Consider the following 49,761-nt stretch of genomic DNA (forward strand, 5'->3'; position numbering starts at 1 on the left):
GGTGGGCAGGCGGTCGTTGTCCAGCAGCGAATCACCCTTGAGGGAGGCACCGAAGCTCATGAGAATCATGGGGATGGAGGCGCCACCCAGGATTTCCAACGGCGCCATGATGACGTCGGGCACGGTCCACCCGGCAGCAGAGACGATGAATCCCAAGACGGCAGCGATGACTACGGGTGCGGTAACACCTGACATCACCGAACTTATGACTGAGCGCAGATTCGTTCCTTGTGTATTGAGCCCAGCGATAATAAAAGGTGAGAGCACCGCCATCTGCAGCACCAGCGCAGGCACGACGAAAGTGGCATCACCGATGACGTAGGTGGCGATGGGCAGACCAATGTTGACGGAATTGTAGTAGCTCGAGGCCGCCGCACCCGCCATGGTTTCCGCGCCGCTGCGGCGGAAGAAGAACATACTCAGTAGTCCGTATACGCCCATTGTCGCCACCGATGCGACAGCGATAACTGCCACAACGGGGGAGGCAAATGCTGAGGTATCGGACTGCGCCACGCTGGAGAAAATCAATGCCGGCGTTGCTGCCCAGAAAGCGACACGGTTGAACTGTAAACGGGCTTCACCTTTGCCGATGACACCTTTGTGTGCCAGTACGAAGCCCACAGCGATAACCACGAAGATAATCGCAAAGCCCGTAAGGACATCCAGCACTAGTGATCAACCTTTCACACGCGTTCCGAGAAGCGCCGTAGAAAACAACGCCTTGGAGCATAACAATGCCATATCGAATTTCCTGTGAGTCTGCGAGGTTAGTTCACAGACGAAGCGATTGTATGGCACGGTAGAGGGCATGAATGCATTCCGTCGTGTTTCCCGCCTGTCCACCACCGCTGTACTGACCGCGGCGCTGGCTGTTTCCGGCGCATCCGCTGCGCAGGCGCAGGATATTAATCAGCTGTCCTCTCAGGCTACTGAGCAGATTAACTCCCTCCAGATCGAGCTGCCCACTCAGGCCTATGACTTGGCCGAGCAGTACAACGTGAAGCTGCCGCCGTTCGTGAAGACGCCTACCCCGTCCGTAGCGAACGAGCTCGTCGGCGCTACCCACTCCCACCTGCTGAAGCAGGGCCACCATGCCGATGACAACGCGAAGAAGATCGCCCAGGAATGGGCTGACCAAGCAGCTGCTGGCAAGGTCACCTTCCACGACAACGCTGGTGACGGCCTCACCCACCTGGAGGAGGGCAGCGGCAACATTTACAAGCTCACCGAGTCTGAGGCTAAGGACCGCGTGAAGTGGCTCAACCGCGATGTTCCGGTTACCAAGGCCGATGGCACCGGCTTCGGCGTTGCTCAGGCCTTTGACGGAAAGTACGTCTACGTGGCGGAGTACTTCTTTAACAAGTAATCCACCACCAGCCTCATTAACGGGCCCTGCTTCACTATGGCGTGAATGAACTGCCATAGGCAGGGCCTTCTGCACGTTTTCATGGAGACGGTTACAGTGGGGCCCATGATTTTGATCAACGTACAGTTCCACGTCAAGCCCGAGTACGCCGAGACCTTCCTCGACGAGATTGACTGGTACACCAAGGCCTGCCAGGCTGAGTCCGGCTGCATCGACTTCAAGTGGTTCCGTGATCCGGAAGACAAGCAGCGCTTCCTCCTGCTCGAGTCTTACAAGGACGGCACCGACGTCGACCACGTCAACACCGAGCACTTCAAGCGTTCCTGTGAGGAGCTCCCGAAGTACCTGGTGGAGACCCCGGACATCATCAATACCCACATCGATGGAAAGACCGAGTGGGACAAGATGGCTGAGTTCTCCGTCGACTAAGACGACGTCTCAGTCTCACTGAGGCCTAGCGCCGAAAAGCGCCGCTTTCGAGCGGCCCTTTTCGGCATTTTAAGGGGAGGAACAGGTAGGCAGGCTTAACTCCGTTGGGGTCGGATCAAGCTTCGCACGTTGTCGCGAGAGACTTGTCGCCATTGGCATACTGTTCAAGGGCCTGTTCAAAATCTTCGGCGTAAAGGTTCGCGCCTTCGGCCAACGGATGCACGCCGTCGTCGTACATCAGCGCGGGGTTCTCCTGGGCGGTGCCGCACCAATCCGCTAGGTAGACGTTCTCACGCTGCGATGCTGCCTGCACGATCTCTGCGCGTGCTTGGCCCATCCAATCACGTTCGCCATAGGGCACAGCGAAGACCACAGTGCGCTCGGGGCCCACAAGGTCGAGCAGCTCATCCAGGCGTCCAGCATCTGCAGAGCCATTGGTTCCCAGCCCCAAGAAGATCGTTGAGCGCAGTTGCCCAGAATCCTTCAGGGCACGCAGCGAATCAATGGCTTCAGAGTATTGGCGGGAGACCGCAGCATCAATAAGGATGCCTGGAAAACGCTCCGTGAGGGCATCGGAAGAAGCAAGCATGACGGAATCACCCAACGCAGTGATCTCCTTACCCGTGGGAACAGAACGCTTCTCCTTGGGCTTGTTAGTAGGCTGCGCTGGCGCTGACGCTGCCGCCTGCTCATTGGCCTGCGCCATGCGCTCAAGTTCGCGCTCGAGCTCCGTCTTATCCTCAGAAGTCGCCACACCATAGGCCACACCAATGGCAGAAAGCACGACGAGTGCTGGCACAACCGGCCACATGGCTTTGCCGAAGCCGACTTTCATCTCATGCAGGGAGGGACGGGAAGCCCAGTAATCGTGCCACGTCTTGATGTAGCCCCCGCGGCGGAAGGGGTTCTCCACAAACTGGTACGTCACCTCTGCTAGGACGAAGGACAGTGGCAGAGCAAGAATGCCCAGTGCCCATGCTGGAGCGTCGGACACGGCTATAAGGATCATGATGATGGGCCAGTGCCACAAGTACAGCGAGAAAGAACGCTGCCCCAGCCACCGCATGACGCGTGTACGGAACAGCCACGTCAAGGGACCGGTTTCGCACACAACGGACCAGATCATCGCTGCACCCAGCACGCTGGTGAGGACGAGGCCGCCGCGGTAGGTGAACTCACGGTCCGCGCCCATCCACACCAGCTGTGCTAGGTAGGCGAGCAAAGCAAGGACACCAACGGAACCGGCAAGGACGCCTTTGCTTGTCGACGCCCACGAGTCCGCCCCCGCCTCCTTCGACGTCGAGGTGAGCATGAAGGACAAGAGCGCGCCGATAAGTAGACCGAAAGCGTGGGTATCAGTCCCGTAATACACGCGGGTGGGATCCGCGCCCGGTGCGAAGAGAAAAGCCATGGCGAGGGCAGACGCCGTCGCAAGCACAAGTGCTACCGCGATAGGCAAACGCTTAGGCTTGCGGCGCGAAACAGCAAAGACGCCTGCCATGAGCAGCGGCCAGATGAGGTAGAACTGCTCCTCCACAGCGAGCGACCAATAGTGTGCAAAGACCTGCACTTCATTGGGCGCGAAGTAGGTTTGGCTGGTGGCGATCTGCGTCCAGTTATTGACAAAGAACAACGTGCCCAGGAATTGCTCGCGGATGCCAACAGCTAGGTCGCCCCCAATGGCCGCAACGATAGCGGTGCACAGACATAGCACCACGAGTGCGGCAGGAAGTATTCGCCGAAAGCGCCTTATCCAAAAATCTCTGAGGTTGATACGCCCAGTGACGTTGAACTCACGAATCAGCAGTGACGTGATGAGGAACCCAGAGAGGACGAAGAACATGTCCACACCCAGGTAACCGCCGGGCAGCAGATCACCGAAGAAGTGGTAGATCACTACGGCCATAACAGCGAGACCGCGCAGGCCATCAAGCCCCGGAACTTGGCGCAAGCGGGCGCGACGCTGCTGCTTGACGGTAGCGGATTCCTTTGGCACCGCCAGCACGTCATTGCTACCTTCGGCAGCATCCACACGGGCGGGAGCTCGGCGCTGCGCGCGGGTAGGTGTGGTGGGCTTGAGTTGCTGTTCGGTAGGCGTCCCGACGGGCTGAGAGCGTCGCGCTAAAGCACGTGAGATCTCAGCATCAGGAGTTACCTTGGCTGGTTGTGGCTCGGGGAGTTCTGTTGCTTCCTTCGCAGCTGATGCAGGCGTTACCGTGTCTTTGTCTTTCGCTGCAGCGGGCTGAGCTTGAGCAGTAGGCTCGGCTGTGGCTGAGCGCTGGGGAGTGACAGAACGCTGTGGTGTGACCGCCCGTGGGATGGGGCGGCGTCGGCGCGGTTTACTGTCCTCAGCCTCCTCGCGGGCCTTAGTGAGCTGTGCCTTTCGCACGGCGGAGGCTTTCGGGAGGGACGCTGCGTTCAGTTCGAGCGAGGAATTCTCGCCGCGCTGCGGGCGTCTGCGTTTCGGCGCCGGTGCAGGCTCTGACGTGCGCTTTGCCTTCGGCGCCGGCTTTGCCTTTGGCACAGACACTGGTGTCGGCGCAGCCGGCGCAGGGGAGGCAGATTTAGGCTGTGAGGGACTTGAGGAAGACTTCTCGTGCTTCGTCGAGCCTGACAAGATCGACCGCAGAAAACTCTTCACAACTACACTCCGCTTGTGGGGATCAGAGGGCTAGGGAACCCGAGTAATCCTACTCCGGGGGAATGCGTGAACCAGGCAGGTTTCCTGGGAGCGTGTTAGGAGCTCAGTAGCTGACGCAGCACCACGCTGACACCGTTGTCAGTGTTGGCGGGTGCGATGATGTCCGCGACCTCCTTGAGCTGTGGGTGAGCATTCTCCATGGCCACAGCTGTGCCCGCTGCCTGCAGCATCTCCAGGTCGTTGAGGTAATCACCGAAGGCCAAGGTGGCCGTAATGGGCACCTCTGATAACTCGGCGAGCTTGGTCAACGCGGCACCTTTATCCACCCCGCGAGCCATGACATCGAGCCATACCTTGCCGGAGACTGCGACGTTATCGTCAGGGACGGCCTGACGAATCGGCTCATAGACATGGGCTTCCGATCCTGACTCGCAAAAGATGGCGATTTTGATGATGTCGGAATCAGGGACGGAGGAAAGCTCCGGCACCCACGTGACAGCCTTGTAGTACTTAGTCAACTCAACTCGTGCTGCGTCAGATACATCTTCGGCCACAAAAGCAGTCTCTGGCGTGCATAGCACCGTGGTGTGCGGTTCGGTGATGGAATCAGCCGCAGTGCGGGCAGCGCGTACGGTTTCCTCCGCAATGGGGAAGGTGGCGATGATTTCACCGCCGCGCATAACTACCGAGCCATTTTCCGCGATGAAGGTGTCGATGTGAGGGAACATGTCCTTGAGCGTGGCCAGCTGACGGCCTGACGCCGGTACCAGCTCGCAGTGGCGCTCAGCCGCTAGTTTCTGGAGCTCCGGGAAATCAGCGGGAAGCTGGCCGTGGGCATCAAGGAGCGTGCCATCCATGTCGAGGGCAACAAGCTGTGGGAGCACGAAAAGTTACACCGTTTCTATGGTCTCGTCTGAGGTTTCGGCGGTCTTGAAAATTGGTGGCCGAAAAATCTGTGATATGGAACACTGGTGCGTATGACTACGACTGATCCAGTACTCGTTTCCGTCCGCAACCATACCGGAGTCCTCGAGCTCAATCGCCCTAAGGCACTGAACTCGCTGAATCCGGACATGATTGACATCATTCGCCGCTCCCTCGAGGAGTGGGCAGAGGACGACAACATCGAACAGGTTCTCATTCACTCTGCCAGTGAGAAAGCATTTTGTGCTGGCGGTGACGTCCGCCATGCTCGCGAAGGAATAGCGGAGGGCAAGCTCGAAGATGTCGATGCCTTCTTTGCCTCCGAGTACCTCACCAACGGTGATATCGCTGAGTTCCCGAAGCCCTATATTGCCGTGATTGATGGTGTCGTTATGGGCGGTGGCCTTGGTATTTCCCTCCACGGCTCGCACCGCGTGGTGACAGAACGTGCCTTTGCTTCGATGCCGGAGATGAACATCGGCTACGTCACGGATGTGGGAGTGGCCTACGCCGCACAGCGCATGGTCGGCACCCGTGGCGTAGCATCGCCTGGATTGGCTAAGTTCTGGGGCATTTCGGGCTACCGCATGTATGCCGCAGATATGCTGTGGACCGGCGTGGCGACCCACGTGGTCAAGGACGCCGCTGAGCTGATTGAGGCTGCCATCGATCGCGGTATTGACGCCGCCCTTGCAGATCTCGCCTTGCCTGCGCCGCAGGAGCCAGCGCCGCTGGAGCAGGTAGCCAAGGATTTGGAAGAGACCTTTGCACTCCCGACATGGGAAGAGATTTCCGCCGAGCTAGAGACGCGCCCGCAGATCGCTGGGGAAGTGAAGCGCCTCATGGCGGGTGCCTGCCCCGCAGCGATTATCGCGGCCAATGAGCTCTTTGAGGCTGAGGCCAAGGTTGATGATATTCGCGAGGCGCTCCTGCTGGAGCTCAAGCTCGGCATGTACATGTACCGTCGCCCGGATTTCTCCGAGGGTGTGCGCGCAGTCCTCGTTGATAAGACCCAGGACGCGAAGTTCGACCCCGCCACGACCCAGGAGGTCGATCCGGAGGAATTCCGCGCGATCCTCAACGCTTAAGGAAGAAAGCTAGAAACCGCGCTGGCGCTGGTACGCGGCGCGGGCGCGCTGCTCGTCCACGCCCGGGGGAACCGCCACGTTGAGAGTGGCCTGCGTGGCGGCTGGGGATGGCGCAGGAAGGCGGAAGGCGGGGGCGTCGGAAAGCGCGAGGCCCAGTCGGCCGTCCGGAAGGTGCACCGGCAACAGGGTCCACAGGCCCAGGATGGGCATAGCTAGTTGCGGCAAACGTGCCTGCCGGGCATCCGCAATAGGGACACGTGCGCGAAGGAGCTCCGGCACGGCGCGGTCATAAGCGAAGCGCCGCAGGTTGCCTGCCGCCTGCGCAGACATCGTGGAGGCGAACTCGTCCGCCCATGCCCAGGTAAATGTACCGGCAGCTTCATCCAGGGTGGCAATCAGGTGTGCTGGAACAGCCAACGAACCGTGCGCTGTGCTCACCACCGTGCGGGAGGTCCCGGGATCGAGCTCGGCCCTCAGGTTGGGGAAGCGGGCATCGAGGAAAAAGTTGTGCTCGGTGGCAAGGAAGTGAGCATCCGCAAGAATATCCCGTGCCCGAAGCCCCACCTGGCCATTGAGCTGGCGAAGGGCAACGATGCGGGAGCCCTCAAACTGGGCAAGTGCTTCCGGGTTATTGCCGGGCACATTCATATAGGAAGCGAGCTCAGTGGTGGCGATACGCTCGTCCACGCCGCCTTCGATATCCCCGCTCTTTTCCAGACCAGCGAACACGGCGCTGATGGGGTTCGGGTCAATCTCCGTAAAGTCCACCGCTACGAGTGCCTCAGCATCGCCCTGTGGAACGCGGACGACGGGGCGATCACCAACAAGACGGCGCGCCAGGCCCTTGAGCAGAGCCGTATCCGGCTGGGGGCCGTGGAACTCAGGCAGATCTGCCTGCTGCGCCAAACCTGTGGTCCAGTGGAACTGGCCATCCTGGATGGACGCCAAGCGCAGACCGTCAAAGTCATGAACGCCGCTGCTGGTGGTGAAACGCACCGTAGCGCGCTGGTCATGCTCAGGCTGGTCGGACTCGACGGGGACGAAGTTGACCTCCACGTCCGTGATGGGGCCGAGGCGACGGGCAAAGGCGGCGTCGATGCCGGCCTGAATAAACGCGCCGGCGGAGTACAGGTTTCTCACTGAATCCATGCGTGCTCCTTGACTAGTTCGGTTTAGTCCCTGCGGTAGGGGTGTTCAATGGCTTCCTCATAGGCCGTAAGAAGGGCTTGGGTGGATTCTACCCAGGAATATTTCTCCGCTTCGCGTCGGGCGGCTATGCCCATCTCGGATCGCCGGGAAGGATCACGGAGTAGATTCACTGCGGCGTCGGCCCACGCAGCGTCGTCGGCATCAGGGGCAATGAGATGACCTGTGACTCCTTCTTCAATGACGAAGGGGATTCCGCCGGCGCGGGTTCCGATGACAGGAACCCCCGAAGCGAAAGACTCCAGCGCCACAAGTCCCAGGGTTTCCGTGGCAGAAGGGAACAGGAAGACATCACCGACGGCAAAGGCGGCGGCAAGCTCGTCACCAGAGAGATAACCGGGAAAGACGGTGTAGGAGGGATCGAAGCCTTCCTTGAGCTCGTCCAGGAAGGGGCCGTCACCGACAATGGCGAGGCGGGCGGCGCCAAGCTCAGCGCGTACCAATTGCATGACGTGGTCGAGGCGCTCCAAGTCCTTTTCTTTGGAGACTCGGCCGATGTAGGTAAGCAGTGGCGCATCGGGGTTGCCTCCGGTGAGGCGCTCGCGCATCGACTCGGTGGCGCGGGAGGGCTGATAGGTGTCCGTGTCCACGGCCTTGGGCCACAGCTTGACGTTGCGAATGCCCATCTCACCAGCCTTGTCCACCATGGGACCGGACGTGCACAGGTTGACTGCTGCCTGGTTGTGTAGGTACTTCAGCGCGGCCTCTGTCAGCGGGCGAGTCCAGCCAATGCCCAAAGCATCGACGTACTCGGGCACATTGGTGTGGAAGCTGGCCACAAGCGGAACAGCGTCACGCTGCGCGGCAAAGACGCCGAGTGCTGCGGTCCAAATCGGGTTGACCGCATGGATGACATCGGGGTCAAAATCCCGAATCTCTTTAAAGAACTTCCACGAGGGCAAGCCGAATTTGATTTCCGGGTAGACCCAGAGCGAAAGGCTTGGAATGCGGGTGACCTCGAAACCTGCATACGTGGCTGGCGCCTTGCCCGTGGCGAAGATGCGGACCTCGTGGCCCATCGCCGCTAGCTGATCTAGCGTGCGGGTAATGCGGGTGACCACGCCGTCGATTTTGGGCAGGAAAACCTCAGTAACAATCGCGATGCGCATGGAAGAGACGCTTATGCCTGTGCGGTGTCGGCAGCGTTGTTCGCCACGGAGTCGGGAACACCCGCGTGCTGCTGCTTAGTCCACAGGGATTGCGCTGGAATTTTGTCGCGGTCCACGCGCTCGGCGTACTTGCGGGCCACCTCTTCAACCTCATGGAGCAGGCCTTCTGACAAGGTGGTCGGTTCCAGGCCGAGCTCGAGGAAGGTGTCATTGGTGACGTGAAGTTCATTTTCCGCGGATTCCTTGCGCGGGTTCGGCACGTAGGCCACCTCGGCACCGGAGATCTTCGCCAGCAGTTCGGCCAAGTCGCGCACGCGGTGCGTTTCGGTCATCTGGTTGATGATCTTGACGCGCTCGCCACGAGCGGGCGGATTATTCAGTGCCAGATCAATACAGCGCACCATGTCGCGGATATGGATAAAGGCGCGGGTCTGGCCACCAGTTCCGTGCACGGTCAGCGGGTAACCAATTCCTGCCTGGATGAGGAAGCGGTTAAGAACTGTGCCGTAGTCACCGTCGTAGTCAAAGCGGTTGATGAGGCGCTCATCCTTCTGGGTCTGCTCGGTGTGCGTGCCCCAGATGATGCCCTGGTGGAGGTCGGTAATACGCAGCTCATCATTCTTGGCATAGTAGGCAAAGAGGTGTTGGTCCAGTACCTTCGTCATGTGGTAGACCGAGCCGGGGTTGGAGGGGTAGAGGATTTGCTGCTTGACGACGCCCCCCTCGCCCGTATCCACCTGCACGTCCAGGTAGCCCTCTGGAATCTTCATGCCAGCGGTGCCGTAGCCGTATACGCCCATGGTGCCTAGGTGCGCGACGTGGATATCCTGTTCAGATTCCACGATGGCGGCGAGCAGGTTATGGGTAGCGTTGATGTTGTTATCCACCGTGTAGCGCTTGTTGCGCGAATTTTTCATGGAGTAAGGAGCAGCGCGCTGCTCGGCGAAGTGGACAACAGCATCTGGGCGCTCGGTCTGAAGAAACTCCAGCAGGCCGTCGTAGTCCTGAGCCACGTCGAGGTTGCGGAAGCCAATGGTCTTGCCAGAGACCTCAGTCCACGCAGCTAAGCGCTCTTCGATGGAGACGATAGGGGTGAGCGATTCTGCGCCGAGTTCCTTATCGATAGCGCGGCGAGAGAGGTTGTCCACGATGATGACCTCGTGGCCCTGGTCGGAGAGATAGAGAGAGGCTGGCCAGCCGCAGAAACCATCGCCGCCGAGAATCGCTACCTTCATGTTTTCTCTCCACATCATGATCGGGGGTATTACCTATGGTGCCGCCGTCGACGGAAAGTTCCGGCGCGGCGGCACACACTTTTATCTACCTTACCGTTGACAGTGCTTACACGAAGGGCGTGCTGGGTAAACAGTGAGTGAATGTTTCCTAAGGCTGCACGATGAAGTTGCATTGAGAAGACGCTAGTAAACTAGCCCGCATGCTTGAAGCCGTGCTCAATGCCTTCGCCGATTCCGTCAATGCTCTGCTCATCGGCATTCTCGTGGCCATTGGCATCATGCTTCCGCGTGGCAGCTACCGAAAGATTGCAGCACTAGTCATCGTGGGCGATTGGTGTGGCGTGCTCACCGCTGCCGCTGTGGTCATGTTTATTTTCGTGGGCATTCAGGACAAAGTGGCCGCCGCTTTGGAGTCACCGGCGATTGGCTGGGGCCTTATCGTCATTGGTGTGGGCCTCGGTGTCCTAGCGTGGCGCTCGAAAGGTGAGCCCAATGACATGGTGCACAAGCTTCTCGGTCCACTGCGCACGCCCTCGCCGAAGACCGTTGCGGTGGGCTACTTCATGGGGGTTATTCAGTCGCTGACCTCCGTGCCCTTCTTCTATGGTCTGATGCACCTGGCGGCTGGGGATTTCAGCAACACCGTCAAATACGGTGGGCTCTTTTTCTATGCCAGCTTCGCGCTTTCCCTGCCTACCGTGTGCGGGCTTTTCATTGCGCTCGTGCGTGCTAAACCTCATTCCTGGGCTGGCCGGGCATTCGCGTGGGCACGTCAGAACTCCGCCACCGTTGCGCTGTGGAGCGGCTATGGCGTGGCGGCCTTCCTCGTCATTATGGGTATCGTCGCGCTGCTCTAGCACTTTAGCCTTGAGAACGTTCGATTAGGGGTTAGCTCGCGGCCTTAGTTTGCGGAATGGAACTGCCCTAGTTGCCAAAGATCTGGTCAGATCCCCGCGGCAGGCTCAAGAGTTTTGGCAACAACGGCAGTTTGAAACAGTCTTGGCGCTAGTCGTAGAGGACTTCGTCGAGGGGGAGGGCTTCGCCAAGCAGCGCCTGATTCTTAGCAATGTCGACGTAGCGCCCGGCGTGCGGGATGAAGGCGTCGGATTCCTCCGAGCTCAACTCACGGCGCACCTTGGCGGGTACCCCAGCAGCTAGGGTGCCGGCGGGAATATTCTGGCCCTCCAGCACCACCGCGCCGGCGGCGATGAGAGAGCCTGGGCCCACGGTGGAACCGGACAATAGTGATGCCTTCATACCCACTAGCGTGCCGGCACCTACCTGCGTTCCGTGCAGCATAGCCATGTGTCCAACCGTGACGTCGTCGTTCAATATGCACGGGTTTGTTGACTCCACGTGGATAACGCAATTGTCCTGGATATTAACGCGCGCACCGAGGCGGATAGTGCCCACATCACCGCGAAGCACACAGCCATAGAACACGGAGGAATCCGGGCCGATGGTCACATCACCGATGATGGTGGCATTCGGCGCAATCCAGGCGCTGCGGTGAATACGCGGGGTCTTGCCTTGGAAGGGGAGGATAAGCATGGTTTTAGACTCCTTCAATCGCTATGGCCAGGGCCGTTGAGATTTCATAATCTCCAGGCTCCGGGCTGAGGTTCTTAAGAAGAGCGAGTTCTTCAGGCGAGAGCGGGATAACCCAGCCCTTCTTCGGATCGTGCACTGCGCGTTCCTGTGCAGTCGTGGGGGACAGGTACACCGTGGTGTGTGCGCCAGTCCGGAGGCCGCGTAGCTGTGCAGCTTCACCAGAACGGGCCACTTCCGCCAGAACCTTAGCGCCGGAAGGGGACGTCTCCACGATGATGAGTCCGTCTGCCGTGTGCACGGCAAGGCGATCCAGCTCGACCTCAACGGCATGCGGATCGGGGGAGGCTAAACGCGCGCCGGGGGAGCCGACAAGATTCTTCAGTGCAGAAAAGAGACCCATGGCGCGATCCTAGCCTGCGGGTACCATCGGGCACTGTGATTGACGCGAAAGATACAGCACTCGTCATTGAAGGCGGCGGCATGCGCAATTCCTATACCGCGGCATGCATCGTCAAACTACTTCAGGAGGAGGTGGAATTTGGCTGGGTCGGTGGTGTTTCCGCAGGCTCGTCACACACCGTTAATTTCCTCTCGCGCGACGTGATTCGCTCCGAAGAATCCTTCGTCGACTTTGCCAAGAACCCCAGCTTTGGTGGCTTGGGTTCTCTACTGCGCGGCAATGGCTATTTCAACGCTGAATACATCTATGAGAAATCAGCCGACAAAGATATGCCCTTCGATTGGGAAGCCTTTGAAGCTAATCCAGCACAGATGTGTATCTCGGCTGCCCGGGCCGACACAGGGGAAAGTGTCTACTGGGGGCGTGAGGATATTGCGAGCCTGGATGACCTCATGGTGCGCGTGCGTGCGTCCTCGACGCTGCCACTCATCATGCCCATGCGTGTCATCGACGGCGCACCTTATGTGGATGGAGCCATGGGGGAATCAGGCGGCATCCTCATTGAACAAGCAGAAAGAGCTGGGTTTGAGAAGTTCCTTTTTCTCGGCTCCAAGCCACGCGGCTATGTACGCCCCAAAGTCAGCCGCCCCGCGGCGCTGCGCCGCGTCTTCCGCAAGTACCCGGCCGTGGCTGAAGCCATGATTGCCCGCCCACCGAAATACAACCACTCCAAAGACCGTCTCCTTGAATTGGAAAAGGAGGGGCGCGCCCAGCTCTTCTTCCCCGAGGATATGCAGGTGACGTCTACTGAACACGACGTGGCCAAGCTGCGCGCCAATTTTGAGGCGGGCCGCGCACAGACCTACGCGGAGTGGCCGGCATGGAGGGAATTTCTTACCGCTTAGCCGACTGGTAGCACCTGCCGGCGTTGATCACTGGGAGCCCACGAGTGTGAGACGTGCCTCTGTTGTAGTCGTAGCAACATTATGGATAAGGCTGTGCGCTGCATGGATGCGGTTAAGGATGTCTGCGGAAAACGCCTTTCACATGGCGTTTTCTGTGCAGTTTCCTAGAATGACAGACCGTGTTGGCACTTTTTGATGGAAATATTTGGCTGAGCATTTTCTTTATTGCTTTGCTCGGCACACTGTTTGGCATGATTCCCTTCGGCCCGCTGCGCTTTGGCGCGGCGGGTACGTTGTTCGTTGGTTTGGCTTTCGGCGCCTTCATTGAGCTCGATGGCACAATCCTCAGCAGCTTGCAGGAGATGGGCCTTGGTCTCTTCATTTACATGCAGGGCTTGTCTGCCGGTGAGCGATTCTTCAAAGGGTTTTCTGAACAGCTCAAGCACATGATTACTGCGGCCATCGCGGTGATTGCGGCCGCTGCCGTGGCGCTGCTCGCAGGCGGTTGGCTTGGATTGTCACCCTTGGCTTCTGTTGGTGTGTTCTCGGGTGCGACGACCTCGACTGCGTCACTGGCCGTTGCCCAGCAGCAGACAGGTGAAGAGCTGCCGGCCGTGGGTTATTCCCTGGGATATCCGGTCGGCGTTGCCGTCGCCATTCTGCTTGTGGCGGTACTGCTGAAACAGTCTTGGCCTGGGTCAAAGGACAAGGACACTTCTGCCGAGGAAATCTTCCGTTCCCGCACTATTCGCGTGACGAAGGACATCACCTACGACGAGCTCCTCGAGCGCTTTGAGGACCATTTCGTCATCGCCACGATTCGCCGCGGCAATACGAGGACTGTGGCCGGTGACCATCCGGAAATCCGCAAGGGCGATATCCTTCGCGTTCTCGTGACGAAGGCGAAGAAACATGAGCTTACGGCCGCCCTGGGTAAGCGTCAGCCGCAGGTTCCCTTCATTGATAAGCGTCTTGTCATTGAGAACGTCGTGGTGTCGAACTCGGATATTGCCGGGCGCACCATCGAGGAACTTGACCTATTTAAGCGCTATGGTGGCCGCATTATCCGCATTCGCCGCGGTGATGAGGAGTTCCTCGCCAGCTTTGATACGCACCTCGATTCCGGCGACCGTGTCGACATCATTGTGGACCAGGACCATCTGGGCGATATCCGTAACTATTTTGGCAACTCGGTTCAGGGCTATTCGGAGCTGAACTGGATCGCCGTCGGCGGCGGCCTGTTCTTGGGTTATCTCTTGGCACTCGTCGTTGTCCCGATGCCGGGCGGCGCGTCCTTTGAATTGGGCTTCGCGCTCGGCCCACTCATTACCGGTCTCATTCTTGGTGCACTGCACCGCACCCGCCGCGTGCCGTGGAAGGTTCCGGCCTCCATCAACACTGCCTTCCAGCAGTGGGGACTCGTTATCTTCCTGGCCTCAGTGGGCCTTGCCTCCAGTGATGCTTTCCTCTCCACCGCATTCTCGTGGATGGGTGTGAAGTGCATGCTGCTGGCCGCCATCATCACTGTGGTTGCCATCGCGATTTTCGCCGTGGCGAACCGCTTCCTTGGCCAGTCGGAGACCCGCACCGCTGGTGGTATCTCGGGAATGTTCGGCCAGCCAGCCGTGGTCAACTACGCCACGGGGATGAGCTCTGACTCCCGCATCATGACCGGCTACGCAGCCACCATCGTGGTGGCGCAGATAGTCAAGATTGCGGTCATTCCCATCATGCTGACTATCTAGACAGCAAAGAACATCTAGTCCGCCACGAGCGTTTCGATGGTGAGCTCCGGGTGCTCCTTCTCAATGAAGGCCAGCTTCCACTTATCGCCAAAGAGGGCGATGAGCTCGCCGTCGGTGCGGGTGAAGATTTCTACGCCGCGCTGGCGGCCCAGCTCTGGTGCGGACTCAGCGTCGGTGCGGCGCGCCACGGAGTAGGGGATGGGCTCGGTGACGGTCTCCACGTTGTACTCGACCTCCATGCGGGCCTGCATGACTTCGAACTGCATGGGGCCCACGGCAGCCATGACGGGGGCGGCGTCACCACGGGTATCGTTGCGCAAGATTTGGACAACGCCCTCGGCCGCAAGCTGGTCCAGTCCCTTGCGGAAGGCTTTGTAATCACCCAAAGACTTTGCACGCAGAATCTGGAATGATTCAGGGGCGAACTGCGGCATGGGCTTGAATTGGACCTTCTTGCCCGTATAAATGGTGTCACCCGGTGCCAAGGAACCGGCGTTGACCAAGCCCACGATGTCACCCGGGAAGGCGGAGTCCACGGTATCGCGGGTACGGCCAAAGACCGTCAAGGCGTATTTCGTAGAGAAGCTGCGTCCAGACTGGGCGTGGTTGACCTGCATACCGCGTTCAAACTCACCGGAGACGACGCGCATGAAAGCCAGGTTATCGCGGTGCTTGCGGTCCATACCTGCCTGCACCTTGAAGATGACGCCGGAGAATTCATCAGTGACCTCACGGACCTCATCGATGGCAGCTGCACCACCGGAGCCGGCAGCTTCAATGGCCTGAGGATCTGACTCGCGCGAGCGCGGAGCCGGGGCAATGGCGCACAGCGTATCGAGGATTTGGTGCACGCCGAAGTTCAGCATGGCGGAGGCGAAAATGAGCGGGGAAGTCACGCACTGCTCAAAGAGCTCTTGGTCGTGCAGGGCGCCGTCGGCAGCCAGCAATTCGGCTTCCTCAACGGCCGTTTCCCAGGCGTCTTCTTCCTTCTCCGCGGCAGCGTCAGGAGCGTAATGTTCTTCCGGAGCAATGGTGGAGCCACCTGCGGTGCGCAGGAAGTGGATGTACTCGTCGGCCTCGCCATCATCATTAATGTGGGCTAGACCGCGGAAGTCACCGGCAATGCCGACCGGCCAGTACAGCGGGGTGGGCTGCAGCTGGATTTCGTTGACGATTTCGTCGACAAGCTCCAGCGGTTCGCGGCCGACGCGGTCCCACTTATTGATCACCGTGACAATCGGCAGGCCACGGGCCTTACACACGCGGAAAAGCTTGAGGGTCTGCGGCTCGAGGCCCTTGGCGGCGTCGATAAGCATCACAGCAGCATCCACTGCCGTGAGCACGCGGTACGTATCCTCTGAGAAGTCCGCGTGGCCCGGGGTATCGACGAGGTTGATCATGTAAGGCTCGCCCGCATGGCCCTCCGGGGCGTACTCAAACTGCAGGGCCGAGGACGCAACGGAAATACCGCGGTCCTTTTCCATCTCCATCCAGTCAGACACCGTGGACTTGCGGTTACCCTTGCCATGCACCGCGCCGGCCTCATTAATGACGTGGGCATGCAGCGCCAGCGCCTCCGTCAGCGTGGACTTACCAGCATCCGGGTGGGCGATGACGGCGAATGTGCGGCGGCGGGAAGCTTCGGAGGCAATACTCATGCCGGTTAGTTTAGCCGCTGGGTGCTACCACTCCACATCGAGCTGGCGGCCTAAATCATCAAAGATGCGCCGCGCCACCGAGAGCTTCTTTGCAATCGGGCGCCGCAGTCCTGGCTTGCGCTTGTTGTTGTAGTACTCACCGGACTCGAAATGGATGCCCGGGGTGCCGGTGAGGAAGAAAGCGAGGTTCTCGCCACCCTGATCCGCAGTGCCAAAGCGCTTGCCCAGGACGCTGGAATATAGCGCGTTTGTTGTGCTCGTCGAGGTCTTCGCAAAATTCGTCTTGAGCACGCCTGGGTGGAAAGCCACGGCGGTCAGACCATGGGAGTCGAAATAGCGGGTAAGCAAAATATCGCCAAGCTTGGCATTGCCATAGGCGCGCTCCGCGGTGAACTTCTCAAAAGTGTTCGGGTCACCAGGATCAAAGGAGGACATGAGCATGTTTGCTACAGAGGAAGTCTGCACCACCGTCGCATCGCTATCCCGCAAGATATCGCGCAACAAGGACGTAAGCAGGAATGGGGCCACCACGTTGACCTGCCAGGTGCGCTCAAAGCCATCGGCAGTGGCAAAGGGGCCATCAAAAATTCCGCCGGCGTTGTTGCCCAAGGCATGGATGTGTTCGTACTGGCGTAGTTCCTCCGCCAGGCGACGCACCTGACCCAAAGATTCGAAGTCCGCCACGTGGTAGTGCGCATCGATGTCTTCAGCCACGGCCTGTGTTTTCTGCGGGTTGCGCCCAACGAGTACGAGCGTGTCCTGTGGACGGCGCTTGTGCAGAATGCGGGCGGCGGAGGCCCCCACTCCGTCTGAGGCACCGGTAATGACGATGGTCCGTGGATCCTGGTTCGATGACAAGGCGTGGCTCATACTCCGCTAGTTTAGGGCGATCCACGCGGGCGCGCGGGTTTACTTCCCTCGCGAATGGATCTCGTTTTGTGCCTTGGGCATTCCTTCGGCCACGATGAGGCGCGCGGCTTCCGCAGCGGTGGCGATAGAGTTATCGAAGGCTGGGGAGGCGTCGACAGGCGCGAGTACCCAATCCGGAATCGAGCCACCTTTGGGCGGGCGGCCAATGCCTACGCGTACCCGCAGATAATCACGGGTTCCTAGGCGCTCAGTCAGCGACTTCAAACCGTTGTGTCCGTTCTCATTGCCGCCCTTCTTGATGCGCACGCTGCCGGCGGGCAAATCGAGCTCATCGTGGATGACAATAATACGTTCTGCCGGCACCTCGAGTTGTGCAGCCAGGGGCGCAATCGGGTCCCCAGAAAGATTCATGTAGGTGTGTGAGCGCACGGCTAAAACTTGTGTGCCGTTCACATCGACGGGCGCGGCGCTGAGCTTGTGTCCCGTCACCGGCTCAAGGACATCGCCTCCCTCAGCCAGGAGATCATCAACGGCCATGTAGCCCACATTGTGGCGCGTCGCCGCATACTTCGCGCCGGGATTGCCCAAGCCCACGATGAGCCATTCAGCGTTGAGCGCAGCGGGGTCCAGCCCAACAGCCGGTTGCGGTGACGGGGCATCGCTGCTGCCGAAAAGTCGGGCAAAGAAGTCACGGATGGAGGACACAACTACTCCCTTCTGGGAAGTTCTATATTCTGGGGCCATGAGTAAGCTTCTTGAGACTATCACTTGCCCGGTTCTACCTGCCCCGATGGCCGGTGGGCCCACCACACCGGCTCTGGTTCGCGCGGCCACAGCCGCCGGTTCTTTCAGCGCATTAGGGCTGGGCAGTGCGTCTGTTGAAGCGGCGCAGGAGGCTATTGATGCCTGCGCTGGCACGCGCTTTGGTGTCAACCTCTTTACCCCACAGCGTGAGCTCACCGCCACCGAACGGGCTGCGGCGGAATCTCTCGCGGCGGAAGAGGACGCTGTGCTTGACGACGTCCCCCTGACCTTCGGCTGGCACGAGAAACTCACCAATGCGCTGGACGGTGGGGCAGCGGTGCTGTGGTCCATGTTCGGTGTTTTTAGCGACGACGAAGTTCAGCGCATCCACGCAGTCGGCGCGGAAGCGTGGACCACGGTAACCACGCCGGAGGAAGCTCTCGTTGCCGCCAGCCGGGGCGTCGACGTGCTGTGCGTACAGGGCCCGGAAGCAGGTGGCCACCGCGGCGTGTGGGACCCGGCTGCTGAACCAGATCAGCGCCCGCTGGCGGAACTTGTCGGTGCCATCCACCACGTCACCGACCTTCCGCTTATTGCTGCCGGAGGAGTGCGCACCGCTGAGGATGTTGCTGAAGCTCTCTCCTGGCCTGGCGTGGTTGCGGTCAGCTGTGGCTCGGCTTTCTTGCTGAGCGAGGAAGCAGGTACGAGCGAGCACAACCGCGCATTGCTTCGGCGCGGTGGGTCTACCGTATCCACGAGAGCCTTCTCCGGGCGCTATGCCCGGGGACTCGAAACGGAGTACACCCGGACCCACCCCGACCTGCCCTTGGTGTATCCGTATCTCAACGAGCTGTTGAAACCGCGTCGCGCCCGCCATGACGCGGAGGTTGGGTACTGTCTCGTCGGCACCGACGTGGAGAAATTGAGCGGGGGTAGTGTGGCGCAGATCCTCACGCAACTATGCCCAAACGGACATCTTTAACAGTTAATATTTACGGTTGGACAGAGAAATACACCCCTCTTTGAGAAGTAAAGGATACATAGCACGTGACTGCAAACGCGCACATTGGGCACGAGGACTGGAACGAACGTCTGGAGCTGGCCCAGGAGATGATCCCGCTCATCCACCAGCTGCACCGCAACAACAACGTCGTGACCTCCATTTACGGCCGCATGCTTATCGGCATGACCGATATTGACATCATCAAGGCTCACCGTTACGCCCGCCGCATTGCTGAGCGTGAACTCTCCACCGCTGAGACTCTGCCCATCCTCAAGGAACTGTGCACGATGAACCTGGGCACCGCCTCCATTGACCTGGGCCGTCTGGTCATGGGCTTTGAGGAGTCTGGCTCCGATAATCTGCGTAACTACCTCGAGGAGACCCTGGTAGACCTCGTCGGTGCTGGTGTGGACAAGGAATCCACTGACGTTGTGCTCTACGGCTTTGGTCGCATTGGCCGCCTGCTGGCCCGCATCCTCATCGCTCGCGAAGCTGCCTACGGCGGCGTGCGCCTGCGTGCCATCGTGGTGCGCAAGAAGGGTGACATGGACATCTTCAAGCGCGCCTCTCTCTTGCGTCGCGATTCCGTCCACGGTGCCTTCAACGGCACTATCGCCGTGGATGAGGAGAATGAGGTCATCTGGGCCAACGGCACCAAGATTCAGATGATCTACGCCAACAACCCGGCAGAGATCGATTACACCCAGTACGGCATCGACAACGCTATCGTCGTCGACAACACCGGCGTCTGGCGCGACCGTGACGGTCTGTCCCAGCACCTGCAGTCCAAGGGTGTGGCCCGCGTGCTGCTGACTGCCCCGGGCAAGGGTGACCTCAAGAACATCGTGTACGGCATCAACCAGGGTGACATCGAGGAGTCTGACCAGATTCTCTCCGCCGCATCCTGCACCACCAACGGCATTACCCCGGTTCTCAAGGTCATCAACGACCGCTACGGTGTGGTTCACGGCCACGTGGAAACCGCGCACTCCTTTACCAATGACCAGAACCTCATCGACAACTTCCACAAGGGTGATCGCCGCGGCCGCGCAGCCGGCCTGAACATGGTCCTCACCGAAACCGGTGCGGCCAAGGCCGTGTCCAAGGCCCTGCCGGAGTTCGAGGGCAAGCTCACCGGCAACGCCATCCGCGTTCCTACCCCGGACGTGTCCATGGCTGTGCTCAACCTGGAGCTGGAGAAGGAAGTAGACCGCGACGAGGTCAACGACTTCCTGCGCAACGTTTCTCTGCACTCTGACTTGCGCCAGCAGATTTCCTACATTGCTTCCCCTGAGGTTGTGTCCTCCGACTTCGTCGGCTCTACCCACGCTGGTGTCGTGGATGGTCTGGCGACCATCGCCTCCGGCAAGCACCTCGTGCTCTACGTCTGGTACGACAACGAGTTCGGCTACTCCAACCAGGTCATCCGCATCGTAGAGGACATCGCCGGTGCTCGCCCGGTGGTGTACCCGAAGCGCGTTGACGTTTCTGAGCTCTAAACGCTAGAAATACGAACACCGCCCACGCCATGCAGCGCGGGCGGTGTTTCGCTGTTTTAGGGTCCTGCTCGGTCTGCGACCTAGCTTTGCCAGGATGCTTCAAACGCGCAACTGCCCGATCTGCCAAAAGTACGGGCCAAGATCGAAAAATCTAGACTGCTTTTGTCAGATTCGTCAGTTTTAGCGGGGAGACAGCGCACGTGTGTGGAGCAGACGCCGTGCGAGCAACGCGGCAACCACACAGAGCACCGCGGTCAGCGCCATGGCGATGGCGTAGCGCAGAGGCGAGTGCGCAACTAAGGGCCAAGCAGGGAAGGCAAGGAGCCAGAGGCTGGTTTCTGCCAAGATATCGCCGCCCAAGGTGACGGAGACGATCGTGCCTACGATGGTGAGGGCGATAGCGCTCACGGTGCCGAAGCGAATAACCAAAACGAGTGACACAGCCGCGATGACAAAGCCCACCCCAACTGCAAGGGGGAATGCCGAAAGCTGGGCAGCGACATTGCCACCTGCGAGCGCACTGGCCAGGTAAGCGGCAGCGCATACCGCCAGGATGACACACAGGAACCAGAGGAGAATCCCGGATGTGCCGAACCGTGTTTCCATATGGACCAACGGCCATGAATCAGCTACACGGGGCCAAACGAGGACCGGCAAGATACCTGCGCCGACCGGAAGCAGAAAGAAGTGAAAGAAACCTTCGACGTAGTTAGCGGGATGCAGAGCTACAAAACCGAGCGTGGAAACGCTGAGCAACAGGCAAGATAACACCGCTGGGCTAAAAGCCGCGTGGTGCAGCCCCAACAATGTGGACCACGGCGAGGACTGCGCTGCGGCACGGGAATGTTCCGTTGGTTTCCATGATTGGGCTTCTTCCACGGTGGCATTAGTCCGCGTCGCCGTAGACCGTGCGACGGTGAAACGCAGCGGGAACACTGGCCGGTATCGACGCGGCGTGAAGACCGCAGCTAATGACCCAAGCAGGGCAAGGATGACACACAAAACGAGAGCTGGAAACGGACTGCTGGTCAGTAGTGGGTCGTGTGGCTCAAGAGGCACCGAGTTCTGATGAATACGCAGTGCGGGCAAAAGAAGCCGTTGCGGCCATGCTGGTGGAAAGGCCCACCACCTGCTTGTTTCGACAGTGCTCGGAAGGACGCTGACTATTTGCCACAGGACCGCTGCCACGAGTGCTAATGCGAAGCCCAGTCGACGGGCACAGGCTGCGGAAAGCCCAGCAATGCCAAGCGCGCCAAGGAAGGAGTAGAGCCCAGCTACGAGGATAAGTTCATGATTCTCGCGCCCCTGGGCAGCGACAACGAACCAGGAAACACCAAAGTTCAGAATATGGAAGACCGCAAGGCTGACAATGACAACGATAAAGCGGGCAGCATTCTCGAGACGCGGGTTGAGGTTTCTCCATTGCGTTCCGCCGCTGCGAGTGATGGTCTCGCGGCGTTCTGGAATGGCAGCGAACAGCCCAGTAAGAGGGGCATACATGCCGGTAACAAACAAGGATTGCCAAGCCAAGACGCCCGTGGCATCAGTGCGTGCTGAGGCCATTAAGGAGAAAATGATTGTCATGATGACCAGCGGTAGCGCCAGCAAAGGCAACCACTGTAGGGCACTTCCGCGGCTGCGTAGTAGTTCTGCCGAAAGGTAACTCGGGCGAGGTGCTGTGGTGTGCTTAGGCACGTGATTCCCCTTCCCGAGAGGTAGGTGCTTGGGAGGCATGGCCCGGTGAGGTAAGCCGGAAGAATTCCTCTTCCAACTGGCCACGGGGTGCTAGCTCGTGCAGGGAACCGGAATATCGAATCCTGCCCTCGGCCAAGACCGTGATGTCATGTGCAAGATGCAAAACTTCACCAAGCTGGTGGGAGCTTACGATAACGGTGTGCCCAGCCGCGGCCAGTTGCTGTAGTAGCTCCCGCAACTCCATGATGCCTTGGGGATCGAGGCCATTCTGAGGCTCATCAAGGACAAGAATCTCTGGATCACCGAGGAGTGCTTGTGCCAAAGCCAAGCGGGCCTTCATACCGGTGGAAAAGGATTTCGCCTTCTTAGTGCCTACGCCGCTGAGCCCAGCGATGGAGAGAACCCGATCAATCTCGGAATCAGGAAGGCCCAGAAGTCGAGCGTGAACGCGAAGATTCGCCGTGACAGACAGATGACCATAAAAAGCTGGCCCGTTCACAGTGGCACCAATACGGCGAAGCACATTGCGGTTCCAAGGTTGGCCCGCCACGTTGATGGAGCCCGAGTCAGGCGGCAGGAGACCTAAGAGGATGGAAAAGAGCGTCGATTTTCCTGCCCCGTTGCGCCCGAGCAGTGCATGCACGCGGCCCGGAGAGATGCGGAAGGAAACATCATCGAGGACTCGTTGCCGACCAAAAGATTTCGAGATGTGCTCAAAAGAGATATCGCAATTCATAGAATGCAGTATCGCCGGGGCGCATCATAAAGTAATCCGCCTGCATGATGGTCTTCAGTGAGCAGACCTCCTACCGTGGTAGGAGCTTAGGCAACCCCAGCACGCTGCGCTAAGAGAACGAGGGCCACTCGGTCACGTGCGGCGAGTTTAGACATGAGCGCGGAGACGTGAGTTTTCACCGTGGTTTCTGCGATGACCATGTCGGCGGCTATCTCCGCATTTGTAGCACCACGCGCGATGAGCGAAAGCACTTCCATCTCGCGGCGCGTTACGAGGCTGAGTCCTTGGCGTTCCTGGGCGCTGAGGTTTTCGCGCGTCAGCGCCGAGCGATAAGCTTCCAGCACTGGGCCGGTTACCTCGGCGGCCAGCACCGATTCTCCTTGCGCCACGTTGCGAACGGCGATCACAAGAACCTCTGGGTCGGCATCCTTCAGCAGGAAACCGTGGGCGCCAGCGGAGATGGATCGCGCCACGAGCTCTTCATCATTGAATGTGGTGAGCATGATGATGCGGCACTCGGGCTTGCGTTCGAGTATGGCCTGAGCCGCTGCAATGCCGTCCATACCGGGCATGCGAATGTCGAGGATAGCCACATCAATGTGGTGGCTCAGCGCTGCTGTCACGGCGTCCGCCCCCGTGGCCGCGGTGGCCGCGACCTCGATGTCTTCTTGCGCAGTGAGGATGGTAGACAACGCTGAGAGCAGCATTGCTTGATCATCGGCCAATAAGACGCGGATTCTAGAGCTGCTGGGTTGCATCCTTGGTCTCCTTCATCGGTATCTGTGCATGCAAGGAAAAGGAATGAGCATCGCCGGAATAGTCGAGGCGACCGCCGAGCGAACGGGCTCGTTCCGCCACTCCGACTAAGCCCACGCCGCTTCCCGCGACGTTGCTTGGTGTGGGATGAGGATTGGTGGAGGTGAGGGTGAGCGTGGCGGCGTCATCAAGTACAAGCTCAACGAAGACGCGCGTGCCGACGCCCTGATGGCGCAGAGCATTCGTCAATCCTTCCGTGATAATGCGTACCAAAGCCATCTGCACCAACGATGGAACGGCGTATTCAGGCGGGAGGTTGGCGTCCACCTTTAGCCCTGCAGCACGGAAGCCTTCGAGGATCCCTTCGATGTGCTCAAGCTGTTGAGCAGGCTCAAGAGCCGTGGAACCGGGTGAGCGCAAGGCAGCGACGATTCCGCGAACCTCGCCCAGGGCGGTATCCGCATTATCGCGGATAGAAAGAAGTGCTTCTTCAGCCGCGCCGGAGTCCGCAGTCGCTGCAACGATGCCTGCATTAGCCTGAACCTTAATCAATGTGAGGGAATGGGCGAGGACATCGTGTAACTCCCGCGCAATGAGGAGGCGTTCTTCTTCTTGTGCCTGGTGGAAGCGCTCGCGGGCCAGTACTTCTCGTTGGCGATCACGGTCGAAATAGCGGGCAGCAATGAAATATGTGCTTCCTAGTACCGTCCAGTGAGCCACAACCATGGCAAGGAAGGGTGTGTCAACCTCATAGCGCAGAAGATAGGACTCAGCATCGATCCGCCACATGAAGGGGGAGATGAAGGTACCGAGCGCAGTGATGAGGAGGACCGCCCGAGGAAGTAGCCTGTGGTTTATGTACCGTGAGGTGGTATACACGGCCATCGGGGCGGTTAATGCCCAAGGCGTCAAGCCGCTATTAGTAGGAAGCTGGCTCATCCATATGACAGCCCAGGCCAGGAGAAGAACTAAGAAGCCTGTTGCGCTCACGATTGGCCTCGAGCGCCACACTAAGAAAAGCGGTATGAACAGCAGCGACAAGAGAGCCTGGAGAATTTCCACCGTTCCGGCAGAGGAAAACGCCAAGGCACAATAAAAGGCCGCTACGAGCCCCGCGACTCCTGCGAGCAGCGCGTCACCCAAACGCACCGAGGACAGGAAGGCGCGCGCGGTGCGGGAAAAGCTCATAGACGGCCATGGTAGTACATACAGAAAGTACTACTTCTTCTTTTTGTCCTTCTTGGACTTCTTTTTCTTGCCCTGCTTCTTGCCGTCGCCGTTGACCTTGGCACGCTCCAAGTCAGCCGCGACATCCGGAACGTAGGCAAAGTCGTTGCGCGGCGGACGGACGTATTCAGCCTCGAGCTCGGGGCGGTTCGGGATCTCAGGTACGTCCTGCTCCACGTGCTGGTAGGGAACCGTCTTGAGGATGTGGTTGATGACGTTGATACGTGAGCGCTTTTTGTCCTCAGACTCCACGGTGTACCACGGTGCGGATGGGGTATCCGTGTGGACGAACATCTCATCCTTGGCCCGGGAGTAGTCCTCCCACCGAGTGATGGACTGCAAGTCCATGGGGGAGAGCTTCCAGCGGCGCAGCGGGTCGTTACGGCGAGACTTGAAACGAGCGATCTGCTCTTCATCGGACACCGAGAACCAGTACTTCAGCAGGATGATGCCATCCTCGATGAGCATGTGCTCGAGCTGCGGTGCCTGGTGGAGGAAGCGGACGTACTCCTGCTGGGTGCAAAAACCCATGACGCGTTCCACACCGGCACGGTTGTACCAGGAACGGTCGAAGATGACGATCTCACCTGCGGTGGGAAGCTTTTCAATGTAGCGCTGGAAGTACCACTGCCCAGATTCACGGTCGGTGGGCTTGGGCAGTGCCTCAATACGGCAGGTACGCGGATTGAGGTACTGCGTAATACGCTTGATAGCGGAGCCCTTACCGGCGGCGTCGCGGCCTTCCATGATGATGACCACGCGGGCGCCGGTCTCAACCACCCATTGCTGCATTTCGACGAGCTCAGCCTGGAGGCGCTTGAGCTCGTCCTCATAAGCTTGCTTGTCGAGCTTCGGGGGTTTGGAGGGAGACTTCTTTGTTGAACTCATACCCTCAAATATACCCTTTAGCTGGGAAAATACCTAAACGCAGGGAGTCTAGTCGACCTCATGCTCGAGCACCGCGCCAGTGGCAGCGTCGACATCGTACTCATACTCCTGGCCGTTGGATGTGAACTCAATTTCCCAGTGCGGGCCCTTGCCATCGTCACCGTCATCGAGTTCAACTTCCTTGTCCGTGACGGTGCTGGCGTCCACACCGGCATGGGCATAAGCGGCGGCCAAGGCATCGTCACCAGTGAGTGAGTCGGCGGATTCTGCCTGCTGGTCGTCGTGGTCATCACGGTCATCGTCGTCCTGCTCGACCACCGTCGTTGCCGGCGTTTCAGTGACGGTCTCCATCGGGGGAGGAGTCGTTGCGGGAGCTGGGTCTGCCTCCTTGTCTGAAGAACAGGCGGCCAGTGCTGCAGACGCAGACACTGCAATGCTAGCGGCAATGACACGGGAGAGAAGAGTCATAAAAAGGCTTATCCTTAAAGGTTGGGGAAATGTGGTTCCCTACAGTAGCGATACGTCGAGTAGCTCGCAGAATAAATAAAAGGTCTAGCCCGAAGCGCAGGTGCATCCCTCACCGCAGCGGTTGGTGGGCGGTTCCCCAAAACGCGTGGTGTTCTCGATCGAGCCCAGACCGTCGATGCTAATGCGGGTCACGGAACCGTCGCCAAGCATCGCGTCCGCACCGCGTGCGAATCCCACGCCTTCCGGAGTGCCGGTGGCAATGACATCACCGGGGTTGAGTGGATACAAGGAAGAACAGAAGGCGATGAGCTCGGCCACGGAGAAGATGAGGTCATCGGTGTTGTCGTCTTGGCGTACCTCGCCGTCAACTGTCGTGATGAGCCGCGCGCCACGCCCCGGTGCCCAGTCATCGGCAGTGGTGAGCCACGGACCGAATCCGGCGGTGCGGTAGAAGGACTTGCCGGCGTGAAACTGCGAGGTAGCGCGCTGATAATCGCGCAGCGTGTAGTCGTTCATGATGGCATAGCCCGCCACGTGGTTCAGAGCCTCCGCCACCGACACGCGGTGTGCGCGGTGCCCAATGACGACGGCAAGCTCGCCTTCGTAATCCAGCTTCTTCGTGGCGAAGTTGGGCACGTACACGTCGTCGTAGGGGCCAGTGAGTGCCTCCGGAAACTTGATGAACAACGTGGGCTGTGTCGGAAGCTCGCGGCCCATTTCCCGCGCATGTTTGGCGTAATTCACGCCCACACAGATGATCTTTCCCGGGTTCGGAATGACGGGGGCAAGGTCGGCGGCGTCAAAAACGACGGGTTCTCCTGACAGCTGTGCCGCCTTGCGCCAGTCCGGGCTAGCGAGCAGCTTGCCGACGTCCTCGTAGTCCAACTCCGTGCCCACATTCGGGCCGTCGATGCGGATGGCACAGGTGCCAAAACTGGTGCGGAGAGTAGCGAGCTTCATAGCCGCTAGTCTAACGCGCGGAGAATCTCATCCACCGCGTCGGCGCACATGATGGGAACCTCCTGGGCCTCCTGCTTGCTCCACGGCTTGAGCACGAAGGCGGCAGGATCCATGCGTCCAGGCGGGCGCCCAATACCCACGGAGAGACGCTGGTAGTCCTTCGTGCCCAACGATTTCGTCGTCGAACGCAGACCATTGTGGCCGTGGTCCCCGCCGCCGAGGCGCAACGTGATCTGGCCAAAGTCCAGCTCAAGTTCATCGTGGACCACAATGATGTGTGCAGGGGAGACGTTGAAGTACTGCGCGAGGGCCTTGATGGGACCGCCGGAGAGATTCATGAAGCTGCGCGGCTTCGCGACGATTACTTTGGTGTCCCCACGCCGTGCTTCGGCGATATCCGTGTTCGTCTTCTTGTGAACGGAAAAAGAAGCGAAAAGCTCGTGGGCTAGTTCATCAGCCACGTCAAAGCCGATGTTGTGGCGGGTACCGGCGTATTTCGGGCCAGGGTTGCCTAGCCCCACGACGAGGAAAGAAGAATGAGTCACGCTGACCATTCTAAACAGCAGGTGGGAGAAAACGGCGAACCGCGCCTGCCACCCCATAAGCAGGGCAAGCAGGCGCGGTGCGTTAAGCGGAAGGAGGGAAGAGGATTTACTCCTCGTCGCCCTTCTCCGCGGAAGCCTCAGCGTCTTCTGCGGAGTCGGCGCCAGCCTCAGCGCCGCCGTCTTCAGCAGCCTCAGCGGCAGCCTCGAGGTCCTCATCAACCTCCGGCTCGGAGATGGAGACGATGACGGTGTCTTCCTCGGCCGCGAGGGTGGTGCCCTCCGGCAGGGTGATTTCGCCAGCGGTAACCACGGTGCCATCCTCGAGACCCTCGATGGACACGACGATCTCTTCCGGAATGTTGAGTACGTCGGACTCGACGAGGAGGACGTCTGCATCCTGGATGAACATGAGGCCCGGTGCCGGCTCGCCCTCGATGGTAAGCGGAACCTCAACCTCAACCTTCTCGCCACGCTTAATGGAGAGCAGGTCGATGTGGTCGATGTCGAAGGTCAGGACGTTCTGGTCGATGTGCTTGACCATGACCAGGTGCTGCTCGCCCTCGAGCTCCAGCTCGAACACGGCGTTGACGCCGTGGTTACGGACCAGTGCGGTCATTTCCAGGCGGTCAACGGCGAAGTGAAGAACGTCGACGGCGTGGCCGTAGACAACGCCTGGGATCTTGCCTGCAGCGCGCAGGCGGCGAGCAAAGCCCTTGCCAAACTCAGAGCGGACTTCACCTTTGAGTACGGGGCGCTCAGAAGCCATAAGTAAATCTCCTTAAAGTATCGTTGTGCGGCAAGGGCTGATGAAGGACCGTGTAGATACGACAAAAGCCTGCCGATGGACGTCTTGGACGAGTCATCGCAGGCTTAATTCTAGATTCACTGCTTAACTTGTGCTATCGCGTCGATAACGGATTTCTCCCTCGCCGAGACGCACAAGATTTTAACAGCAGCGCTGTCGCCAAACCAAATTTAGTGGGTTTCGAAGAGCGTGGTCACGGAACCGTTCTCGAAGATCTCGTGAATGGTGCGCGCCAGCAGTGGAGCGATGGACAGCACCGTGAGGTTGTCCCAGCCTTCGGTGGACTGCGGCAGGGTATCGGTGGTGATGACTTCCTCAGCGCCGCACTGCGAGAGGCGCTCGCGGGCCGGATCGGAGAAGACACCGTGGGTGCAGGCAATGATGACGGACTTAGCGCCAGCTTCCTTGAGGACGCGAACCGCGCCGGCGATGGTGCCGCCGGTGTCAATCATGTCGTCGAGAAGCACGCAGTCCTTGCCCTCCACGTCACCCACGACGCGGTTGGAGACTGTCTTGTTGGCCTCGGTGGTGGAACGGGTCTTGTGGACGAAGGACAGCGGAGCGTCACCCAGCTCGTGTGCCCACTTCTCTGCCACCTTGACGCGGCCGGCATCGGGGGAGACCACCGCGAGGTTATCCAGCGAGTAGTTCTTCTTGATGTGGTCAGTCAGGATCGGCATGGCGTGCATATGATCGACCGGGCCGTCGAAGAAGCCCTGAATCTGGTCAGTGTGCAGGTCCACGGACACAATGCGGTCAGCACCAGCAGCAGCGAGCAAGTCAGCAACGAGGCGTGCGGAAATGGGCTCGCGGCCAAGGTGCTTCTTGTCCTGGCGGGCATAAGGGTAGAACGGCAGGATAGCGGTGATGCGCTTGGCGGAACCGCGCTTGAGCGCATCAATCATGATGAGCTGCTCCACAAGCCACTTGTTGAGCGGCTGGGAGTGGGACTGCATCACGAAACAGTCGGCACCACGTACGGACTCCTCGAAGCGGATGAAGATTTCGCCGTTGGCGAAGTCGCGGGCGGTGGTCGGAACCAGTTCAGTCTTGAGCTCCTTGGCCACAGCTTCTGCCAACGCCGGGTGTGCACGCCCGGTGAAGAGCTTCATGTTCTTGCTGCTGCCGGTAACCTTGCCAGTCATCAGAAAATATCCCTTTACGTGTTGTTAGTTAGTGGTCTGGTCATCAGCCGGAGCGTCCTGAGCCTGTGCCGCGGCCTCAGCCGCTGGCGTGCCCGGGCGCTTCTTCTGAACCCAGCCCTCGATGTTGCGCTGCTTGCCGCCAGAGACGGCGAGTGCTCCTGGGGGAACGTCGTCCTTAATCACTGTACCCGCCCCAGAGTAGGCTCCGTCACCCACGGTGACAGGAGCGATAAACATGGTGTCGGAGCCCGTACGCACGTGGCTGCCAATGGTGGTGTGGTGCTTATTCACGCCGTCGTAGTTCACGAAGACAGAGGAAGCACCGATGTTGGAATAGTCACCGACGGTGGCATCACCGATGTAGGTCAGGTGCGGGACCTTCGTGCCACGACCGATCTGTGCCTTCTTGGCCTCGACGAAGCCGCCCAGCTTGCCCTCCTGGCCCACGATGACACCGGGGCGGATGTAGGTGAAGGGACCAACCGTGGCGTCCGTACCAATAACGGAGTCAAAGCCGTGCGTGCGCACGACACTTGCGCCGGCACCAACCTGCATGTTCGTCAGGGTGGTATCTGGGCCCACTTCGGCGCCATCGGCGATGGTGGTCGCGCCCCACAGCTGGGTGTTGGGGTGGATGGTGACATCCTGGCCAATGGTGACGTTTACCCCAATCCAGGTGGTTTCCGGGTCAACGATGGTGGCGCCGCCACGCATGGCCTTTTCCACCATGCGGCGGTTGAGCAAGCGGCCAGCTGCGGCCAGCTGCACGCGGTCGTTGACACCAGAAAGTTCATCGGGATCACTAGCCACGTGAGCACCAACGCGGTGGCCGGCCTCACGGGCAATCTCCAGCACGTCGGTGATGTAGAGCTCGCCCTGGGCGTTGTCGGAGTTGAGCTTCGTGAGGGCGTCGCGAAGCACGGCGCCATCAAACGCGAACACTCCAGAGTTCACCTCGCGCACCGCGCGCTGCTCCTCGGAGGCATCCTTCTGTTCCACGATGGCGGTCACGGAGTCATCCTCAGCGCGCAGGACACGACCGTAGCCGGTCGGATCCTCCAGAGTCATGGACAGGACAGTCACGGCATTGCCTTGGCTGGTGTGGCTCTCATGCAGCTCGCGGAGAGTTTCCGGGCGCAGGAGCGGAACGTCACCGTTGGTGACGATAACGGTGCCGGTGAAATCCGGCAGGGCGCTCAGGCCACACTGCACAGCATGGCCGGTACCATTCTGTTCTTCCTGGACGGCCTGGGATACCTCGCAGTCAAGCTCCTCCGCAATGGACTCGACGGCGGGGGAGACCTGGTCACGCTGGTGGCCTACGACGACCACGAGGTGCTCCGGGTGTACCCCGGCTGCAGCATGGAGTGCATGGCCGAGCAGTGACCGCCCGCCAATCTCATGCAAAGTCTTCTGGGTTGAGGATTTCATGCGGGTGCCCGCGCCAGCCGCTAGAACGATGGCGGCGCAGTCGGTTGTTTCAGCCACGAGTGTGTGCGTCTCCTGTGTTTGGGGTGTCAGGACTTACTGCGATTCATCATAACGCGCCCGCGCTACTTTCCGTGAGAAACCTCCGGTAGAGCGCGAGCTCGCCACGCACCGAGCAGACCAACGATAGCGAGGAAGAGGATAGCCGCGGACGGTCCCGCCAGCGCAATGACGGCTGAAATACCACCGACGATGAGGAGGATGACGCCCATCATCGTGTTCGCAGCACCGACGTAGCGGGTGCGCTTGTCCTCGCCAGCCATGTCCACGACATACGTCTTGCGGGCCACACGAATACCGGCGTGTGCCAGGTTCACCAGGAAGAACCCTATGGGCAGAGCCCAAGCGCTTATCGACGCCGGCGCCCACGCTGCGCAGGCCACAATCGCCAGCAAGATGACCGCAGCACATCCCGCGGCCCAGGACATGACCAGGCGGGAAGACTTATCTGAGAGGACACCCGATACGCGCCCACCCACCAGGCTGGCTAAACCGGAGGCGAGGACGAAGCCGCCGAGTCCGCTTAGCGCTTGGGAACCGATACTTTGGGAGAGCACAACAATAAAGGACGTCGATAGCGCTGAAACCAAGAGCAGCGCACGGACGTTGACGAAGCTGCGGAAGCGGGCGTCCTGGGTATAAAGCTGCCATGTGTCTTTCCACCAGCTGGTGTTCATGCCCTGCTGGCCGGTGTTGTCTGGCACGGGTTCATCAATGGTGCGAAACACCACTGCAGCGAGGAACCACGTGGCCGCACCGATAGCCAAGAGAACCGCAAGTCCCCAGCGAGGTAGCTCACCAAGGAAGGCCAGGATGCCACCTGTAACGAGCGTGACCGCACCACCTAACTGTGTTGCGCGGCCGGTGACCAGACCGCGGCTGCCCTTCGAAATGGTGCGGCCTTGCACGTCTTTGCCGGTGAGGGAACACAGTGCGCGCAGAAGCGCGAGCACAGCCAGGGCGAGGCAGACGACGAGGCCGAGGAGGGGGCCGTCGAGAAGCACCGCGGCCGCCGCAATGATCGCCGCACACCCGCCCTGACCCACAGAGCCCAGCAGCCACAGGCGCTTGCGCGCCGGATGCGAGGTGACCCACGGAGTAAGCGCTGCCTGCGGAAGCATCGAACCGGATTCCCGCAACGGCACGAGGAGGCCGGTGAAAAATCCCGGTACACCAGCAGCGCTAAAGAGCCAGGGCAGGACCGTCTTGCCAGACAGGAGCTGGTCGCCCACGCCCTGGAGGCCGTTAGACCACACAAACTTCCGGGCATTGGCGGATTCTTTCGCGGGGAGAGACATGACTGTGATCTTAAGCCCGGCTAGGCCAATGCAAGGGCTAAGGTGTGCCTGACCACCTATCCTGGGATGCATGTCTGTCACCGCGTCTCGCTCTGTGTCTCGCAGAGTTTTCGTTCAGGGCACCGTACTCACTGTTGCCGGGGCCTCCGTGGCTGGGCTCAGTGCCTGCTCGACATCCTCTGACCAGCCTGAGCCCCTCGGCTACGACGGTGAGCCCCGCGCCCTTCCCATCCCACCGGTGGAAGAGGGCACGATGGACGGTGACACCCGAGTCTTTAAGCTCACGGCCCAGGACGGCCACTCGGAGGTCCTCCCCGGCAAAGACCGCACACGGACATGGGGCTTCAACGGGCCCTTCCTGGGGCCGACGCTGCGTGCCCGCCGTGGGGATAAAATCCGTGCCGAAATCACCAATGACCTCATTGAAATGACCACGGTGCACTGGCACGGCATGCAGCTTCCGGCCTACTCCGATGGTGGCCCACATTCGCCGATTCAGGTCGGTGAAACGTGGAAGCCGGAGTGGGGCATCATTCAGCCTGCCGCCACGGTGTGGTATCACCCGCACCCGCACCTGGCCACGGCGACGCATGCCTACCGCGGCTTGGCAGGGATGTTCATCATCGACGATGACGTTTCTGACAGCCTCGACTTGCCGCACGAGTATGGCGTGGACGATATCCCCGTGGTCATCATGGACGCTAAGTTCACAGAGGATGATCAGTTCGATGAGAAAAGCGACAACACCCTGGGCCTTTTAGGCACCACGCCGGTGGTCAACGGCATCACCAATGCCCGCTTTGAGGCCACGACGCGCCGGGTACGTCTGCGCCTGCTCAACGGTGCCTCCATGCGCTTTTACACACTTGAGGTAGGGGAGAAGCCCTTCCACGTGATTGCGACGGACGCCGGGCTTCTCGACGCCCCCGTGGAAGTCGACTCCCTCCTCCTCGGTCCCGGCGAGCGTGCCGAGGTCATCGTGGACCTGGAGCCCGGCAAGGATATCCAGCTGCGCTCGGTTCCCCGCAAGGACAACTTCGGTGTGCCTACTGACGACAACGCCGCTGACTTCGGCTTCCGGGATTCCTTTGATTTACTCACCATTGTTGGCCCCGAAGAGTCCGCTCCGGAACCCGCGGCGCTGCCAGCCACGCTCGATCGCGCTGCGGGGGAGACCCCGTCCACTGTTGGCCTTACTGAGCGCGAGTTCATCCTCAACACCTTCATGATCAATGGTGAACAGATGGACATGGCTCGCGTCGATACCGTCATCGACGAGGATGCTCTGGAGCTGTGGACCGTCACCAACGAGAACTCCGACTGGCCGCACAACTTCCACATCCACAACGCCCGCTTCAAGGTCGTGGACTGGGACGGCGATGAGAAGATGAACGTCTTCAACTCCGGCTGGAAGGACATTGTCAATCTCCCGCCAAAGGCCACCGCGCGCCTGCTAGTGGAGTTTGGCCACTTCCCAGACAAGACCATCCCGTACATGTACCACTGCCACATGCTCCTGCATGAGGACCAAGGCATGATGGGGCAGTACGTCATCGTGGACAAGGGCGAGAAACCCGACGTGCGCGTCAAACCGGGCGCCCTCGTCTTTGACAAGGACGCTTCCGGCCATGCTGGGCACGCCAGCCAAGTCGTGGACTCTTCGCGTAGTCCGTATGCGTCGCCGGAAGCGACGGCCTAGGCACGAGGCAAATCAGGGTTTCAGCAGCTTGAGGATGTGCTTGTTAGCTGAGGCCGGTTTCGTCGCCATGTGTGCTAGTTGCGCACGTCGATGGAAACAATCCTGTTTCCAATTGTGTGGTCACTGCAGTCATCGTATGCGAAAGCTACGGGGGTGAAATCGCCAGGAACCTCAAATACCCAGGTGTATGGCGTGGAGAACCCTGGGCCGATGGAGTTACCCTGCACATCCCGATTGGCTTGAACCCGCCAGTGGTCATCGAGAGGGGTGTACATCCGTCCTTCTTGGTCAGCAATCCAGGCGAATAAGCTGAAGTCTGCGGTAAACGGAGTTTTCCCTTCATTGGAGACTGTTCCGGAAACGATGACGAATTGCGCGCCTTCGTTCCTAGGGCCTTCAATGAGTGTATCCGGTGCGCCGGGAACGAAGTCTTCGCGTCTAAGTTCCACTGAGGGAGCGAGGGTTACGGAATCGATGATGACCTTCTCGTTTCCGCTCACGGCCGGTTCGCCAAGCTTGGGGAGATCGTCGAGGGATTGACCTTCGGTGCTGCCATCTTGTGTGTTTGGGCTGTCGGCGTTGCTCACCTCGCCTGACTGTGAGGATTCTGGTTCTGAAGGAGTTGCGGAAACTTGCTCCGGTTCAGAGCCGATGAAAGCGAAGGTGGCACCTGCACCCACCGCTCCGCCGACTAGAGCGGCAACGGCAACCATCCACCACGCAGCTTTTGGGGGCTTGGGCCGGGCTGACGTCTTAGAATCAACTGGCTGTGCTGCGTTAGAGAACGGGTTCGAACCTGGTGTTTGTTGAGGCTGTTGCTGCGCATCGTTAGGGAGCATGATTGACCTTAAGAGAGAAGAGTGAACGAATTCGTAACAGTGTAAACCCACAGCACTGTGTTTCCACTATCAGAGCATCAGTGTGTATCACAGAAATGGTTGGGCCCGGCTTCTACAAAAGTGCAGATCTACTGGTCGTCGCAAAGCAGTGCATTAGCGGTTGAAGCCGACCTCTTGCGCGATTGCATTTCCAGGGCGTCCAAGGGTTCTATCCCTGTGTGCTACCCTCCCTAGTGAGAGCGTCAACGTAGGTTGGCGCATTATCCCCCGCGGCCCCAAGCTTAGCGCTTGGGGTCGTTGCTTTCCTCAGATTTGCGACTCCCAATAGAGGCCTCGGAGCCTTATCCGTGCGCTAGGGTCAGTAAATGTGATTCAGGACATCGACCCGCTCATTCAATCCCTGTACCAAGTCTTTGACCTCATCGGAGTGGTACTCAACGGCATCATTGGCGGCACGATTGCGCGCCGCAGGGAATTCGACATCATTGGCTTTGTTTTCCTCGCGCTCTTTTCGGCGCTGGCGGGCGGCATGATCCGTGACATGCTGATTTCTAGTGGCCCAGCAGCAGCGATCTCCGACCCGCTGTATCTCACGCTCGCGTGCGTAGGCGCTCTCAGTGCGTTCTTGATTGACTTGAAGGGCAAGGCATGGGAGATCTTTCTTGAGCACGCGGATGCTGTCATTTTGGGCGTGTGGTGCACCACTGGCTGTGTGAAGGCACTGGCATATGGAATGCCGTTTATCGCCTGCGTTTTCTTAGGTGTCCTGACCGCAGTAGGCGGTGGCATGGTGCGCGATGTGGCCTCCGGAATGATTCCTTCAGTCTTTGGCGGAAGCCCGCTCTATGCGGTGCCGGCAGTGCTTACCGGAATCGTGATGGCGTCCTTCGCGCACTTCGACAAGTTCGCCCTCGGCATGATTATTTCGCCCATTGTTGGATGCGGCTTGGCCATCCTGGCCTACTGGCGTGGATGGGTACTTCCGCGAGCCGGGATAGCTCCTCTCAACTACACCGCCGCACAGGTGGCGTCGATTGCGAAGAAGGCGGAGCTGAAGGGCTTTCGCCGTGGAAGTAAAAAACACAAAAAGCTTCCCCACCAGGACTCGAACCTAGAATGACGGTACCAAAAACCGTAGTGTTGCCGATTACACCATGGGGAAACAGCGCACACGTTATGAGCGCTGGAGGACATGTTACCTGACGGGGGTCCGAGAGTCCTAAACACATGCCAGCTTTAGCCGGGAGTGCGGGTCATGTCCGGTGGGGGAGATAGAGTAGGAGCATGGTTCGACAAAGGATGACCGGCCGTGAGCGCCGTGAACAGTTGATTTCCATTGGCCGGGCGGCCTTCGCGGAGCTCGGCTTCGATGGCGCCAGCGTAGAGGAGATCGCCGCGCGCGCAGGTGTGTCCAAGCCGGTGGTGTACGAGCACTTCGGTGGCAAGGAAGGCCTCTACGCAGTGGTCATTGACCGTGAACTGGTGGCCTTGGAAAAGGTGGTCACTGAGTCCTTGCAGGAGGGCTCTTGGCGCGAGCGCATCGAGCGCGGCGTGGTGGCGCTGTTGACCTATGTGGAAGAGGAGACTGATGGCTTCCTCATCCTGGTGCGTGATTCCAAACCCGGTGATGAGCGTAGTTTCTCCACGCTGCTCAATACTGCGGTGAACCAGATTGCCCACATTTTGGGAGAGGCCTTTGAACACCGTGGGCTCGACCCTGAGCTTGCGGTGCTCTACGGCCAGGCGTTGGTGGGCATGGTGGCTACCACGGCCCAATGGTGGCTGGATGAGCGCGAGCCTTCCCGCGAGACGGTTGCCGCGCACATCGTGAACTTGTGCTGGAATGGCCTGGCCGGAATGGAAGCTGCACCGAAGTTGAAGGGAGATGAGTAGGTGGCAACTCCGATGCTGGGAGGGCTACTCAAGGTAGCTGCCTCCGATCCCAAACTGAAAGGCCTTGCCTCCCAGGTAGGTACGCAGTCACTACATATAACGGGCATCGACCAGGCCCGTCCCTGGGCTCTTGGCACCCTGGCGCACCATGCGCCTGTTCTCGTTGTGGCAGCGTCGGGGCGCGAGGCCGAGGATCTCAGGGCGGAGCTCACCGCGTTGTTGGGAGATAAGGTGGCGTATTTCCCCGCATGGGAAACGCTGCCTCATGAGCGGCTCTCGCCGGCCCCGGATATCGTCGGCAAGCGCGCCCAAGTCCTCGACCTAGTTGGTGCGGGCAAGGCCCAGGTCGTGGTGACCTCAGCGCGCGGATACTGCCAGCCCATCCTCAGCAAGGTGGAGGGCCGTGCGCCGATTTTCCTCAAAGAAGAGGCGGAACACGAGTTTTCTCATATCGTCTCTGAATTGGAGTTTCGCGCGTATAAACACGTCGATATGGTGGCGAAGCGCGGAGAGTACGCGACGCGCGGCGGCATCCTCGATATTTTTCCCACGACGTCCGATTACCCGGTGCGTGTGGAGTTTTGGGGCGATGAGATTACGGATATTCGCCAATTCTCCGTAGCGGACCAGCGAGCTATTCAGGAGATTGAGGTCGGGGAGGTCGCCATCTACCCTGCGCGCGAGCTTCCCATCACCAACGAGGTGGCCGCACGGGCTCGTGACCTAGCACAGAAGTTTGGCGGCAATGCGGCACTGGCTGAGCTGCTTACAAAGGTCGGTGAACACATCCCGGCCGAAGGTATGGAGGCGCTGCTCGCCGTGCTTGCCGATGCCCCCTTTGTCACCCTCCCCGAACTCCTCCCCACCGGAACGCACGTGCTCCTCGTGGCACCGGAGAAGATCCGCACCCGTATCGCAGACTTGGAATCCACTGACGCCGAGTTCTTGGCTGCTGGCTGGGAAGCCGCCGCCATGGGCGCGGACGGCCCGTTGGCCGCAGAGGGGCTGGACACGGAGGCGTCGAGTTATCGCTCCTATGAGTCTTTGGAGGCCACGTGCGCGCAGATTGAGGCTCCCCTGTGGACTTTTGCGCCCCCAGGTATGTTTGCCGCTGCGGAATCGGAGACCCTGCCGCTCGACTACGAGCCTGGCCCCACACCGCGTGGCGATATTGAGCAGATTGACGCCATGATGGCGCAGCTGTTGGCCCACACCACCGCGGGTGGGCGGGCAGCTTTCATCGCTCCTGCCCAGGGCGCTATCAAGCGCATGGTGGAGCGTTTCGCGGAGAAGGGGATTCCCACCAAGGTTGCTACGCCTGGATGGGAGCCTAGCCCTGGTGAAGTCACGCTCTATCAAGCGCTGAGCCATGCTGGTCTGGTTTTCCCCAAGGTACGCAAGCTTAAGGACGCTGAAGCGCTTCCGCTTGTTGTGGTGACTGAAACGGACCTGACGGGTAACCGCGTGGGCGATATTGCGGGCGCTAAACGTCGCCCAGCAAAGCGCCGCAACCGCGTTGATCCGCTAGCACTTAAGCAGGGCGACTACGTGGTGCATGAAACACATGGCATCGGCAAATTCCTCAAGATGGCCGAGCGCACCATCCAGACCGGTGACGAGACCTCGCGCCGCGAGTACATCGTCCTCGAATACGCCGCGTCCAAGCGCGGTCAGCCCGCCGACCAGCTCTGGGTCCCCATGGACTCGCTGGATCTGCTGAGCAAGTACACCGGTGGTGAGGCGCCAACGCTGTCCAAGATGGGCGGCTCGGATTGGAAGAACACCAAGAAGAAGGCGCGCGCTGCCGTCCGCGAAATCGCTGGCGAGCTGGTAGAACTCTACGCCAAGCGCCAAGCCGCACCCGGTCACCAATTTGGGCCCGATACGCCGTGGCAGGCGGAGATGGAGGATAACTTCCCCTTCGTCGAAACCGAAGACCAGATGCTGGCCATTGATGCCGTCAAGGAAGACATGGAATCTACGGTGCCGATGGACCGCGTCGTTGTCGGTGACGTGGGCTATGGCAAGACTGAGGTGGCGGTGCGCGCTGCCTTCAAGGCAGTCCAAGACGGCAAGCAGGTCGCAGTCCTCGTGCCCACCACGCTGCTGGCCCAGCAGCACGCCGATACATTCCGCGAGCGCATGCAAGGCTTCCCCGTAGACATCGAGGTGCTCTCGCGCTTTACCTCGGCCAAGGAATCCAAGGAGATCCTGGCTGGCTTGGCGGATGGTTCCGTGGACATCGTCATCGGTACCCACCGCCTGCTGCAGACAGGCGTGCAGTGGAAGAACCTGGGCCTCATCGTGGTGGATGAGGAGCAGCGCTTCGGCGTGGAGCACAAGGAACACATCAAGGCCCTCAAGGCGAGTGTGGACGTGCTCACCATGTCTGCAACTCCGATTCCCCGCACCTTGGAGATGTCCATGGCGGGCATCCGCGAGATGTCCACCATCTTGACTCCGCCAGAGGACCGCCATCCAGTCTTGACCTATGTGGGTGCCTACGAAGATAAGCAGGTCGCTGCTGCAATTCGCCGCGAGTTACTGCGTGACGGTCAGGTCTTCTTCATTCACAACAAGGTCGCGGACATTGAGAAGAAGGCCCGTGAGCTGCGTGATCTCGTGCCAGAAGCCCGCATCGTGGTGGCCCACGGACAGATGAACGAAGAGGTTCTCGAGCAGACCGTCCAGGGCTTCTGGGACCGCGAGTTCGACGTGCTGGTCTGTACCACCATCGTGGAAACAGGCCTGGACATCGCCAATGCGAATACCCTCATCGTGGAAAACGCCCATCACATGGGCCTATCCCAGCTGCACCAGCTGCGTGGGCGCGTGGGCCGCTCTCGCGAGCGAGGCTATGCCTACTTCCTCTACCCGAAGGGCGCTACGCTCACTGAAACCTCCTACGACCGCCTAGCCACCATTGCCCAGAACAATGATCTGGGCGCAGGTATGGCCGTGGCCATGAAGGATCTGGAGATGCGAGGGGCCGGCAACGTGCTCGGAGCTGAGCAATCCGGCCACATCGCTGGCGTGGGCTTTGACCTCTACGTCCGGCTCGTGGGCGAGGCTGTGGAGACCTTTAAGGCGCTTGCTAGGGGAGAAGCCCCGATCGTCACGGACGAAGGACCGAAGGAAATCCGCATTGACTTGCCTGTCGACGCCCACATTCCAGAGTCCTACATCAACTCCGAACGCCTGCGCCTTGAGGTCTACCGCAAGTTGGCGGCCTCCAAAGACAATGCGGACCTCCAGAACACCGTGGAGGAGATGGAGGACCGCTACGGTCCCGTTCCGGAGCCGGTGCAACGCCTTCTGGCTGTGGCTCGCTTGCGCCACCTGGCGCGCCGGGCTGGTGTCGCCGACATTACGGTGCAGGGAACCCGCATCAAGGTCCACCCGGTGGAGCTCGCGGATTCAAAGCAAGTGCGCCTCAAGCGCCTCTTCCCAGGCTCCAACTACCGTGCGGCCGCCAAGGCCATCCAGCTCAACTTCCCCAAGGCCGGACGCAACGTCACAGACCCCAAGCTGCGTGACGTTGAACTTCTCCAGTGGATGGCAGATTTCCTAGCATCGATGTTTGAGCTCGAGCGAATCGACGTCAGCGGTGCTAAGACGAAGAAGAACGTCATTAGCGTAGGAGAAAAGTAATGGATGCCACCAACAGCCCTAGTGTGAAGCCGCGCTCTAATTCACGAATAGCTCTGTTGGTGGTGTGGATTGTCGCGGCGCTGGTGAGCATTCCTGCGGTGTTGGCGCTGAAGTTTGTGAGCGGGAATGCAGGCTGGTACGCCGTCATGCTCATGTTGGGTGGGGTGGTGCCCCTAGGAGTATGGATGCTCCTGGGTTTTATCCCGCTGTTTATTCTCAGGGACTATGACAGCAACCTGGTGTGGGCATGGGCGGGGCTGGCTATGGTCTTCATCGGATTTATCATCGGCGGCGCCAATCTTCCGGACTTTGGCGATACTGGCCCTGCCGGTGTCCCCGCATGGTGGTTCGGCAACGAGGACGCAGCCACGATTACCGGCATGCTATTTCTCGGAATCAGCGCTATCGGCCACGTGCTGTGGCTAGTGAGCTGCATTGTTTATGCGGTGAAATCTCACCGCCAACAGCCCCCGGTGCTTTAGAGAACGAGCTTGCCGGTGCTCAATCCCCATACAGCAGCAATGGCGCCAATAATCACGATCGCCACTACACACCACTCGAAGGTATTGAACACGCGCTCCTTCTTATACAGGCGAGTAGCCACGTACGGGATCATGCTCGGAACCACGGCAAGCGCGCCGAGGAGCACGTAGACCGGATCCGCGGCGTAAATGAGCCATACGGAATAGATGAAGGCGACGAGGCCGATGAAGAAGTGGCGTCGATTGTCGCGGCGTCCTACCTCCGGGCCGGAAAGATCAAACTTCACACCTGCATGCGGGTGGGTAAGCCCCTTGCCGCGCACGGTAAGGAGAAGCAAGTACAGCGAGGAGAAAATGTAGGGCAGCAGGTACATGATGGTGGCCAACTGCACCATGGCGTTATAGGAGGTCTCGTTGAGGAAGAACACGATGACGAAGAGCTGAATCGCTAGGGTAGAAATGAGCTGCGCTACCCACGGTGCGCCCGCGACGTTAACGGTGCCGATCTTGCGAGGGATAAGGCCATCGACAGCCATGAGGACAATCGGCTCCGCGCACAGCATCTGCCAGGACACATACGCACCCAACACAGATAGGCACAGGCCCAGGGAGATGAGCGCCCCGCCCCATGGTCCTACCGCGGCGGTGAGGACGGATGCCATGGAGTTATCCGGCAGTGCCGCCAGCTCTTCCTGAGTAAGCACGCCGAAACTCAAGGTGGAAACGGACACCAAAAGCGCCAGAACGCTGATAAAACCAATCACCGTAGCGCGGCCAACGTCAGTGCGGGTACGGGCCTGCTTGGAGTACACCGAAGCGCCTTCCACACCGATGAAGACCCACACGGTAAAGAGCATGATGCCCTGGACCTGCTCAAAAAGGGATTTATCGGAACGCTCGCCCCAGAAATCCAGGGTGAACTTGTCCCAGCTAAAGCCGAGGAAAGCGATGAGCACGATGAAAGCCAGGATAGGCACGATCTTGGCCACGGAGGTCACCATGTTCATGATGGCTGCTTGTTTAATGCCGCGGGCCAGCACGGCGAAGATGCCCCACGACAACAGCGACACCGCAATGGCGGAGACCCACTGGTGGTCCGCATCAAAGAAGGGCACGTAGTGGCCAATGGTATTGAAGAACAAGGTGGCGTAGCCCACCTGCGCCATGACGGAGCCTAGCCAGTAGCCCCAGCCGGACGTAAAGCCAATGAAGTCGCCCAAGCCGGCGCGGACATAGGAGTACACGCCAGAGTCGAGGTGTGGCTTGCGGTGGGCAAGAATCTGAAAAACGAAAGCAACAGAAAGCATGCCGACGCCTGCGATGAGCCAACCCAGCAGCATGGCGCCGGGGCCAGCCACGGAGGCGATGTTTTGCGGCAGAGAGAAGATGCCGGCGCCCACCGTGGAACCGATGATGAGCGCAACGAGCGTCCACAGCGTCACGGAGTGCGTGCGCGGCGATTCGGTGAGTGATGAAGAGGTCATTGGTCAAAAGTACCCCTTATGGCGGACTTGTGCGTAACTGTTGCAATAGCTTGCTAGGGCAGAGCCCTATACTCGGTGCTTATGACTGTGCTGTTGCTCGATCCGCGCTGGCCCACGATGATCCCCATGGAAGCCTATGGAAAGCTGTTCGGACCTGCGGTTTTTACCGATGAAGTGCCGGTAAAAGTGCGCTGGAACTTCGACGAGCTACTGTGCGGTGAGGATCCTAAAGGTCAAGGTGTGCTGGTAAGCACGAATGCGTCCGACCCTCAGGTGCGGGCGCTTCTCGACGCCTCCCATGACCTCATCCTCGCCCCTTCTCTCGACGACCCCCTGTGGCAGGCGCGGGAGGTCATGTCGAAGGCTCGCAGTATCGGTGAGTGGGAACGCGATCAAACGCACGCGACGTTGTTGCCCTACCTTGCCGAAGAGTCTGCGGAGTTTGCTGACGCGGTGAAGAATGGCGCGTCTGACGCTGAGCTTCTTAAAGAGTTAGGAGACGTTTTTCTCCAAGTTCTTTTTCACGCAGAGATTGCCGCTCGACGAGGTGCTTTCACTTTGGATGATGTCGCAGGGTCCTTTGTGACAAAAATGCGCTCCCGCGCGCCCTACCTTTTTGACGGCACAGAGGACGTCGTCGGGGTAGAGGAGCAGGAGCGCTTGTGGGCTGAGGGGAAAGCCCGTGAGAACCGTTAGGTGAGCTTTTAGCTCTGCTTCAGAACGGAGGACAGCAGCGGGGCGTAGTCCGCAATCTTGGAGGACAGGCCGGTACCGCCGGTGGCGATGGTGTCTTCCTTGACGATCTTGCACTCGAGGGCGCGGTCAGCGGTCTGGCCGGCGTACTTCACAGCGACGAGCGCCAGCGGGCCGAGGTCCTCAGAACCACCGAGGGCAGTGAGGTTCTTGGACAGCTGGTTGCGGGTGGTGTTTTCGGTGAGCAGGTCGCCCTCGGTGGTCTGATCGATGAGGTTCAGGGTGTTGCGCAGGGTGTCGCAGTCAGCGGTCTGGATGCCCTGGGACAGAAAACCACCGAGCTCCTCGAAGGAAGCAGCGGATGCGGTGGCAGGAACAGCAGCACCGAGGGTGACAACAGTGGCAGCGGTGGCGGCAATACGGCGGATGGACATGGATCTCCTTGAATTATGAGTAGAGAACAGCACTTTTCCCGGCTCGGCGAGCCGTTCAATGGCGTAGTGTAGCGCACAATGTTACGCATGGGAACACTATGACATAATTTTTACCATTCTGTGTCGGTCCGGGCTGACCCTAAAGGTGGGCTGTAGTATCCCTGCCTATGACCAAGGGGCTGAGGAGAATCGGGGGCTGCGGCCTCGGTATTGTCTTGGCCATTATCCTCATTATTTCCCTCGTGGGCTGGAGTTTGTCCTTTTTGGGCAAACCTTCGCCGTTCCGTCAGCTCGAGCCTGTTCCCCAAGACCTACCGCCAGTTGGTGGGGCAGAGGTGCCCGCGATTGATGTCGAGGCCCCTGGGCGTACCTCCGATAAATTGACGTGGTGGTCGGATCAGTTAAAGGACTCCACGAGCATTCCCGAACAGGCCTTGCGCGCCTATGGCAACGCTGAACTAATTGCGAAGACGGCCTGGCCCAACTGCAACCTGCGCTGGAATACTCTTGCCGGCATTGGATGGGTAGAAACCCGCCACGGTACGTATAACGGAAAAATGTTCCACCGATCTTCTTTGAATGAGGATGGTTACCCTGACCCACCCATCGTGGGTATTCCTCTAGACGGGTCGAATAACACAACGCTGGTGCCAGACAGTGATGGCGGAGCGATTGATGGTGACGCTGAGTTTGATCGCGCAGTAGGTCCCATGCAGTTCATTGCTTCCTCGTGGGATCATTTGGGGCGCGATGCAAACGGCGATGGTGTGGCGGACCCCAATCAGATTGATGACGCTGCACTCGGTGCCGCCGCCCTGTTGTGCTTTGGCGATCGGGACCTGTCTACGCCGGAAGGGTGGCGCTCGGCGATTCTCAACTACAACCAATCCGAGGATTATTTGCGTAAAGTGGCGGGTGCTGCCAATTCTTACGCGATCGAGCAGCCGGCAACCTCCTAGATCTTTGTCACGTTGTCCGGTTATGCCCGACAAGTTCCGAACTTTTCTGGAACAATGGGCAGCAGGTGATTTGGGAGCCCTCCCGAAGCACAAAACCACACTCAATTTGGTTCTATAGGAGTGAAAGCAGCATGGCTGACATCATCCACGTAATGGCACGCGAAATTCTTGATTCCCGCGGTAACCCGACTGTTGAGGCTGAGGTTTTCCTCGATGACGGTGCGCGCGGCGTCGCCGGCGTTCCGTCTGGCGCTTCCACCGGTGTCCACGAGGCACACGAGCTGCGTGACGGCGGCGAGCGCTACTTGGGCAAGGGTGTGCTCAAGGCAGTTGAAAACGTCAACGAAGAAATCACCGACGAGATCGCTGGCTTCGAGGCTGATGATCAGCGTCTCATCGACGAAGCGCTCATCAAGCTTGACGGTACGGAGAACAAGTCCCGCCTCGGTGCTAACGCCATCCTCGGCGTTTCCATCGCCGTAGCCAAGGCTGCCGCTGAGTCTGCCGGCCTGCCGCTCTACCGCTACATTGGTGGACCGAACGCTCACGTCCTGCCTGTTCCGATGATGAACATTGTCAACGGTGGTGCACACGCTGACTCCGGCGTTGACGTTCAGGAGTTCATGATTGCCCCGATCGGTGCAGAGACCTTCAGCGAGGCCCTGCGCATGGGTGCTGAGGTGTACCACGCACTGAAGTCTGTTATCAAGTCCAAGGGCCTGTCCACCGGCCTCGGTGACGAGGGCGGTTTCGCTCCGGAGGCTGAGTCCACCAAGGCTGCACTCGACCTCATCATTGAAGCCATCAAGAAGGCTGGCTTTGAGCCGGGCAAGGACGTTGCCCTTGCACTGGACGTGGCTTCCTCCGAGTTCTACAAGGATGGCAAGTACCACTTCGAGGGCGGCGAGCACACCGCTGAGGAGATGGCCAAGGTTTACGAGGACCTCATTGCCAACTACCCGATCGTCTCCATTGAGGACCCGCTGCAGGAGGATGACTGGGAGGGCTACACCAAGCTCACCGAGACCATCGGTGACAAGGTTCAGATCGTTGGCGATGACTTCTTCGTCACCAACCCGGCACGTCTCCAGGAGGGCATCGACAAGAAGGCTGCTAACGCCCTGCTCGTGAAGGTTAACCAGATCGGTACCCTCACTGAGACCTTTGATGCCGTTGAGCTGGCTCACCGCAATGGCTACCGCACCATGATGTCCCACCGCTCCGGCGAAACCGAGGACACCACCATTGCTGACCTCGCAGTTGCCCTGAACTGTGGCCAGATCAAGACCGGTGCTCCGGCTCGTTCCGAGCGCGTTGCTAAGTACAACCAGCTTCTGCGCATCGAGCAGGAACTGGGCAGTGCCGCCGTCTACGCTGGCCGCTCTGCATTCCCGCGCTTCCAGGGTTAATCATCTCCCCGAAGCTTCATTGTGCCCCGTGATTGTGGGCCACGTTTAAAGGCGTCACAGGAAACTGTGGCGCCTTTGGCGTGACACCTGTTATTTTTGTGACTTCCACGCGTGCCGTCCCGAACCCTGACGGTTGGGAGCTAGACTACTCTCCGATGGCACGCACTACCCCTACCCGTACGAAGCGCCGGAACACCGTTCCGGTCCACACGCGTGCCCGCGACGCCCACAAAACCACGAAGCGCCCGAAGAAGCCACAGGGCCTCGATATTCTCGGGGTAGGCGTCATCATTGCGGTGGTGCTTGTCGTCTTGCTCACCATCGCCGTGCCATTGCGCAACTATTATCACGGCCAGTCCGAAATCGCCCGCCTGGAAAGCTCAATCGCTGCCAAGCAGGAGCGCAAGGATAAGCTCCTCGCGGAAATCGATAAGTACCGTTCAGATGAGTACATCAAACAAGAGGCCCGTCGCCGCTTCGGCGTTATGGACGAAGGCGAAACCGCCTTCCGAATCATGGATCCCCGCATGGATTCTGGTGACACCGTGACCTCAGAGCACCGCGAGGACATCGATGAGCGCGAGTGGTACACCGTGCTGTGGGACTCCGTATCTGAAGAGGCGGAGACGGACCCAGCAGTAGCCGATCGCCCCGCTGAATAGGACTCATCCCAGTCGCCATGTCACAATGGTTGCCATGACCGTGACCGATGCTGATCTTGACGTTGTCCGCGAACAACTGGGCCGCACCCCGCGCGGCGTCGTAGACATTGCCTACCGCACCCCCGACGGAGCGCCTGCAGTGATTAAGACTGCGCCGAAGCTTCCCGACGGCACCCCGTTCCCCACTCTCTACTACCTTACCGACCCCCGCCTGACCGCCGAAGCTTCGCGCCTTGAAGTTGCACACGTTATGAAGTGGATGGAGCAGCGCCTCGCAGAAGATGAGGTCCTACAAAAGGACTACCGTGCGGCACACGAACACTACCTGGCCACTCGTAACGAGATGGAGGATCTCGGCACACAGTTCTCCGGTGGTGGTATGCCAGAGCGTGTCAAGTGCCTCCACGTGCTTATTGCGTATGCCTTGGCCGAAGGCCCGGACCGCGTACGCTTCGGCACGGAAGCCGTCGCAATGGCAGCCGAACACGGTAAACTTCGTGGCAGCGCCATCCCAGAAGAGTGGCCTACCGTGGGGGACTTGGGCATTGACATGGCCCAGTTTGATTTTTCTAACGCCGGTTAACAGAAAGGCTTGACCTATGACTCGCGTCGCTGCTGTCGACTGCGGAACCAACTCCATCCGTCTGCTCATCAGTGAGATTCAAGACGATGGAAAGATTCGGGACATTTCCCGCACGATGGAAATTGTTCGCCTTGGTCAAGGCGTCGACGCTACCGGCGAGTTCGCTCCAGAGGCCCTCGCGCGTACCCGCGCCGCCTTGGAGGAGTACGTCAAGCAGATGAAGTTCGAAAAGGTTGAGCGCGTGCGCATGGTGGCTACCTCAGCCACGCGAGATGCCAAAAACCACCGCGATTTCTTTGACATGACGGCGGAGCTTCTCGGTCAGATTCAGCCAGGCGCTCGCGCGGAAGTTATCTCCGGTGAGGAGGAAGCCCTGTTGTCCTTTACCGGCGCTGTGGCGGACCTCAGCTCGGAGAAGGGGCCTTATTGCGTCATTGATTTGGGTGGCGGCTCTACCGAGTTTGTCGTCGGCACTATCGACGGTGAAATCCTCGGCTCTCACTCCGCCCAGATGGGCTGTGTGCGTCTCACCGAGCGCATGATGCGCAGCGATCCGCCTACAGAAGCAGAAATCGAAATTGCCACCGACTATGTTGCTGAGCGCATGGCTGACGTGGAGAAAATAGTGCCCATCGACAAGGCCGTCACCTTCGTCGGCTGCGCCGGAACGTTCACTACGCTGTCTGCTCTTGCGCAGGGCATGGAGCGCTATGATGCCGACTCCATCCACGGTTCCGAGCTGCGTTTCGACGCCCTGCGCGTACTGACTCGCCAAATGATAGGTCTGGCTTCGGATGTACGCGCCCTCAATCCGGTCATTCACCCAGGCCGCGCTGATGTCATCGGAGGTGGATGTGTCGCTGTGGAAGGCATCATGACCATGATTGAGCGCAACAGCAGCGCCCGTTCCTTCTTTATCAGTGAGAAGGATATTCTCGACGGAATTATTGCTGGCCTCGCTACAGCCTGACCCAATATCTAGTGTGCGAGGACCCGTGCCCTAAAATAAATGGGCACGGTTAGGCCCCCATAGCCCAATCGGCAGAGGCAGTCGACTTAAAATCGATTCAGTGTGGGTTCGAGTCCCACTGGGGGCACCACTGGGGGCACCACTGGGGGCACCATGACCAGCGGAAACGCTGGTGAGAGTGGGCAATCTGGCGCAAAAGTGTCCAAAAGTGTCCATTTAATAGTGCTGAGCTATACGTCGCTATCAGTGCAGGCGACCAGGTATGTGGCCGATGTGCGGTAGGGGAGGCGTCGACAAGCGCAGTGCTTCGCGACGCCTCTCTTTAAGAATATTTTGCAAAGTTTGGGATTTTTGGGAACTTCCTAGCAATCGAGTGCGTTGGAACTAGTGAGAACATGAACACGGCGGCCCTTATGGGGCCGTCTTTATTGAGAAATACTGTGAAAGGAATCGGGATTCACGTGCGTTCTAGCAACCCCGTCATGAGTTCCCTCTCATCCAGCCAAAACCAGAACCAGACTCAGAGCAATCCGTTTGGCCAGAGCGATAGCCCGTTTAACGAGGCCACCCGTAGCGCCGACCGCCCGTTGACCGTTGATGACGTGGTGACCAAGACCGGTATCACCCTCGCTGTCATCATCGCGCTGGCTGTTCTTAACTTTTGCATTGGCGCGCTGGTCAGCCCCGTTGTGACGATGGGCCTGACTTTGCTTGGTGCCATTGGTGGGTTTATCACAGTGTTGGTTTCGACGTTTGGCAAGAAGTTCGGTTCTGCCGCCGTGACTCTTATCTACGCCGCATTTGAAGGTCTTTTCGTTGGCGGCTTTTCGTACATCGTTGCCGGTGGTTCTCTTGATAAGTCTGGTGGCATGGCACTCGCCGACCTAGGCGAGATCGGTGTAGGCATCGGCCAGGCCATTATGGGTACGGTCGGCGTCTTCATCGGCATGCTCATGGTCTACAAGACCGGTGCAGTGAAGGTAACCCCGAAGTTCAACAAGATTATGTTCGGCCTCATTACTGGTGTTGCCGTCTTGGCATTGGTTAATTTCCTGGGCGCTATCTTCTTCGACTTCAACCCGCTGCGTGACGGTGGCGCGATTGCCATTATCTTCTCTTTGGTTTGCATCGTCCTGGCGTCTCTGTCCTTCATGACGGACTTTGACCAGGCTGACCGCCTTATCCGCCAGGGGGCTCCGGCCCAGTACGCCTGGGGTATCGCCCTTGGCCTGGCCGTGACCCTGGTCTGGCTCTACACCGAGATTCTGCGTCTGCTGAGCTACTTCAGGGACTAGTTCTCACCGTCGCCTTATTTAGCCGGCGGCCGACACCTTAACTGGTGTTGGCCGCCGGTTTACTTTGTGGTGTTTGTCACAGTGTGGTGTGGGGTGTTTGATAATCCGCCGTCTATATGTGGTGTTGGCAAGAGTATGTTCGAATGGGTGTGTTGTTTTGGTCTAGTTGTGGTGGTGTGTTGTGGGGTCTGGTGTGGTGTTGGGTTGGTTGGGTAGTGTGGTGGCTAGAAAGGGTGTTCGTATTGTCTAGTATTTAAGGGGGGTGTCACTTATGGTGGCAACCACAACTTCTTCTTCTTCTGTTCCGTTGGCGTATTTTTCTCA

At 59.4% G+C, this 49,761-nt stretch carries 47 protein-coding genes and 1 tRNA gene (1 of these 48 only partly in view); 22 read left to right on the forward strand and 26 right to left on the reverse strand.

Going from position 1 to position 49,761, the window contains the following annotated elements; all coding sequences use genetic code 11:
• Window positions 1-669 carry the 5' portion of an AEC family transporter gene (locus tag HMPREF2875_RS07185; RefSeq protein ID WP_070671613.1) on the reverse strand. It extends 246 nt beyond the left edge of the window, so only the first 669 of its 915 coding nucleotides appear in the window; the start codon lies at window positions 667-669; its stop codon lies beyond the left edge, outside the window.
• A gap of 139 nt (window positions 670-808) precedes the next feature.
• On the opposite strand from HMPREF2875_RS07185, the gene HMPREF2875_RS07190 reads away from it, so the two are divergent.
• Together HMPREF2875_RS07190 and HMPREF2875_RS07195 are read left to right on the forward strand one after the other, a co-directional pair.
• Entirely contained in the window at window positions 809-1,366 is a 558-nt protein-coding gene (locus tag HMPREF2875_RS07190; protein ID WP_246817060.1) for a hypothetical protein, read from the forward strand.
• Between the two features lie 105 nt (window positions 1,367-1,471).
• On the forward strand, window positions 1,472-1,795 hold the full coding sequence (locus HMPREF2875_RS07195) for a putative quinol monooxygenase (protein WP_070671616.1): 324 nt from the start codon (window positions 1,472-1,474) through the stop codon (window positions 1,793-1,795).
• A gap of 115 nt (window positions 1,796-1,910) precedes the next feature.
• Here HMPREF2875_RS07195 and HMPREF2875_RS07200 read toward each other — a convergent pair whose 3' ends face one another.
• Window positions 1,911-4,319 (reverse strand): acyltransferase family protein, encoded by a 2,409-nt coding sequence (locus HMPREF2875_RS07200; RefSeq protein ID WP_246817061.1) that lies wholly within the window; start codon window positions 4,317-4,319, stop codon window positions 1,911-1,913.
• 212 nt (window positions 4,320-4,531) lie between these two features.
• The gene (locus HMPREF2875_RS07210) at window positions 4,532-5,320 is read right to left on the reverse strand and encodes an HAD family hydrolase (RefSeq protein WP_070671620.1); all 789 of its coding nucleotides are present in this window, start codon (window positions 5,318-5,320) and stop codon (window positions 4,532-4,534) included.
• 93 nt (window positions 5,321-5,413) lie between these two features.
• Between HMPREF2875_RS07210 and HMPREF2875_RS07215 the strand changes: the two genes are divergently transcribed.
• Complete coding sequence (locus HMPREF2875_RS07215; RefSeq protein WP_070671621.1) at window positions 5,414-6,448, forward strand: 3-hydroxyisobutyryl-CoA hydrolase; 1,035 nt, start codon at window positions 5,414-5,416, stop codon at window positions 6,446-6,448.
• Between the two features lie 9 nt (window positions 6,449-6,457).
• Here HMPREF2875_RS07215 and HMPREF2875_RS07220 read toward each other — a convergent pair whose 3' ends face one another.
• The 3 genes from HMPREF2875_RS07220 to HMPREF2875_RS07230 are packed head-to-tail and all read right to left on the reverse strand — an operon-like array spanning window position 6,458 to window position 9,998.
• Entirely contained in the window at window positions 6,458-7,597 is a 1,140-nt protein-coding gene (locus HMPREF2875_RS07220) for a DUF6882 domain-containing protein (protein ID WP_070671623.1), read from the reverse strand.
• 23 nt (window positions 7,598-7,620) lie between these two features.
• Window positions 7,621-8,763, reverse strand: coding sequence for a glycosyltransferase family 4 protein (locus tag HMPREF2875_RS07225; RefSeq protein WP_070671624.1), 1,143 nt, complete (start codon window positions 8,761-8,763; stop codon window positions 7,621-7,623).
• Between the two features lie 11 nt (window positions 8,764-8,774).
• Complete coding sequence (locus HMPREF2875_RS07230) at window positions 8,775-9,998, reverse strand: NAD-dependent epimerase/dehydratase family protein (RefSeq protein ID WP_070671626.1); 1,224 nt, start codon at window positions 9,996-9,998, stop codon at window positions 8,775-8,777.
• A gap of 200 nt (window positions 9,999-10,198) precedes the next feature.
• On the opposite strand from HMPREF2875_RS07230, the gene HMPREF2875_RS07235 reads away from it, so the two are divergent.
• Entirely contained in the window at window positions 10,199-10,855 is a 657-nt protein-coding gene (locus HMPREF2875_RS07235; protein WP_070671628.1) for a sulfite exporter TauE/SafE family protein, read from the forward strand.
• A 148-nt stretch (window positions 10,856-11,003) separates the two neighbouring features.
• On the opposite strand, the gene HMPREF2875_RS07240 is transcribed toward HMPREF2875_RS07235, so the two are convergent.
• Together HMPREF2875_RS07240 and HMPREF2875_RS07245 are read right to left on the reverse strand one after the other, a co-directional pair.
• Window positions 11,004-11,549, reverse strand: a complete 546-nt coding sequence (locus HMPREF2875_RS07240; protein ID WP_070671630.1) for a gamma carbonic anhydrase family protein — start codon at window positions 11,547-11,549, stop codon at window positions 11,004-11,006.
• Window positions 11,550-11,553: 4 nt separating this feature from the next.
• Window positions 11,554-11,949, reverse strand: coding sequence for a hypothetical protein (locus tag HMPREF2875_RS07245; RefSeq protein ID WP_070671631.1), 396 nt, complete (start codon window positions 11,947-11,949; stop codon window positions 11,554-11,556).
• A 35-nt stretch (window positions 11,950-11,984) separates the two neighbouring features.
• On the opposite strand from HMPREF2875_RS07245, the gene HMPREF2875_RS07250 reads away from it, so the two are divergent.
• A complete protein-coding gene (locus tag HMPREF2875_RS07250; protein WP_070671634.1) occupies window positions 11,985-12,854 on the forward strand; it encodes a patatin-like phospholipase family protein in 870 nt (289 codons plus the stop codon).
• Window positions 12,855-13,033: 179 nt separating this feature from the next.
• Window positions 13,034-14,599: an aspartate-alanine antiporter-like transporter gene (locus HMPREF2875_RS07255; protein ID WP_070671636.1), complete on the forward strand. Its 1,566-nt coding sequence runs from the start codon at window positions 13,034-13,036 to the stop codon at window positions 14,597-14,599.
• 14 nt (window positions 14,600-14,613) lie between these two features.
• Here HMPREF2875_RS07255 and HMPREF2875_RS07260 read toward each other — a convergent pair whose 3' ends face one another.
• The 3 genes from HMPREF2875_RS07260 to pth (HMPREF2875_RS07270) are packed head-to-tail and all read right to left on the reverse strand — an operon-like array spanning window position 14,614 to window position 17,832.
• A complete protein-coding gene (locus HMPREF2875_RS07260) occupies window positions 14,614-16,257 on the reverse strand; it encodes a peptide chain release factor 3 (RefSeq protein ID WP_070671638.1) in 1,644 nt (547 codons plus the stop codon).
• 24 nt (window positions 16,258-16,281) lie between these two features.
• Window positions 16,282-17,127, reverse strand: a complete 846-nt coding sequence (locus HMPREF2875_RS07265; RefSeq protein ID WP_070671640.1) for an SDR family NAD(P)-dependent oxidoreductase — start codon at window positions 17,125-17,127, stop codon at window positions 16,282-16,284.
• A gap of 39 nt (window positions 17,128-17,166) precedes the next feature.
• Window positions 17,167-17,832 (reverse strand): aminoacyl-tRNA hydrolase, encoded by a 666-nt coding sequence (pth, locus tag HMPREF2875_RS07270; protein ID WP_070671642.1) that lies wholly within the window; start codon window positions 17,830-17,832, stop codon window positions 17,167-17,169.
• A 37-nt stretch (window positions 17,833-17,869) separates the two neighbouring features.
• Between pth (HMPREF2875_RS07270) and HMPREF2875_RS07275 the strand changes: the two genes are divergently transcribed.
• Both HMPREF2875_RS07275 and HMPREF2875_RS07280 read left to right on the forward strand, forming a co-directional pair.
• On the forward strand, window positions 17,870-18,853 hold the full coding sequence (locus HMPREF2875_RS07275; RefSeq protein WP_070671644.1) for an NAD(P)H-dependent flavin oxidoreductase: 984 nt from the start codon (window positions 17,870-17,872) through the stop codon (window positions 18,851-18,853).
• Between the two features lie 65 nt (window positions 18,854-18,918).
• On the forward strand, window positions 18,919-20,373 hold the full coding sequence (locus tag HMPREF2875_RS07280) for a glyceraldehyde-3-phosphate dehydrogenase (RefSeq protein ID WP_070671645.1): 1,455 nt from the start codon (window positions 18,919-18,921) through the stop codon (window positions 20,371-20,373).
• Window positions 20,374-20,553: 180 nt separating this feature from the next.
• Here HMPREF2875_RS07280 and HMPREF2875_RS07285 read toward each other — a convergent pair whose 3' ends face one another.
• From HMPREF2875_RS07285 to HMPREF2875_RS07300, 4 genes are all read right to left on the reverse strand, one after another.
• Entirely contained in the window at window positions 20,554-21,957 is a 1,404-nt protein-coding gene (locus tag HMPREF2875_RS07285; protein WP_246817062.1) for an ABC-2 family transporter permease, read from the reverse strand.
• A gap of 103 nt (window positions 21,958-22,060) precedes the next feature.
• Complete coding sequence (locus tag HMPREF2875_RS07290; protein WP_070671649.1) at window positions 22,061-22,804, reverse strand: ATP-binding cassette domain-containing protein; 744 nt, start codon at window positions 22,802-22,804, stop codon at window positions 22,061-22,063.
• A gap of 86 nt (window positions 22,805-22,890) precedes the next feature.
• Window positions 22,891-23,562: a response regulator gene (locus HMPREF2875_RS07295; RefSeq protein WP_070671652.1), complete on the reverse strand. Its 672-nt coding sequence runs from the start codon at window positions 23,560-23,562 to the stop codon at window positions 22,891-22,893.
• Entirely contained in the window at window positions 23,543-24,349 is an 807-nt protein-coding gene (locus HMPREF2875_RS07300) for a sensor histidine kinase (protein ID WP_246817063.1), read from the reverse strand. Before HMPREF2875_RS07300 ends, HMPREF2875_RS07295 begins: the two co-directional genes overlap by 20 nt.
• A gap of 67 nt (window positions 24,350-24,416) precedes the next feature.
• Between HMPREF2875_RS07300 and HMPREF2875_RS13975 the strand changes: the two genes are divergently transcribed.
• Window positions 24,417-24,656: a hypothetical protein gene (locus HMPREF2875_RS13975; protein ID WP_246817064.1), complete on the forward strand. Its 240-nt coding sequence runs from the start codon at window positions 24,417-24,419 to the stop codon at window positions 24,654-24,656.
• A 122-nt stretch (window positions 24,657-24,778) separates the two neighbouring features.
• On the opposite strand, the gene ppk2 is transcribed toward HMPREF2875_RS13975, so the two are convergent.
• The 8 genes from ppk2 to HMPREF2875_RS07340 form a co-directional block, all read right to left on the reverse strand.
• Window positions 24,779-25,675, reverse strand: a complete 897-nt coding sequence (gene ppk2, locus HMPREF2875_RS07305; RefSeq protein ID WP_070671656.1) for a polyphosphate kinase 2 — start codon at window positions 25,673-25,675, stop codon at window positions 24,779-24,781.
• Window positions 25,676-25,723: 48 nt separating this feature from the next.
• Entirely contained in the window at window positions 25,724-26,143 is a 420-nt protein-coding gene (locus HMPREF2875_RS07310; RefSeq protein ID WP_246817065.1) for a PepSY domain-containing protein, read from the reverse strand.
• A gap of 84 nt (window positions 26,144-26,227) precedes the next feature.
• On the reverse strand, window positions 26,228-27,103 hold the full coding sequence (locus tag HMPREF2875_RS07315) for a fumarylacetoacetate hydrolase family protein (RefSeq protein WP_070671658.1): 876 nt from the start codon (window positions 27,101-27,103) through the stop codon (window positions 26,228-26,230).
• 5 nt (window positions 27,104-27,108) lie between these two features.
• Window positions 27,109-27,648 carry an aminoacyl-tRNA hydrolase gene (gene pth, locus HMPREF2875_RS07320; RefSeq protein ID WP_371327562.1) on the reverse strand — a complete coding sequence of 180 codons (540 nt, stop codon included), beginning with the start codon at window positions 27,646-27,648 and terminating at the stop codon, window positions 27,109-27,111.
• A 106-nt stretch (window positions 27,649-27,754) separates the two neighbouring features.
• Complete coding sequence (locus HMPREF2875_RS07325) at window positions 27,755-28,414, reverse strand: 50S ribosomal protein L25/general stress protein Ctc (protein WP_070671662.1); 660 nt, start codon at window positions 28,412-28,414, stop codon at window positions 27,755-27,757.
• Window positions 28,415-28,623: 209 nt separating this feature from the next.
• Window positions 28,624-29,598, reverse strand: coding sequence for a ribose-phosphate diphosphokinase (locus HMPREF2875_RS07330; protein WP_070671664.1), 975 nt, complete (start codon window positions 29,596-29,598; stop codon window positions 28,624-28,626).
• Window positions 29,599-29,622: 24 nt separating this feature from the next.
• Window positions 29,623-31,086 (reverse strand): bifunctional UDP-N-acetylglucosamine diphosphorylase/glucosamine-1-phosphate N-acetyltransferase GlmU, encoded by a 1,464-nt coding sequence (glmU, locus tag HMPREF2875_RS07335; protein WP_070671666.1) that lies wholly within the window; start codon window positions 31,084-31,086, stop codon window positions 29,623-29,625.
• Between the two features lie 65 nt (window positions 31,087-31,151).
• Window positions 31,152-32,384 carry an MFS transporter gene (locus tag HMPREF2875_RS07340; protein WP_070671667.1) on the reverse strand — a complete coding sequence of 411 codons (1,233 nt, stop codon included), beginning with the start codon at window positions 32,382-32,384 and terminating at the stop codon, window positions 31,152-31,154.
• A 70-nt stretch (window positions 32,385-32,454) separates the two neighbouring features.
• Between HMPREF2875_RS07340 and HMPREF2875_RS07345 the strand changes: the two genes are divergently transcribed.
• On the forward strand, window positions 32,455-34,083 hold the full coding sequence (locus tag HMPREF2875_RS07345) for a multicopper oxidase family protein (RefSeq protein WP_070671669.1): 1,629 nt from the start codon (window positions 32,455-32,457) through the stop codon (window positions 34,081-34,083).
• A 74-nt stretch (window positions 34,084-34,157) separates the two neighbouring features.
• Here the strand turns inward: HMPREF2875_RS07345 and HMPREF2875_RS07350 are convergent, their stop codons facing one another.
• Window positions 34,158-34,922, reverse strand: a complete 765-nt coding sequence (locus HMPREF2875_RS07350; protein ID WP_083311880.1) for a DUF4352 domain-containing protein — start codon at window positions 34,920-34,922, stop codon at window positions 34,158-34,160.
• Window positions 34,923-35,292: 370 nt separating this feature from the next.
• On the opposite strand from HMPREF2875_RS07350, the gene HMPREF2875_RS07355 reads away from it, so the two are divergent.
• The 4 genes from HMPREF2875_RS07355 to HMPREF2875_RS07370 all read left to right on the forward strand — a co-directional run bounded on the left by HMPREF2875_RS07355 (window position 35,293) and on the right by HMPREF2875_RS07370 (window position 40,948).
• Window positions 35,293-36,042: a trimeric intracellular cation channel family protein gene (locus tag HMPREF2875_RS07355; RefSeq protein ID WP_246817068.1), complete on the forward strand. Its 750-nt coding sequence runs from the start codon at window positions 35,293-35,295 to the stop codon at window positions 36,040-36,042.
• 164 nt (window positions 36,043-36,206) lie between these two features.
• Window positions 36,207-36,815 carry a TetR/AcrR family transcriptional regulator gene (locus tag HMPREF2875_RS07360; RefSeq protein ID WP_070671674.1) on the forward strand — a complete coding sequence of 203 codons (609 nt, stop codon included), beginning with the start codon at window positions 36,207-36,209 and terminating at the stop codon, window positions 36,813-36,815.
• A gap of 12 nt (window positions 36,816-36,827) precedes the next feature.
• Window positions 36,828-40,466 (forward strand): transcription-repair coupling factor, encoded by a 3,639-nt coding sequence (gene mfd / locus HMPREF2875_RS07365; protein ID WP_070671704.1) that lies wholly within the window; start codon window positions 36,828-36,830, stop codon window positions 40,464-40,466.
• Entirely contained in the window at window positions 40,466-40,948 is a 483-nt protein-coding gene (locus HMPREF2875_RS07370; RefSeq protein WP_070671677.1) for a hypothetical protein, read from the forward strand. The genes mfd and HMPREF2875_RS07370 overlap by 1 nt, the downstream gene beginning before the upstream one ends.
• On the opposite strand, the gene HMPREF2875_RS07375 is transcribed toward HMPREF2875_RS07370, so the two are convergent.
• Window positions 40,945-42,432 carry an amino acid permease gene (locus tag HMPREF2875_RS07375; protein WP_070671678.1) on the reverse strand — a complete coding sequence of 496 codons (1,488 nt, stop codon included), beginning with the start codon at window positions 42,430-42,432 and terminating at the stop codon, window positions 40,945-40,947. The two genes, HMPREF2875_RS07370 and HMPREF2875_RS07375, sit on opposite strands and share 4 nt — an antisense overlap.
• 81 nt (window positions 42,433-42,513) lie before the next feature.
• Here HMPREF2875_RS07375 and HMPREF2875_RS07380 point away from each other — a divergent pair, with 81 nt between their 5' ends.
• Window positions 42,514-43,128 (forward strand): MazG nucleotide pyrophosphohydrolase domain-containing protein, encoded by a 615-nt coding sequence (locus tag HMPREF2875_RS07380; protein WP_070671680.1) that lies wholly within the window; start codon window positions 42,514-42,516, stop codon window positions 43,126-43,128.
• Window positions 43,129-43,136: 8 nt separating this feature from the next.
• Here the strand turns inward: HMPREF2875_RS07380 and HMPREF2875_RS07385 are convergent, their stop codons facing one another.
• The gene (locus HMPREF2875_RS07385; protein ID WP_070671682.1) at window positions 43,137-43,559 is read right to left on the reverse strand and encodes a hypothetical protein; all 423 of its coding nucleotides are present in this window, start codon (window positions 43,557-43,559) and stop codon (window positions 43,137-43,139) included.
• Window positions 43,560-43,726: 167 nt separating this feature from the next.
• Between HMPREF2875_RS07385 and HMPREF2875_RS07390 the strand changes: the two genes are divergently transcribed.
• From HMPREF2875_RS07390 to HMPREF2875_RS07420, 7 genes are all read left to right on the forward strand, one after another.
• The gene (locus HMPREF2875_RS07390) at window positions 43,727-44,518 is read left to right on the forward strand and encodes a lysozyme family protein (protein ID WP_070671683.1); all 792 of its coding nucleotides are present in this window, start codon (window positions 43,727-43,729) and stop codon (window positions 44,516-44,518) included.
• Window positions 44,519-44,649: 131 nt separating this feature from the next.
• Window positions 44,650-45,927, forward strand: coding sequence for a phosphopyruvate hydratase (gene eno / locus HMPREF2875_RS07395; protein WP_070671685.1), 1,278 nt, complete (start codon window positions 44,650-44,652; stop codon window positions 45,925-45,927).
• A 155-nt stretch (window positions 45,928-46,082) separates the two neighbouring features.
• Complete coding sequence (locus tag HMPREF2875_RS07400) at window positions 46,083-46,589, forward strand: septum formation initiator family protein (RefSeq protein WP_070671706.1); 507 nt, start codon at window positions 46,083-46,085, stop codon at window positions 46,587-46,589.
• 34 nt (window positions 46,590-46,623) lie between these two features.
• Window positions 46,624-47,172, forward strand: coding sequence for a DUF501 domain-containing protein (locus HMPREF2875_RS07405; RefSeq protein ID WP_070671708.1), 549 nt, complete (start codon window positions 46,624-46,626; stop codon window positions 47,170-47,172).
• A gap of 16 nt (window positions 47,173-47,188) precedes the next feature.
• Window positions 47,189-48,142, forward strand: a complete 954-nt coding sequence (locus HMPREF2875_RS07410) for a Ppx/GppA phosphatase family protein (RefSeq protein ID WP_070671688.1) — start codon at window positions 47,189-47,191, stop codon at window positions 48,140-48,142.
• A 53-nt stretch (window positions 48,143-48,195) separates the two neighbouring features.
• Window positions 48,196-48,272, forward strand: a tRNA-Leu gene (locus tag HMPREF2875_RS07415).
• Between the two features lie 331 nt (window positions 48,273-48,603).
• Window positions 48,604-49,437 carry a Bax inhibitor-1/YccA family protein gene (locus HMPREF2875_RS07420; RefSeq protein WP_070671690.1) on the forward strand — a complete coding sequence of 278 codons (834 nt, stop codon included), beginning with the start codon at window positions 48,604-48,606 and terminating at the stop codon, window positions 49,435-49,437.
• Window positions 49,438-49,761: the final 324 nt, after the last annotated feature.

It is taken from the genome of Corynebacterium sp. HMSC078H07 (genome assembly GCF_001812805.1).
GTDB lineage: Bacteria > Actinomycetota > Actinomycetes > Mycobacteriales > Mycobacteriaceae > Corynebacterium.

Bases quoted from the DNA above. Each gene is read 5' to 3' on its own strand.
- HMPREF2875_RS07220 (WP_070671623.1), bottom strand. From the start codon at position 7,597: ATGGATTCAGTGAGAAACCTGTACTCCGCCGGCGCGTTTATTCAGGCC.
- HMPREF2875_RS07330 (WP_070671664.1), bottom strand. From the start codon at position 29,598: ATGACTGGCAAGGTTACCGGCAGCAGCAAGAACATGAAGCTCTTCACC.
- HMPREF2875_RS07245 (WP_070671631.1), bottom strand. From the start codon at position 11,949: ATGGGTCTCTTTTCTGCACTGAAGAATCTTGTCGGCTCCCCCGGCGCG.
- HMPREF2875_RS07260 (WP_070671638.1), bottom strand. From the start codon at position 16,257: ATGAGTATTGCCTCCGAAGCTTCCCGCCGCCGCACATTCGCCGTCATC.
- HMPREF2875_RS07195 (WP_070671616.1), top strand. From the start codon at position 1,472: ATGATTTTGATCAACGTACAGTTCCACGTCAAGCCCGAGTACGCCGAG.
- ppk2 (WP_070671656.1), bottom strand. From the start codon at position 25,675: ATGAGTTCAACAAAGAAGTCTCCCTCCAAACCCCCGAAGCTCGACAAG.
- HMPREF2875_RS07410 (WP_070671688.1), top strand. From the start codon at position 47,189: ATGACTCGCGTCGCTGCTGTCGACTGCGGAACCAACTCCATCCGTCTG.
- HMPREF2875_RS07235 (WP_070671628.1), top strand. From the start codon at position 10,199: ATGCTTGAAGCCGTGCTCAATGCCTTCGCCGATTCCGTCAATGCTCTG.
- HMPREF2875_RS07275 (WP_070671644.1), top strand. From the start codon at position 17,870: ATGAGTAAGCTTCTTGAGACTATCACTTGCCCGGTTCTACCTGCCCCG.
- HMPREF2875_RS07340 (WP_070671667.1), bottom strand. From the start codon at position 32,384: ATGTCTCTCCCCGCGAAAGAATCCGCCAATGCCCGGAAGTTTGTGTGG.
- HMPREF2875_RS07215 (WP_070671621.1), top strand. From the start codon at position 5,414: ATGACTACGACTGATCCAGTACTCGTTTCCGTCCGCAACCATACCGGA.
- HMPREF2875_RS07285 (WP_246817062.1), bottom strand. From the start codon at position 21,957: ATGACAATCATTTTCTCCTTAATGGCCTCAGCACGCACTGATGCCACG.
- HMPREF2875_RS07240 (WP_070671630.1), bottom strand. From the start codon at position 11,549: ATGCTTATCCTCCCCTTCCAAGGCAAGACCCCGCGTATTCACCGCAGC.
- HMPREF2875_RS07190 (WP_246817060.1), top strand. From the start codon at position 809: ATGAATGCATTCCGTCGTGTTTCCCGCCTGTCCACCACCGCTGTACTG.
- HMPREF2875_RS07225 (WP_070671624.1), bottom strand. From the start codon at position 8,763: ATGCGCATCGCGATTGTTACTGAGGTTTTCCTGCCCAAAATCGACGGC.
- HMPREF2875_RS07380 (WP_070671680.1), top strand. From the start codon at position 42,514: ATGACTGTGCTGTTGCTCGATCCGCGCTGGCCCACGATGATCCCCATG.
- HMPREF2875_RS13975 (WP_246817064.1), top strand. From the start codon at position 24,417: ATGTACCGTGAGGTGGTATACACGGCCATCGGGGCGGTTAATGCCCAA.
- HMPREF2875_RS07290 (WP_070671649.1), bottom strand. From the start codon at position 22,804: ATGAATTGCGATATCTCTTTTGAGCACATCTCGAAATCTTTTGGTCGG.
- HMPREF2875_RS07315 (WP_070671658.1), bottom strand. From the start codon at position 27,103: ATGAAGCTCGCTACTCTCCGCACCAGTTTTGGCACCTGTGCCATCCGC.
- HMPREF2875_RS07295 (WP_070671652.1), bottom strand. From the start codon at position 23,562: ATGCAACCCAGCAGCTCTAGAATCCGCGTCTTATTGGCCGATGATCAA.
- HMPREF2875_RS07325 (WP_070671662.1), bottom strand. From the start codon at position 28,414: ATGGCTTCTGAGCGCCCCGTACTCAAAGGTGAAGTCCGCTCTGAGTTT.
- HMPREF2875_RS07350 (WP_083311880.1), bottom strand. From the start codon at position 34,922: ATGCTCCCTAACGATGCGCAGCAACAGCCTCAACAAACACCAGGTTCG.
- HMPREF2875_RS07230 (WP_070671626.1), bottom strand. From the start codon at position 9,998: ATGAAGGTAGCGATTCTCGGCGGCGATGGTTTCTGCGGCTGGCCAGCC.
- HMPREF2875_RS07345 (WP_070671669.1), top strand. From the start codon at position 32,455: ATGTCTGTCACCGCGTCTCGCTCTGTGTCTCGCAGAGTTTTCGTTCAG.
- HMPREF2875_RS07375 (WP_070671678.1), bottom strand. From the start codon at position 42,432: ATGACCTCTTCATCACTCACCGAATCGCCGCGCACGCACTCCGTGACG.
- HMPREF2875_RS07300 (WP_246817063.1), bottom strand. From the start codon at position 24,349: ATGTGGCGGATCGATGCTGAGTCCTATCTTCTGCGCTATGAGGTTGAC.
- HMPREF2875_RS07310 (WP_246817065.1), bottom strand. From the start codon at position 26,143: ATGACTCTTCTCTCCCGTGTCATTGCCGCTAGCATTGCAGTGTCTGCG.
- eno (WP_070671685.1), top strand. From the start codon at position 44,650: ATGGCTGACATCATCCACGTAATGGCACGCGAAATTCTTGATTCCCGC.
- HMPREF2875_RS07360 (WP_070671674.1), top strand. From the start codon at position 36,207: ATGGTTCGACAAAGGATGACCGGCCGTGAGCGCCGTGAACAGTTGATT.
- HMPREF2875_RS07385 (WP_070671682.1), bottom strand. From the start codon at position 43,559: ATGTCCATCCGCCGTATTGCCGCCACCGCTGCCACTGTTGTCACCCTC.
- mfd (WP_070671704.1), top strand. From the start codon at position 36,828: ATGCTGGGAGGGCTACTCAAGGTAGCTGCCTCCGATCCCAAACTGAAA.
- HMPREF2875_RS07400 (WP_070671706.1), top strand. From the start codon at position 46,083: ATGGCACGCACTACCCCTACCCGTACGAAGCGCCGGAACACCGTTCCG.
- HMPREF2875_RS07405 (WP_070671708.1), top strand. From the start codon at position 46,624: ATGACCGTGACCGATGCTGATCTTGACGTTGTCCGCGAACAACTGGGC.
- HMPREF2875_RS07390 (WP_070671683.1), top strand. From the start codon at position 43,727: ATGACCAAGGGGCTGAGGAGAATCGGGGGCTGCGGCCTCGGTATTGTC.
- HMPREF2875_RS07265 (WP_070671640.1), bottom strand. From the start codon at position 17,127: ATGAGCCACGCCTTGTCATCGAACCAGGATCCACGGACCATCGTCATT.
- HMPREF2875_RS07370 (WP_070671677.1), top strand. From the start codon at position 40,466: ATGGATGCCACCAACAGCCCTAGTGTGAAGCCGCGCTCTAATTCACGA.